Annotated in this window: 56 protein-coding genes (2 of these 56 running past the window's edge); 14 read left to right on the plus strand and 42 right to left on the minus strand. The window is 68.2% G+C overall.

Annotated elements, in window-relative coordinates:
* The 7 genes from pstA to WS49_RS00465 form a co-directional block, all read right to left on the minus strand.
* Window positions 1–144 carry the 5' portion of a phosphate ABC transporter permease PstA gene (pstA, locus tag WS49_RS00435; RefSeq protein WP_059523446.1) on the minus strand. It extends 750 nt beyond the left edge of the window, so 144 of the gene's 894 nt are visible here — the first part of the coding sequence; its start codon is at window positions 142–144; the stop codon falls past the left edge of the window.
* Window positions 141–1124, minus strand: a complete 984-nt coding sequence (pstC, locus tag WS49_RS00440) for a phosphate ABC transporter permease PstC (protein WP_059523448.1) — start codon at window positions 1122–1124, stop codon at window positions 141–143. The genes pstA and pstC overlap by 4 nt, the downstream gene beginning before the upstream one ends.
* Before the next feature lie 94 nt (window positions 1125–1218).
* Window positions 1219–2253, minus strand: a complete 1035-nt coding sequence (pstS, locus tag WS49_RS00445) for a phosphate ABC transporter substrate-binding protein PstS (RefSeq protein WP_059523450.1) — start codon at window positions 2251–2253, stop codon at window positions 1219–1221.
* Window positions 2254–2711: 458 nt separating this feature from the next.
* A complete protein-coding gene (glmM, locus tag WS49_RS00450; protein ID WP_059523459.1) occupies window positions 2712–4067 on the minus strand; it encodes a phosphoglucosamine mutase in 1356 nt (451 codons plus the stop codon).
* Window positions 4068–4103: 36 nt separating this feature from the next.
* Window positions 4104–4997, minus strand: a complete 894-nt coding sequence (folP, locus tag WS49_RS00455) for a dihydropteroate synthase (RefSeq protein WP_156437262.1) — start codon at window positions 4995–4997, stop codon at window positions 4104–4106.
* Between the two features lie 76 nt (window positions 4998–5073).
* Entirely contained in the window at window positions 5074–6969 is a 1896-nt protein-coding gene (gene ftsH, locus WS49_RS00460; RefSeq protein WP_059465595.1) for an ATP-dependent zinc metalloprotease FtsH, read from the minus strand.
* A gap of 166 nt (window positions 6970–7135) precedes the next feature.
* On the minus strand, window positions 7136–7798 hold the full coding sequence (locus WS49_RS00465; protein WP_059523464.1) for an RlmE family RNA methyltransferase: 663 nt from the start codon (window positions 7796–7798) through the stop codon (window positions 7136–7138).
* A 193-nt stretch (window positions 7799–7991) separates the two neighbouring features.
* On the opposite strand from WS49_RS00465, the gene WS49_RS00470 reads away from it, so the two are divergent.
* Window positions 7992–8519 carry a YhbY family RNA-binding protein gene (locus tag WS49_RS00470; RefSeq protein ID WP_059523466.1) on the plus strand — a complete coding sequence of 176 codons (528 nt, stop codon included), beginning with the start codon at window positions 7992–7994 and terminating at the stop codon, window positions 8517–8519.
* A gap of 58 nt (window positions 8520–8577) precedes the next feature.
* Here the strand turns inward: WS49_RS00470 and WS49_RS00475 are convergent, their stop codons facing one another.
* The 8 genes from WS49_RS00475 to gloB all read right to left on the minus strand — a co-directional run bounded on the left by WS49_RS00475 (window position 8578) and on the right by gloB (window position 19106).
* The gene (locus tag WS49_RS00475) at window positions 8578–9036 is read right to left on the minus strand and encodes a DUF4149 domain-containing protein (protein ID WP_059523468.1); all 459 of its coding nucleotides are present in this window, start codon (window positions 9034–9036) and stop codon (window positions 8578–8580) included.
* A 14-nt stretch (window positions 9037–9050) separates the two neighbouring features.
* Window positions 9051–9527 (minus strand): transcription elongation factor GreA, encoded by a 477-nt coding sequence (gene greA / locus WS49_RS00480; protein WP_021163362.1) that lies wholly within the window; start codon window positions 9525–9527, stop codon window positions 9051–9053.
* Between the two features lie 118 nt (window positions 9528–9645).
* Window positions 9646–12900 (minus strand): carbamoyl-phosphate synthase large subunit, encoded by a 3255-nt coding sequence (gene carB / locus WS49_RS00485; RefSeq protein WP_059523470.1) that lies wholly within the window; start codon window positions 12898–12900, stop codon window positions 9646–9648.
* A gap of 59 nt (window positions 12901–12959) precedes the next feature.
* A complete protein-coding gene (leuE, locus tag WS49_RS00490) occupies window positions 12960–13619 on the minus strand; it encodes a leucine efflux protein LeuE (RefSeq protein ID WP_059523472.1) in 660 nt (219 codons plus the stop codon).
* A 37-nt stretch (window positions 13620–13656) separates the two neighbouring features.
* Window positions 13657–14802 carry a glutamine-hydrolyzing carbamoyl-phosphate synthase small subunit gene (gene carA, locus WS49_RS00495; RefSeq protein WP_059523474.1) on the minus strand — a complete coding sequence of 382 codons (1146 nt, stop codon included), beginning with the start codon at window positions 14800–14802 and terminating at the stop codon, window positions 13657–13659.
* Window positions 14803–15163: 361 nt separating this feature from the next.
* Window positions 15164–16396 carry an MFS transporter gene (locus tag WS49_RS00500; RefSeq protein ID WP_059523476.1) on the minus strand — a complete coding sequence of 411 codons (1233 nt, stop codon included), beginning with the start codon at window positions 16394–16396 and terminating at the stop codon, window positions 15164–15166.
* Window positions 16397–16559: 163 nt separating this feature from the next.
* The gene (locus tag WS49_RS00505) at window positions 16560–18146 is read right to left on the minus strand and encodes a transglycosylase SLT domain-containing protein (RefSeq protein ID WP_059523478.1); all 1587 of its coding nucleotides are present in this window, start codon (window positions 18144–18146) and stop codon (window positions 16560–16562) included.
* A 153-nt stretch (window positions 18147–18299) separates the two neighbouring features.
* Window positions 18300–19106, minus strand: a complete 807-nt coding sequence (gene gloB / locus WS49_RS00510) for a hydroxyacylglutathione hydrolase (RefSeq protein WP_059523480.1) — start codon at window positions 19104–19106, stop codon at window positions 18300–18302.
* An 18-nt stretch (window positions 19107–19124) separates the two neighbouring features.
* Between gloB and WS49_RS00515 the strand changes: the two genes are divergently transcribed.
* From WS49_RS00515 to dnaQ, 3 genes are read left to right on the plus strand one after another with little or no spacing between them, the layout of a single operon-like run.
* Window positions 19125–19937 (plus strand): class I SAM-dependent methyltransferase, encoded by an 813-nt coding sequence (locus WS49_RS00515; protein ID WP_059523482.1) that lies wholly within the window; start codon window positions 19125–19127, stop codon window positions 19935–19937.
* Window positions 19934–20377, plus strand: a complete 444-nt coding sequence (gene rnhA, locus WS49_RS00520) for a ribonuclease HI (RefSeq protein ID WP_059523484.1) — start codon at window positions 19934–19936, stop codon at window positions 20375–20377. Before WS49_RS00515 ends, rnhA begins: the two co-directional genes overlap by 4 nt.
* A gap of 38 nt (window positions 20378–20415) precedes the next feature.
* Window positions 20416–21150, plus strand: a complete 735-nt coding sequence (gene dnaQ / locus WS49_RS00525; RefSeq protein ID WP_059523485.1) for a DNA polymerase III subunit epsilon — start codon at window positions 20416–20418, stop codon at window positions 21148–21150.
* A 34-nt stretch (window positions 21151–21184) separates the two neighbouring features.
* Here the strand turns inward: dnaQ and WS49_RS00530 are convergent, their stop codons facing one another.
* Window positions 21185–21517: a YnfA family protein gene (locus tag WS49_RS00530; protein ID WP_059523489.1), complete on the minus strand. Its 333-nt coding sequence runs from the start codon at window positions 21515–21517 to the stop codon at window positions 21185–21187.
* A 539-nt stretch (window positions 21518–22056) separates the two neighbouring features.
* Here WS49_RS00530 and proP point away from each other — a divergent pair.
* Window positions 22057–23544, plus strand: coding sequence for a glycine betaine/L-proline transporter ProP (gene proP / locus WS49_RS00535; protein ID WP_059523491.1), 1488 nt, complete (start codon window positions 22057–22059; stop codon window positions 23542–23544).
* A 109-nt stretch (window positions 23545–23653) separates the two neighbouring features.
* On the opposite strand, the gene WS49_RS00540 is transcribed toward proP, so the two are convergent.
* Window positions 23654–23851, minus strand: coding sequence for a hypothetical protein (locus WS49_RS00540; RefSeq protein ID WP_044844954.1), 198 nt, complete (start codon window positions 23849–23851; stop codon window positions 23654–23656).
* Between the two features lie 342 nt (window positions 23852–24193).
* Window positions 24194–24823, minus strand: coding sequence for a glutathione S-transferase family protein (locus WS49_RS00545; RefSeq protein ID WP_059523492.1), 630 nt, complete (start codon window positions 24821–24823; stop codon window positions 24194–24196).
* Between the two features lie 146 nt (window positions 24824–24969).
* Here WS49_RS00545 and phaZ point away from each other — a divergent pair, with 146 nt between their 5' ends.
* On the plus strand, window positions 24970–26193 hold the full coding sequence (gene phaZ, locus WS49_RS00550) for a polyhydroxyalkanoate depolymerase (protein WP_059523494.1): 1224 nt from the start codon (window positions 24970–24972) through the stop codon (window positions 26191–26193).
* Here phaZ and WS49_RS00555 read toward each other — a convergent pair.
* From WS49_RS00555 to madL, 11 genes are all read right to left on the minus strand, one after another.
* Window positions 26180–26848, minus strand: a complete 669-nt coding sequence (locus WS49_RS00555; RefSeq protein WP_059523835.1) for a phosphoribosyltransferase — start codon at window positions 26846–26848, stop codon at window positions 26180–26182. The genes phaZ and WS49_RS00555 overlap by 14 nt on opposite strands.
* A 170-nt stretch (window positions 26849–27018) precedes the next feature.
* A complete protein-coding gene (locus tag WS49_RS00560) occupies window positions 27019–27540 on the minus strand; it encodes a phospholipase D-like domain-containing protein (RefSeq protein WP_059523496.1) in 522 nt (173 codons plus the stop codon).
* Window positions 27541–27690: 150 nt separating this feature from the next.
* Window positions 27691–28623 (minus strand): malonate decarboxylase subunit epsilon, encoded by a 933-nt coding sequence (mdcH, locus tag WS49_RS00565; RefSeq protein WP_059523498.1) that lies wholly within the window; start codon window positions 28621–28623, stop codon window positions 27691–27693.
* Window positions 28620–29486: a triphosphoribosyl-dephospho-CoA synthase MdcB gene (mdcB, locus tag WS49_RS00570; protein ID WP_059523500.1), complete on the minus strand. Its 867-nt coding sequence runs from the start codon at window positions 29484–29486 to the stop codon at window positions 28620–28622. The genes mdcH and mdcB overlap by 4 nt, the downstream gene beginning before the upstream one ends.
* Window positions 29483–30151 (minus strand): malonate decarboxylase holo-[acyl-carrier-protein] synthase, encoded by a 669-nt coding sequence (gene mdcG / locus WS49_RS00575; RefSeq protein WP_059523837.1) that lies wholly within the window; start codon window positions 30149–30151, stop codon window positions 29483–29485. The genes mdcB and mdcG overlap by 4 nt, the downstream gene beginning before the upstream one ends.
* Window positions 30138–30845, minus strand: coding sequence for a biotin-independent malonate decarboxylase subunit gamma (gene mdcE, locus WS49_RS00580; protein WP_059523502.1), 708 nt, complete (start codon window positions 30843–30845; stop codon window positions 30138–30140). The genes mdcG and mdcE overlap by 14 nt, the downstream gene beginning before the upstream one ends.
* On the minus strand, window positions 30832–31767 hold the full coding sequence (locus WS49_RS00585) for a biotin-independent malonate decarboxylase subunit beta (RefSeq protein WP_179949281.1): 936 nt from the start codon (window positions 31765–31767) through the stop codon (window positions 30832–30834). Before WS49_RS00585 ends, mdcE begins: the two co-directional genes overlap by 14 nt.
* Window positions 31764–32078, minus strand: coding sequence for a malonate decarboxylase acyl carrier protein (gene mdcC, locus WS49_RS00590; protein ID WP_059523506.1), 315 nt, complete (start codon window positions 32076–32078; stop codon window positions 31764–31766). Before mdcC ends, WS49_RS00585 begins: the two co-directional genes overlap by 4 nt.
* A gap of 10 nt (window positions 32079–32088) precedes the next feature.
* Complete coding sequence (gene mdcA / locus WS49_RS00595; RefSeq protein ID WP_059523508.1) at window positions 32089–33735, minus strand: malonate decarboxylase subunit alpha; 1647 nt, start codon at window positions 33733–33735, stop codon at window positions 32089–32091.
* 154 nt (window positions 33736–33889) lie between these two features.
* Window positions 33890–34657 carry a malonate transporter subunit MadM gene (gene madM / locus WS49_RS00600; RefSeq protein WP_059523510.1) on the minus strand — a complete coding sequence of 256 codons (768 nt, stop codon included), beginning with the start codon at window positions 34655–34657 and terminating at the stop codon, window positions 33890–33892.
* An 11-nt stretch (window positions 34658–34668) separates the two neighbouring features.
* Window positions 34669–35064 carry a malonate transporter subunit MadL gene (madL, locus tag WS49_RS00605; protein ID WP_059449382.1) on the minus strand — a complete coding sequence of 132 codons (396 nt, stop codon included), beginning with the start codon at window positions 35062–35064 and terminating at the stop codon, window positions 34669–34671.
* 333 nt (window positions 35065–35397) lie between these two features.
* Here madL and WS49_RS00610 point away from each other — a divergent pair, with 333 nt between their 5' ends.
* Both WS49_RS00610 and WS49_RS00615 read left to right on the plus strand, forming a co-directional pair.
* Window positions 35398–36246 (plus strand): LysR substrate-binding domain-containing protein, encoded by an 849-nt coding sequence (locus WS49_RS00610; protein ID WP_039322076.1) that lies wholly within the window; start codon window positions 35398–35400, stop codon window positions 36244–36246.
* 176 nt (window positions 36247–36422) lie between these two features.
* Window positions 36423–36701, plus strand: coding sequence for a DUF4148 domain-containing protein (locus tag WS49_RS00615; RefSeq protein ID WP_059523512.1), 279 nt, complete (start codon window positions 36423–36425; stop codon window positions 36699–36701).
* Between the two features lie 39 nt (window positions 36702–36740).
* Here the strand turns inward: WS49_RS00615 and WS49_RS00620 are convergent, their stop codons facing one another.
* Window positions 36741–37658 (minus strand): 3-hydroxyacyl-CoA dehydrogenase NAD-binding domain-containing protein, encoded by a 918-nt coding sequence (locus WS49_RS00620; RefSeq protein WP_059523514.1) that lies wholly within the window; start codon window positions 37656–37658, stop codon window positions 36741–36743.
* A 245-nt stretch (window positions 37659–37903) separates the two neighbouring features.
* On the opposite strand from WS49_RS00620, the gene WS49_RS00625 reads away from it, so the two are divergent.
* Window positions 37904–38344, plus strand: coding sequence for an Hsp20/alpha crystallin family protein (locus tag WS49_RS00625; protein WP_059523516.1), 441 nt, complete (start codon window positions 37904–37906; stop codon window positions 38342–38344).
* A 16-nt stretch (window positions 38345–38360) separates the two neighbouring features.
* Window positions 38361–38771: an Hsp20/alpha crystallin family protein gene (locus WS49_RS00630; protein WP_059523518.1), complete on the plus strand. Its 411-nt coding sequence runs from the start codon at window positions 38361–38363 to the stop codon at window positions 38769–38771.
* 108 nt (window positions 38772–38879) lie between these two features.
* On the opposite strand, the gene WS49_RS00635 is transcribed toward WS49_RS00630, so the two are convergent.
* Together WS49_RS00635 and WS49_RS00640 are read right to left on the minus strand one after the other, a co-directional pair.
* Window positions 38880–39182, minus strand: coding sequence for a TFIIB-type zinc ribbon-containing protein (locus WS49_RS00635; RefSeq protein ID WP_059523520.1), 303 nt, complete (start codon window positions 39180–39182; stop codon window positions 38880–38882).
* Window positions 39183–39242: 60 nt separating this feature from the next.
* Window positions 39243–39998 carry a TerC family protein gene (locus tag WS49_RS00640; protein ID WP_059523522.1) on the minus strand — a complete coding sequence of 252 codons (756 nt, stop codon included), beginning with the start codon at window positions 39996–39998 and terminating at the stop codon, window positions 39243–39245.
* A gap of 109 nt (window positions 39999–40107) precedes the next feature.
* On the opposite strand from WS49_RS00640, the gene WS49_RS00645 reads away from it, so the two are divergent.
* Window positions 40108–41001, plus strand: coding sequence for a LysR family transcriptional regulator (locus WS49_RS00645; RefSeq protein WP_059523524.1), 894 nt, complete (start codon window positions 40108–40110; stop codon window positions 40999–41001).
* Window positions 41002–41130: 129 nt separating this feature from the next.
* The gene (locus WS49_RS00650) at window positions 41131–42174 is read left to right on the plus strand and encodes a DUF2242 domain-containing protein (protein ID WP_059523527.1); all 1044 of its coding nucleotides are present in this window, start codon (window positions 41131–41133) and stop codon (window positions 42172–42174) included.
* A gap of 273 nt (window positions 42175–42447) precedes the next feature.
* On the opposite strand, the gene WS49_RS00655 is transcribed toward WS49_RS00650, so the two are convergent.
* Window positions 42448–43368 (minus strand): pyridoxal-phosphate dependent enzyme, encoded by a 921-nt coding sequence (locus WS49_RS00655; protein WP_059523529.1) that lies wholly within the window; start codon window positions 43366–43368, stop codon window positions 42448–42450.
* A 172-nt stretch (window positions 43369–43540) separates the two neighbouring features.
* Between WS49_RS00655 and WS49_RS00660 the strand changes: the two genes are divergently transcribed.
* Together WS49_RS00660 and WS49_RS00665 are read left to right on the plus strand one after the other, a co-directional pair.
* Complete coding sequence (locus WS49_RS00660) at window positions 43541–44452, plus strand: LysR family transcriptional regulator (protein ID WP_059523531.1); 912 nt, start codon at window positions 43541–43543, stop codon at window positions 44450–44452.
* Between the two features lie 477 nt (window positions 44453–44929).
* Window positions 44930–46135, plus strand: a complete 1206-nt coding sequence (locus tag WS49_RS00665; protein WP_059523533.1) for an MFS transporter — start codon at window positions 44930–44932, stop codon at window positions 46133–46135.
* Between the two features lie 61 nt (window positions 46136–46196).
* Here WS49_RS00665 and WS49_RS00670 read toward each other — a convergent pair whose 3' ends face one another.
* From WS49_RS00670 to WS49_RS00710, 9 genes are all read right to left on the minus strand, one after another.
* Window positions 46197–47627, minus strand: coding sequence for a purine-cytosine permease family protein (locus WS49_RS00670; protein ID WP_059523535.1), 1431 nt, complete (start codon window positions 47625–47627; stop codon window positions 46197–46199).
* A 315-nt stretch (window positions 47628–47942) separates the two neighbouring features.
* Window positions 47943–48620: an SOS response-associated peptidase family protein gene (locus WS49_RS00675; RefSeq protein ID WP_059523537.1), complete on the minus strand. Its 678-nt coding sequence runs from the start codon at window positions 48618–48620 to the stop codon at window positions 47943–47945.
* A 132-nt stretch (window positions 48621–48752) separates the two neighbouring features.
* The gene (locus tag WS49_RS00680; protein WP_059523539.1) at window positions 48753–49382 is read right to left on the minus strand and encodes an NAD(P)H-binding protein; all 630 of its coding nucleotides are present in this window, start codon (window positions 49380–49382) and stop codon (window positions 48753–48755) included.
* A 162-nt stretch (window positions 49383–49544) separates the two neighbouring features.
* On the minus strand, window positions 49545–50936 hold the full coding sequence (gene lpdA, locus WS49_RS00685) for a dihydrolipoyl dehydrogenase (protein WP_059523541.1): 1392 nt from the start codon (window positions 50934–50936) through the stop codon (window positions 49545–49547).
* 5 nt (window positions 50937–50941) lie between these two features.
* Entirely contained in the window at window positions 50942–52279 is a 1338-nt protein-coding gene (locus WS49_RS00690) for a dihydrolipoamide acetyltransferase family protein (RefSeq protein WP_059523543.1), read from the minus strand.
* Between the two features lies 1 nt (window position 52280).
* Entirely contained in the window at window positions 52281–53324 is a 1044-nt protein-coding gene (locus WS49_RS00695) for an alpha-ketoacid dehydrogenase subunit beta (RefSeq protein ID WP_059523545.1), read from the minus strand.
* 2 nt (window positions 53325–53326) lie between these two features.
* A complete protein-coding gene (locus tag WS49_RS00700; RefSeq protein ID WP_059523546.1) occupies window positions 53327–54559 on the minus strand; it encodes a 3-methyl-2-oxobutanoate dehydrogenase (2-methylpropanoyl-transferring) subunit alpha in 1233 nt (410 codons plus the stop codon).
* Between the two features lie 406 nt (window positions 54560–54965).
* Entirely contained in the window at window positions 54966–55592 is a 627-nt protein-coding gene (locus WS49_RS00705; protein ID WP_059523549.1) for a flavin reductase family protein, read from the minus strand.
* Between the two features lie 357 nt (window positions 55593–55949).
* On the minus strand, window positions 55950–56477 hold the 3' portion of the coding sequence (locus tag WS49_RS00710) for a lipase family protein (protein WP_059523551.1). The gene runs 510 nt beyond the window's last position; only the last 528 of its 1038 coding nucleotides appear in the window; the start codon falls outside the window, past its right edge; its stop codon occupies window positions 55950–55952.

Raw genomic sequence — 56477 nt, forward strand, 5'->3', positions numbered from 1 at the left:
CCACAACAGGCCGAACGCCATTGCGGCGAGCGACGCGGTCAGCGCGATCGCGTTGGTCAGCTTGCGCTTGCGCTGCAGGCGGTTGCGCATCGCGTCGAGCGCGGCGCCATTCGGCCCCGGGAAATTCATGACGGGCTCGCTCATTTCTTGCCCTCTCCCTTCTCGAGACGAAGCAGCAGCAGTTTGGAGATGGACAGCACGATGAACGTGATCACGAACAGGATCAGGCCCAGTTCCATCAGCGCGGACGTATGCAGGCCCGGTTGCGCTTCCGCGAATTCGTTCGCGAGCGCCGACGTGATGCTGTTGCCCGGCGCGAACAGCGACACGCTGTCGAGCAGGTTGGTGTTGCCGATCACGAAGGTCACGGCCATCGTTTCGCCGAGCGCGCGGCCGAGGCCGAGCATCACGCCGCCGATCACGCCGGTCTTCGTGTAGGGCAGCACGACTTTCCACATCACTTCCCACGTCGTGCAGCCGATCCCGTAAGCCGATTCCTTCAGCAGCACGGGCGTGACTTCGAACACGTCGCGCATCACCGACGCGATGTACGGGATGATCATGATCGCGAGGATCACGCCGGCCGCGAGAATGCCGATGCCGATCGGCGGGCCCGACGTCAGCGGGCCGAGCACCCACACGTCCTTGAAGAGACGGCCGATCGGCTTCTGGAAGTATTCGGCGAAGATCGGCGCGAACACGAGCAGGCCCCACATGCCGTACACGATCGACGGAATCGCGGCGAGCAGCTCGATCGCGATGCCGAGCGGGCGACGCAGCCATACGGGCGACAATTCGGTGAGGAACAGTGCGATGCCGAAGCTGACGGGCACCGCGATGACGAGCGCGATGAGCGACGTCACGATCGTGCCGTAGATCGGCACGACCGCGCCGTAAATATCCGAGTTCGGATCCCACTCGGTTTGCAACAAGAAGCCGATGCCGAACTTCTGGATGGTCGGCATCGACGCAATGATCAGGGAAACGATGATCCCGCCCAGCAGCAGCAGGGTCACGATCGCGGCCAGCCGTGCGAGGCCGCCGAACAGAACGTCTCCGAGACGGCTCGGCGCGCGTTGCTGCGCGGCATCGGACCGGGAAGACGTGTAGGAAATATCAGACATGGGCGCCTGTTCTGGATCGCCGGGCGCCGTGACGCCCGGCCTTACCGCACACACTGCCCGGCCGGCACGGCCGGGCAGCGAACCGCTGGATTGCTTACTCCGTGGCGACCGGCTTGCCCGATGCGTCCGTCACCTTCGTCTTCCACTGCTTGCGGATTTCCGTCTCGACCGTCGCCGGCAGCGAGATGTAGTCGAGGCTGTCGGCTGCCTTCTCGCCGTTCTTGAACGCCCAGCTGAAGAACTTCAGCGTTTCGGCGCCCTGCTCCGGCTTGTCCTGCTTCGCGTGCAGCAGCACGAACGTCGCGCCGACGACCGGCCATGCGTCCTTGCCCGGCTGGTTCGTCAGGATCTGGTAGAACGACTTCGACCAGTTCGCGCCGGCAGCAGCGGCCTTGAACGTTTCGGTCTTCGGCTCGACCACCGTGCCCGTCGAGTTCTTCAGGGCCGTGTAGGTCATGTTGTTCTTCTTGGCATACGCCCACTCGACGTAGCCGATTGCGCCCGGCAGGCGCTGCACGAAGGCCGCGACGCCGTCGTTGCCCTTGCCGCCCGTGCCCGTCGGCCAGTTGACCGTCGTGCCTTCGCCGATCTTCGACTTCCACTCGTCGTTGACCTTCGACAGGTAGTTCGTCCAGATGAAGCTCGTGCCCGAGCCGTCAGCACGACGAACGACCGCGATGTCCGTATCCGGCAGCTTGACCTTCGGGTTCAGCGCGGCGATCGCCGGGTCGTTCCACTTCTTGATCTTGCCGAGGTAGATGTCGCCGAGCACCGGGCCCGACAGCGTCAGTTCGCCGGCCTTCACACCCGGCACGTTGACGACCGGCACCACGCCGCCGACCACCGTCGGGAACTGGAACAGGCCTTCCTTCGCGAGTTCTTCGTCCTTCAGCGGAGCGTCCGAACCGGCAAAATCGACCGTCTTCGCGTTGATCTGCTTGAGGCCGCCCGACGAACCGATACCCTGGTAGTTCACCTTCGCGCCGCCGGCCTGCTGGTAGTCGGCAGCCCATTTCGTATAAATCGGCATCGCGAACGTGCTGCCTGCGCCCGTGATGTCGGCAGCTTGCGCGGCGACTGCGAAAAGCGCGCCAGCCAGGCCGGCAATCGCGGTTTGCATCAATTTCATGAGACCTCCAGTGTGTGAGCGGATGACTACGGCACCGCGAAGGTTAGGGGCTCCTCATGACGATAATGTGACAATCAATGAAACTGGCGTGACAGTAACATGACTGGTTGAAAGGGTGTATCGGGCCCTGTGCGGGCGGCCGCGCAGGGGCAGCGCGGCGGGAAATGACGGCAAGAATTGCCGGTCAGGAAGGGCTGTTCGGTACCCGCCGATGCGAGGTCCGGAGCGAATCGTGTTCACCGCACATGGGGCAGGAAAAACCCTTTGCGGCGGTCATCACGATTCAGGGTCGGATGTTTTCTTGCGTCAGACGAAACCCGCGCCGACGTCATTCTCTATTTAATAGCGCAAACCTTTGCGTCTGACGAATTGCGGCGCCCGAAGGCGCCGCTTGTCGAATCACTGGGAAGGCGGCGCGCGCACGGCACCGGACCGTCGCGCGCCGTCACCGATTCGGCTCAGCTCGTCGCCGCGCGCACCGCGTCGGCGATCGCTTCCGCGTGACGGGTCGCGTCGGCCGCATGCTGCGCCTCGACCATCACGCGCAGCACGGGCTCGGTGCCCGATGCGCGGATCAGCACACGGCCGCGGCCGGCGAGCGCGCTTTCGGCTGCGTCGATCGCCGCGCGAATCGATGCGCTGCCCTTCCAGTCGGCCCCCGGCTTCATCCGCACGTTGATCAGCTTCTGCGGGAACAGCGTGACGCCGTCCAGCATCTGCGCAAGCGTGCGGCCGCTGCGCTTGAGCGCGGCCAGCACGAGCAGCGCCGACACAATGCCGTCGCCGGTCGAATGGCGGTCGAGCGACAGGATGTGGCCCGAGCCTTCCGCACCGAGCTGCCAGCCGCGCTCGCGCAACTGTTCGAGCACGTAGCGGTCGCCGACGGCCGCCCGCACGAACTGCACGCCCTCGCGCTGCAGCGCGACCTCGACCGCGAGGTTCGTCATCAGCGTGCCGACCGCGCCGTCGACCTTGCCGGCGGTCGCAATCCGGTCCTTCACGAGCACGTAGAGCAATTCGTCGCCGTTGTACAGCCGGCCCGTCGCATCCACGACCTGCAGGCGGTCCGCATCGCCGTCGAGCGCGATGCCGAGGTCCGCATGGTTCGCCCGCACCGCACGCACCAGTGCGTCGGGCGCCGTTGCGCCGACACCGTCGTTGATGTTGAAGCCGTTCGGCGCGACACCGATCGGGATGACGTCCGCGCCGAGTTCGTGGAATACGTGCGGCGCGATCTGATACGCGGCGCCGTGGGCGCAGTCGATCACGAGCTTCAGCCCGCGCAGGTCGTATGCGGCCGGGAACGTGCTCTTGCAGAACTCGATGTAGCGACCGGCCGCATCGTCGAGGCGACGCGCCTTGCCGAGCCGGTCCGACGACGCGCATTCGAGCGGCTTGTCGAGCCATGCTTCGATCTCGGCCTCGGTATCGTCCGGCAGCTTGTTGCCGTCGGCGGAGAAGAACTTGATCCCGTTGTCCTGATACGGGTTGTGCGATGCGCTGATCACGACACCGGCCGACAGGCGCAGCGCGCGCGTCAGGTACGCGACGCCCGGCGTCGGCATCGGGCCTGCCAGCATCACGTCCACGCCAGCCGCCGAAAAACCGGCCTCGAGCGCGGCCTCGAGCATGTAGCCCGACACGCGCGTGTCCTTGCCGATCAGCACCGTCGGACGCGCACCCGCCGCGACGTCGGCCGCACCGGCCAGCACCTTGCCGGCCGCATAGCCGAGACGCAACACGAAATCAGGCGTGATGGGCGCCTCGCCCACCGTGCCGCGAATGCCGTCCGTGCCGAAATATCGACGTCCCATGGCGAACCTTCCTCCTTCGTCTTTCTGACTTCTGACTTATCGTTGCCGCGCGGCTTCGCGCACGGCGTTCCAGACCTTCAGCGCATCGACCGTCGCCGCGACGTCGTGCACACGCACGATCGCCGCGCCGCGCCCGACTGCGCACAATGCTGCCGCGACGCTCGCCGCGACGCGTTCGATCGGCGGCTTGCCGCCGATCACCGCGCCGAGCATCGACTTGCGCGACATGCCCGCGAGAATCGGATATGCGCGCCCGTCGGGCCGCGCGGGCGCCGTGTCCGGCAACGCGGCCAGCAGCGCGTAGTTGTCGTCGACCACCGCCTTGCCGAATCCAAACCCGGGATCGACGCAGATCCGTTCCGCCGCGACGCCCGCGTCGCGCAGCGCCTGCGCGCGTGCTGCGAGAAAGTCGCGCACGTCGGTCACGACGTCGCCGTAGTCGGGCTCGCCCACCTGCATCGTCTGCGGCTCGCCGAGCATGTGCATCGCGCACAGCCCGCTGTTGCCTTCACGCACCGCGTCGATCGCCCCCGGCTGGCGGAACCCCCAGATGTCGTTGATCATATCCGCGCCGGCAGCGAGCGCCGCACGCATCACGGCAGGCTTGTAGGTGTCGATCGACAGCGGCACGTTCAGCGGCCGCAGCGCTTCGACGAGCGGGATCACGCGCGCGAGTTCCTCGTCGAGCGGCACGGGCGGCGCACCGGGACGCGTCGACTCGCCGCCGATGTCGATCAGGTCGACGCCTTCGGCGATCATCCGCTCGGCCTGGCGCAGCGCATCGTCGCGCGCGAGGAAGCGGCCGCCGTCGGAAAACGAATCGGGGGTGGCGTTGAGAATGCCCATCACGAGCGGGCGTTCGAACGTCAGCGAGAAACGGCCGCACTGGAGCGGCGCGGGAATGGAGGCTGAAACTGCGGATTCGGGCACGGGCGGGAGGTGTTGATGAATGCAAAACGGGCCGGTGTGAAGCCACACCAGCCCGTGAACGGTGCTACGGCGGAGGTCAGGCCGGCGAAGCAGGCGCCGGCGCGTTGCCGGGCTTCACTTCGGCGGCCGTGCCGCCACCCGAGGAATCGCCGCCAACGGCCGGCGAGCTCTTCGGCGAGCGCGGCGGGCGCCCTTCCATGATGTCGTTGATCTGATCGGCGTCGATCGTCTCCCACTCCATCAGCGCGGCCGTCATCGCCTCGACCTTGTCGCGGTTCTCTTCGAGCAGGCGGCGCGCAAGGCCGTACTGCTCGTCGAGCACGCGGCGGATTTCGCCATCGACCTTCTGCTGCGTCGCTTCCGAGATCGTGCGGGTGAAGCCGCGGCCGAACGGGCCGCTGTCGTTCTCGTCGTCGACGTAGACCATCGGTCCGAGCGCGTCGGTCATGCCGAAACGCGCCACCATCGCACGCGCAGTCTGCGTCGCCTTGTTGAAGTCGTCCGACGCGCCGGTGCTGATCAGGTTCAGGAACAGCTCCTCGGCCACGCGGCCGCCGAACAGGATCGCCAGGCGGTCGAGCAGGTAGTCCTTCGAGTACGTCTCGTTGTCATGCTCCGGCAGCTGCCACGTGACACCCAGCGCGCGACCGCGCGGGATGATCGTGACCTTGTGCACCGGGTCGGCCTTCGGCAGCAGCTTCGCGATCACCGCGTGGCCCGACTCGTGGTAAGCCGTCGCACGCTTCGCTTCTTCGCGAATCACCGCCGACTTGCGCTCCGGACCCATGAAGATCTTGTCCTTCGCGTCCTCGAAATCCTGCATCTCGACGATGCGCTTGCCGCGGCGGGCGGCGAACAGCGCCGCTTCGTTCACGAGGTTCGCGAGATCGGCGCCCGAGAAGCCCGGCGTGCCGCGCGCGATGACCGCTGCGTCGACGTCGTTCGCGATCGGCACCTTGCGCAGGTGCACGCGCATGATCTGCTCGCGGCCGCGGATGTCCGGCAGGCCGACATAGACCTGACGGTCGAAACGGCCCGGACGCAGCAGCGCCTTGTCGAGCACGTCGGAACGGTTGGTCGCGGCGATCACGATCACGCCCGAGTTCGCTTCGAAGCCGTCCATCTCGACCAGCATCTGGTTCAGCGTCTGCTCGCGCTCGTCGTTGCCGCCGCCCATGCCGGCGCCACGATGACGGCCGACCGCGTCGATTTCGTCGATGAACACGATGCACGGTGCGTGCTTCTTCGCCTGCTCGAACATGTCGCGCACACGGGCCGCGCCGACGCCGACGAACATTTCGACGAAGTCGGAACCCGAGATGCTGAAGAACGGCACCTTCGCTTCACCGGCGATCGCGCGGGCGAGCAGCGTCTTGCCGGTACCCGGAGGGCCGACGAGCAGCACGCCGCGCGGAATGCGACCGCCCAGCTTCTGGAATTTCTGCGGGTCGCGCAGGAAGTCGACGAGCTCGGACACTTCTTCCTTCGCTTCGTCGCAGCCCGCGACGTCGGAGAAGTTCACCGCGTTGTTGTTCTCGTCGATCAGCCGCGCACGCGATTTCCCGAACGAAAATGCGCCGCCTTTGCCGCCTCCCTGCATCTGCCTCATCATGTAGAACCAGAACACGATGATCAGGATCGTCGGCCCGAGGTAGTACAACGCGGACATCAGCGCGTTCGGCTCGTCATCGGCCTTGCCGCTGACCTGCACGCCGTACTTCATCAGATCGCCGACCATCCAGATGTCGCCGGGCGACACGATCTGGTATTTCTGGCCATCAGCCGGAGTGACGGTGAGGTTGCGCCCCTGCACGATGACGTTCTTGACCTTGCCGTTCTTGGCGTCGTCCATGAACTGCGAATAGGACACACCTTCCTGGACGCGGGGCTTGTCGAACTGCTTGAACACCGTAAACAGCACCAGTGCGATCACCAGCCACACTGCTGCCTTCGAAAACATATTGTTGTTCAAAGCACCACTCCTTCACTCGTAGACGAGCGCCTACATTTTCCTTGCGGCGCTCCTCGGTCATTCTAATCCAGTCCGACCACCCCTGCCATAAGCATTGACAACCGTCGCGATAGCGCTTCGCTTGTCTGGCAAGGGCCGGAGCCCGTTTGCGGCACCGCGCCCCGCGTCACCGCGGATGCTTCAGTTGCCGGCCCAAAATGAACGTTTCGGACGATTTGTCGCGGGACGCCTTCGGCTTGCGCGGCGCGACGATCTTAAACTGCTGTTTGAACTTTTCGACGATCTGGCTGTAGCCGCTGCCGTGGAAACACTTCACGAGCAGCGCACCTTCCGGCTTCAGATGATTCTGCGCAAATTCGAGCGCCAGATCGCACAGATGCTCGATGCGCGCCGCGTCCGCCGAGGCCACGCCCGAGAGGTTGGGGGCCATGTCCGAAATAACAAGGTCCACCGAGCGGCCTTCGAGCACTTCCTCGAGCCGGTGAAGGACCTCGTCCTCGCGGAAGTCGCCCTGGAGGAAGTGGACGTCGGCGATCGGTTCCATCGGCAGGATGTCGAGCGCGACGATCGTGCCGTCGATGCCGCCTTCGCGCTCCGCGTCACGCTTCTTGCCCTGCGCGAGCTTGTTGCGGGCATACTGGCTCCAGCTGCCCGGCGTCGCGCCGAGATCGACGATCACCTGGCCCGGACGGATCAGCTTGTCCTGCTCGTCGATTTCCTTCAGCTTGTACGCGGCACGCGCGCGATAGCCCTCCCGCTGCGCCATTTTGACGTACGGGTCGTTGATGTGGTCGTGCAGCCAGTGCTGGTTAAAGCGGTTTTTTGCCATTCGAGAGAGAGATTGCTGCTATTTGCTTCGTGAAGCCGTGCTTTTGGCGGATAATACGCGTCTTCTTCGCGCGGCTGCGGCCCCTTCCGGGCCCAAGCCGCGATTTTACGTGGTTTCGGCGCGCGGCTGATGCGGTAACTTCCCGCGATTCGCTTCTGATGCAGCGCGCCCCTATTTAGATTTCGACATTTCCATGCCCGCCCTTTCGCTTTCCCCCGCCGAGCGCTCCGCGCTGCGCTCCCAGGCCCATGCGCTCAAGCCCGTCGTGCTGATCGGCGCCGACGGGCTGACCGACGCCGTGCTGAAGGAAATCAAGGTGCACCTTGCCGCGCACCAGTTGATCAAGATTCGTGTATTCGGTGACGAGCGCGACGAGCGCGTCGCCATTTACGACGAGATCTGCGACCGCCTGAATGCGGCGCCGATCCAGCACATCGGCAAGCTGCTGGTGATCTGGAAGCCCGAGGCTGCCGTGGCGGCCCCGGCCCGCGGCCGTCGTGCCGGCGCGCTGCCGAGCGCGGCCGAAGCCGTCGACGACAAGAAAGGCCGTGCGCCGCGCACCGTCAAGGTCGTCAAGGTGTCGCCGAACGCGAGCCCCGTGCGCCGTCCGAGGCCGGTAAAGGTCACGGTGCGCGGCAACGAGCGCGTGACGGCGGGCGGCACCGTGAAGCGTGCGAAAAAGCGTCAGGCCAGCACGAAGCGGCCGCACCAAGGCAAGTAATCCTGCCGCGCGGCACGGGGCACCCCGTGTCGCCCTGCCGGTGCGGCGCACACGCCGTTCAGGCGTCTCGCGCCGGCAAACGCCAGATCAGCATCAGCCCCAGCACGCTCTCGACGAGATAGAACAGGCTCGAAACGCCGTGCAGCATCCCGAAGCGGCTCGCATACGGCGAGTTCGCGATATCGGTGCCCGCCTCCATCGCGGCCACCCGCAGCGCGTTCATGAACGGCTGCAGCGCAAAATACCCGACCAGCACGCACGCGACCATCGCCGCGACGATCCAGCGCACGCGCCGGTAATCGCCGCTGCCGCGCCGCACCTGCTGGTTCGACAGCGCGAGCAGCAACACGCCGCATACGACACCGAGGATCGCCTCGATGCGAAACAACTGGGCGGCGACCGAGCCGGCCGTCATCCGCTCCAGCGTCTTGAACAGCACGGGCGCGACCGCATACCCGATCGTCAGCAGGCTGCCGACCCACACGGCCGACAGCAGACGGAACACGCGATGCGGCATCACGTCGCCCCGCTTCAGATGTAGCTGACCGAGATGATTTCGTATTCGCGCACGCCGCTCGGCGCCTGCACGGCCGCGACGTCGCCTTCGGACTTGCCGATCAGCGCGCGTGCGATCGGCGAGCTGACCGAGATCAGGCCGTGATCGATGTCGGCTTCGTCGTCGCCGACGATCTGGTACTTGACGGTATCGCCGGACTCGAGATCCTCGAGTTCGACCGTCGATGCGAAGACCACGCGGCCTTCGGCGTCGAGCACGGTGGGATCGATGACCTGCGCGGCCGAAAGCTTCGATTCGATTTCCGCGATGCGACCCTCGATGAAGCCCTGCTTTTCTTTCGCAGCGTCGTATTCGGCGTTTTCGGACAGATCGCCCTGTGCGCGGGCCTCCGCGATCGCGTTGATCACGGCCGGCCGCTCGACGGACTTGAGGCGCTGCAATTCATCGCGCAGTTGCTCTGCGCCACGCTTTGTCAACGGAATGGTGCTCATAAACGGCTCAATCGCTAAAAACGGCTATAAAAAAAATCACCGCGATTAAGCGCATTTCCGGCGAACCGGAAACACCGCTTAATCGCGGCACGTGTTGCTTCGACAGGTAACTGAACGCTTAGTTTAGGCGAGCATGAAGACCTTGTAAATCATAGACTTCCAGATCCTTCAGGTAGCGCAAGCCTTCGACGGCCGCGCGCGCGCCCGACATCGTCGTGTAGTACGTGACCTTGTGCGCCTGCGCGCTCATGCGGATCGAACGCGAATCGGCGATCGCCTGACGCGTCTCGTCGACCGTCGTGAACACGAGTGCGATCTCGCCATTCTTGATCATGTCGACGATGTGCGGACGGCCGTCCTTCACCTTGTTGACGACCTTCACCGGCACGCCGGCCGCTTCGATCGCGGCAGCCGTGCCCTTGGTCGCGACGATCGGGTAGCCGAGGTCGTGCAGCATGCGCGCGACTTCGACCGCCTTCGGCTTGTCGGCGTCCATCACGGTCAGCAGCACCGTGCCCGACTCCGGCAGGCGCGAACCCGCCGCGAGCTGCGACTTGAACAGCGCCTCGCCGAACGTCTGGCCGACACCCATCACTTCGCCGGTCGAACGCATTTCAGGCCCGAGGACCGGATCGACGGTCGGGAACTTGACGAACGGGAACACCGCTTCCTTCACGCTGAAGTACGGCGGCTCGACTTCCTTCGTCACGCCCTGCTGCGCGAGCTTCTGGCCGACCATCGCGCGCGCCGCGATCTTCGCGAGCGGCAGGCTGGTCGCCTTCGACACGTACGGCACCGTGCGCGATGCGCGCGGGTTCACTTCGAGCACGTAGATGATGTCCTGCTTCGAACCGTCCGCCTGCGGCACCTGCTGGATCGCGAACTGCACGTTCATCAGGCCGACCACGTTCAGCGCCTTCGCCATCGCGCCCGTCTGGCGCTTCAGTTCGACAACCGTTTCTTTCGACAGCGAGTACGGCGGCAGCGAGCATGCCGAGTCGCCCGAGTGGACGCCCGCCTGCTCGATGTGCTCCATCACGCCGCCGATGAACACCGACTCGCCGTCGCAGATGCAGTCGACGTCGCATTCGATCGCGTCATTCAGGAAGCGGTCGAGCAGCACCGGCGAATCGTTCGACACCTTCACGGCTTCGCGCATGTAGCGTTCGAGGTCGCGCGGCTCATGGACGATTTCCATCGCGCGGCCACCCAGCACGTACGACGGGCGCACGACGAGCGGGTAGCCGATTTCGGCCGCCAGTGCGAGCGCTTCTTCTTCGGCGCGTGCGGTGCGGTTCGGCGGCTGGCGCAGGCCGAGGTCCTGCAGCAACTTCTGGAAGCGTTCGCGGTCTTCGGCCGCGTCGATCATGTCCGGCGACGTGCCGACGATCGGCACGCCGTGCGCCTCGAGGTCGAGCGCGAGCTTCAGCGGCGTCTGGCCGCCGTACTGGACGATCACGCCGACCGGCTTTTCCTTGTCGACGATCTCGAGCACGTCTTCCAGCGTCAGCGGCTCGAAGTACAGGCGGTCGGACGTGTCATAGTCGGTCGACACCGTTTCCGGGTTGCAGTTGACCATGATCGTTTCGTAGCCGTCCTCGCGCATCGCGAGCGCCGCGTGCACGCAGCAGTAGTCGAACTCGATGCCCTGGCCGATCCGGTTCGGGCCGCCGCCCAGCACCATGATCTTCTTGTTGGTGGTCGGCTGCGCCTCGCACTCTTCCTCGTAGGTCGAGTACATGTAGGCCGTCTTGGTCGCGAATTCGGCCGCGCAGGTATCGACGCGCTTGTAGACCGGACGCACGTTCAGTTCGACGCGGCGGCGGCGGACGTCTTCCGGCGTCGCGCCGAGCAGCTTCGCGAGCCGGCGGTCGGAGAAGCCGCTCTGCTTCAGGAAGCGCAGCTCGTCGAACGTCAGCGACGCGAGCGTGCGGCCCGCGAGCGCCTTTTCCTTCAGGATGATCTGCTCGATCTGCTCGAGGAACCACGGGTCGATCGCGGTTTCCGCGAAGATTTCCTCGGCCGTCATGCCGATGCGGAATGCATCGCCGACGTACCAGATGCGGTCCGGGCCCGGCTCGTGGATCTCGATCGCGATCTCGTCGCGGTCGGTCGACTTCTCGTCGAGACCGTCGACGCCGACTTCGAGGCCGCGCAGCGCCTTCTGGAACGATTCCTGGAACGTACGGCCGATCGCCATCACTTCGCCGACCGACTTCATCTGCGTGGTCAGGCGCGAATCGGCTTCGCGGAACTTCTCGAACGCGAAACGCGGGATCTTCGTGACGACGTAGTCGATCGTCGGCTCGAACGATGCCGGCGTCTGGCCGCCGGTGATTTCGTTCTTCAGCTCGTCGAGCGTGTAGCCGACCGCCAGCTTCGCCGCGACCTTCGCGATCGGGAAGCCGGTCGCCTTCGATGCGAGCGCCGACGAACGCGACACGCGCGGATTCATCTCGATGACGACCATGCGGCCGTCCTTCGGATTGATCGAGAACTGCACGTTCGAGCCGCCGGTGTCGACGCCGATCTCGCGCAGCACCGCGAGCGATGCGTTACGCAGGATCTGGTATTCCTTGTCGGTGAGCGTCTGCGCCGGCGCGACCGTGATCGAGTCGCCGGTGTGCACGCCCATCGGGTCGAGGTTTTCGATCGAGCACACGATGATGCAGTTGTCGGCGCGGTCGCGCACGACTTCCATCTCGTATTCCTTCCAGCCGAGCAGCGACTCTTCGATCAGCAACTCGCGCGTGGGCGACAGGTCGAGACCGCGCTTGCAGATCTCTTCAAACTCTTCGCGGTTGTACGCAATGCCGCCGCCCGAGCCGCCGAGCGTGAACGACGGACGGATCACGACCGGATAGCCGCTGCCGCCGGTGCCGGCCATGATCTCGGCATGCACCTGGGTCGCTTCTTCCATCGAGTGTGCGATGCCCGACTTCGCGGAGCCGAGACCGATCTTGGTCATCGCTTCCTTGAACTTCTGGCGGTCTTCCGCCTTGTCGATCGCTTCCGGCGACGCGCCGATCAGCTCGACGCCGAACTTCTCGAGCACGCCGTGGTGGTGCAGGTCGAGCGCGCAGTTCAGCGCGGTCTGGCCGCCCATCGTCGGCAGGATCGCGTCCGGGCGCTCCTTCTCGATGATGCGTGCGACGACTTCCCACGTGATCGGCTCGATGTAGGTGACGTCGGCCGTGTTCGGGTCGGTCATGATCGTCGCCGGGTTGCTGTTCACGAGGACGACCTTGTAGCCCTCTTCACGCAGCGCCTTGCAAGCCTGCGCGCCCGAATAGTCGAACTCGCAAGCCTGGCCGATGATGATCGGGCCGGCGCCGATGATGAGGATGCTTTTGATGTCTGTGCGTTTTGGCATGGCTTGTGAATTCAGTAAGTAATCTTTGTCGTGGCGTTGTCGCGGATCGGCGGCTGCGCTCAGCTCATGGTGGCGAGCGCGAGCTTCACCGAGAAACCGATGAACAGGCCGCCCACGCTGCTCGCCGCGCCCGCCGCGAGCTTGCGGCGGCGGCGGAAATGCTCGGCGAGCCGCGCGCCCGCGAAGATCAGCGTGCTCAGATACAGGAAGCTCGCGCATTGCGCGATCGCCCCGAGCACGACGAACGACAGCGCGGGATGCGGGAACGCCGGGTCGACGAACTGGATGAAGAACGAGATGAAGAACAGGATCGCCTTCGGATTCAGGAGGCTCACGATCAGCGCCTTGCGGAACGGCCGCTCGCCGTCGACCGCACGCGGTGCATCGGCCGGCGCATCGGCGCGCGCGCGCAGCTTTCGCCACGCGCCGCGCAGCATCCCGGCACCGATGTACAGCAGGTACGCGGCACCGCCGTACTTGACGACGGAGAACAGCAGCGGGTTCGCCTTCAGCAGCGACGCGACGCCCGCGGCGGACAGCACCATCAGCACCGTGTCGCCGAGGAACACGCCGCAGGCCGCGCGATATCCGGCCTTCACGCCGCGCTGCGCCGCGAGCGACAGCACGTACATCGAGTTCGGCCCCGGCAGCAGGATGATGAAGATCACGCCGAACACGTAGGTCCAGATATCCGTGATGCCGAGTGCGTGGCCGAACATGATGCGAATCTCCCGTTCTTCGGTTGCTTCAGTTGCGTCAGGCGTTGCGCTGCTTCGCCGCGTCCATCAGTGCGGTGAAACGGTCGAACAGATACGCGATGTCGTGCGGGCCGGGCGACGCTTCCGGGTGGCCCTGGAAGCAGAATGCCGGCTTGTCGGTCAGCTCGAAGCCCTGCAGCGTGCCGTCGAACAGCGACACGTGCGTCACGCGCGCGTTGGCCGGCAGCGAATCCGCGTCGACCGCGAAACCGTGGTTCTGCGACGTGATCACCACGCGACCGTCGCCGAGATCCTTCACCGGGTGGTTCGCGCCGTGGTGACCCGTCTTCATCTTCAGCGTCTTCGCGCCGACCGCGAGGCCCATGATCTGGTGGCCGAGGCAGATGCCGAAGGTCGGCACGCCGCGCTCGATGAATTCCTTGGCCGCCGCGATCGCGTAGTCGCACGGCTCCGGATCGCCGGGGCCGTTCGACAGGAAGATGCCGTCCGGATTCAGTGCCAGCGCGTCGGCCGCGCTCGCCTCGGCCGGCAGCACCGTCACGTGGCAGCCGCGCTCCGCGAGCATGCGCAGGATGTTGTACTTGACGCCGAAGTCGTACGCGACGACGCGGTACTTCGGCGCTTCCTGCATGCCGTAGCCGCTGCCGAGGCGCCATTCGGTCTGCTTCCACTCGAACGGCTTCGTGGTCGACACGACCTTCGCGAGATCCATGCCCGCGAGGCCCGGGAACGAGCGCGCGAGTTCGATCGCCTTCGCCTCGTCGTTCGAGCCGGCCAGGATGCAGCCGTTCTGCGCGCCCTTGTCGCGCAGGATGCGGGTCAGCTTGCGGGTATCGATGCCGGCGATCGCGACGACGCCTTCGTCGCGCAGGTAGTCGCCGAGCGTGCGGTCCATGCGGAAATTCGATGCGAGCGTCGGCAGATCACGGATGATCAGGCCGGCGGCATGGACTTTCGTGGCTTCGACGTCTTCGGCGTTGACGCCGACGTTGCCGATATGCGGGTAGGTGAGCGTGACGATCTGACGCGCGTAGCTCGGATCAGTCAGGATTTCCTGATAGCCGGTAATCGCGGTGTTGAACACGACTTCACCGATCGTGTGGCCTTCGGCCCCGATCGAATAACCACGAAAGACCGTGCCGTCGGCGAGTGCAAGCAAGGCGGGAGAAAAAGACGGCAACACGGGAGGCTCCTTGGGGAACACCCTGCTGCCGACCTGTTTACCCTGCCGCGCGAGCGCCGCGCTGCGTAGGCGCGCGGAGTCGCTAGCTGGACGCGACCTGAGGTGTCGGCACGCGAACCCGGCGCGTGGCGCACGAGGCTTCGCGGCATCGCCCGACAGGCGGCGTGCGGCGGATGAACGGGATGAGTGAGGTAGGCGCTAGGGTGCGAGGTTGATCAGCACAAACTTTCAAATTATAGCCCGAAAATGGCCTTATCTTCAATCGATATGGCCGTCCGATCACGCATGCGGCGCGCGCAATGCCGTGGCGTCACGCGCGCCGTTCGTTGCTGCGGCCCCGTTTCCGCAGCCGCCCTACCCGTCAGCGTACCGCCGGATCAACATGCTTGCCAGCGCTGCGCGCGGGCCATACGTACCAGACCGCGCTTGCGAGTTGCAGCACGAGCAGCACGCTCCACGCCGTGACGTGCGCGGCAGCCGGGTAATGGCCGTCGACGGCCGGCCAGTGCGACAGCACCGCGCCGATACCGATCTGGAACGCAAAGATCAGCACGAAGATCACGAGCGTCAATGTCGTGTTCGCGCGGCCGATCAGTTGGGCCGGGAAGTGGCCGACCAGCACGGCATAGGTCAGGATCCCGACGCCGCCGAACATGCCGTAGGCCGCCCACAGCACGGCCGGCGGCAGCGGCACGCGCGCGACGATCGCGATTTGCGTGACGACGAACAGCACCATGCCGACGCCGCAAAACGCCTGGACGGACACGCCGCGGCGCTCGAGCACGCGCGCCGCCGCGCCGAAACCGACACAGCCGGCCATCATCGCGAAGCCGAGCACCGACACGAGCCGTGCGGCGTGCTGCGCATCGAACCCCGCGACGTCGCGCAGGTACGGACCGACCCACAGCGACTGCATCGCGTAGAACACGCCCTGCGTGACGATCGAGAACGACGAGATCTTCCAGAATGCACGGCTGCCGAGGATGTGCCACGTGCCCTTGAACTGGCTGACGAGTCCGCCCTGATGGCGTGGCCGCTCGGCTTCCGGCGCGCCGCAGCCGATCGCCGCCGCGACGACGATCGTCAGCACCGCGAGGCCGCCGCAGATCACGCGCCAGCTCGTCACGCCGAGCAGCCAGGTCAACGGCGAGCCGACCGCGACGCCGCCCAGGCCGCCGACGGCCATCACGAGACCGTTGACGAGCGGCAGCCGGCCGACTGGAAAATGCTGCGCGAGCGCCTTGAATGCCGCACCGAGACAGACCGATACGCCGACGCCGATCAGCAGCCGGCCGACCATCATCGTGCCAAGGTCGTGCGCGACGCCGAACACGGCGGCACCGGCGGCCGCGAACAGCAGCATCCCGGCCGTCACGCGGCGCGAGCCGAAATGGTCGAGCAGCACGCCGGCCGGAATCTGCGCGCCGGCAAAGCCGAGAAAATAGAGACTGGTGAGCAGCCCGAGATCGGCGGCCGAGAGCCCGAGCTCGTGCGTGACGAACGGCGCGAAGCCGAGATTGACGCCGCGGAACACGTACGACACGAAATATCCGACCGCAAACAGCGCGAGCACCCTCACTTGCACCGACGACATCGCTCCTCCTCGTGATCCGATCCCGGCCGCGCGAAGCAGCGCCGCCGCTGCCGCGCACAAACGAAAACGCCGTCACCTCGGTGACGGCGTTGCTTCGTGTTTCATCGGATGATAACGCAAGCGCACGATCCGACCGGACCGCCGCGCTGCAGCCGCGACCGCGTTACTTCTTCTTGCCCTTGTTTGCAGCGGCCTTCGGCGCGGCCTTGGCCGGCGCCGCCTTCGCGGAAGCAGCCTTCGTCGCGCGGGCCGCCGGCTTCGCGGCACCGTGCTTCGCACCGCGCGACTTGCCGCCGACGGACAGGCTCGCGCGCTCGATACGCGCGCCGGCGGTCGACGTCGCGATCCGCTCCGGACCCGGCTCGGCCGGCACCGCGCGGCCGACCGGCACGTGCAGCACGAGCGCCTGGCCCGGCATCGCGAGATCGCGATGCGTGCGGTTCCATGCCTTCAGCTGGCCGACCGACACGCCGTAGCGGCCGGCGATCGCCGCCATCGACTGCTTGCGGCGCACGCGGATCAGCATCTTGCGCGTGTCGGGCACGTCGGGCTCCATCGCGAGCACGCCGTTTTCCGCAACGTCCGCGCTGATGTCCTCGTCGTCGTCATCGCCGCGCGGCACGACGATCGTCGAGCCCGGCTTCAGGCGCATGCCGGCGGGAATCTTGTTGACCGACATCAGCGTGTCGGCGTCGACACCGATCTTCTCGGCGATCGCGGCCGGGCGCGCGCGCTCGCTAACCGTATAGGTGGTCCACGTCGACAACTGGCCGTTGTAGGCCTTCAGGTTCTTCTCGAACGCTGACGCGTTGTCGAACGGCAGCAGGATCTGCGGCTCGGTCGCGCCGAGAATCACCGGCTTCGAGAACGACGGGTTCAGCGAACGGAACTCGTCGAGCGACAGGTTCGCGAGCTTCGCGGCCACCGCCACGTCGATGTCGCGCGACGTCGTGACCGTCACGAAATACGGGTGGTTCGGGATCTCCGGCAGCGCCAGGCCGAACTGCTGCGGATTCGCGATGATGTTCTTCACCGCCTGCAGCTTCGGCACGTAGTTGCGCGTCTCGTTCGGCATCCGCAGGCTCTGGTAGTCGGTCGGCAGGCCGGCCGCCTGGTTGCGCGCGATCGCACGCTGCACATTGCCCTCGCCCCAGTTGTACGCGGCCAGCGCCAGATACCAGTCGCCGAACATGTCATGCAGGCGCGACAGGTAGTCGAGCGCGGCGCTCGTCGACGCGAGCACGTCGCGGCGCTCGTCCTGCCACATGTTGCGCTTCAGGTTGTACGTGCGGCCCGTGCCCGGCATGAACTGCCACATGCCGGCCGCCTTCGCGACCGACAGCGCCTGCGGGTTGAACGCGGATTCGATGAACGGCAGCAGCGCGAGCTCGGTCGGCATATGGCGCGCCTCGAGCTCCTCGACGATGTGATACAGGTACTTCTGCGAGCGCTCGGTCATGCGCTGCACGTAATCGGGACGCTGCGTGTACCAGGTCGTCTGCATGTCGACGAGGTCGCTTTGCAGATCGGGCATCTGGAAGCCGCGACGGATGCGGCCCCAGAGATCGGAATCTGCACTGGTCAGGTCGCCGACGGATTGCTTGTCGACGTCGACAGTTTCTTTGGCGGTGGCTGATTTACGGAGGTAGTTGGACGCCGCCTGCGAATCGGCGGCGTTGTTGGCGACAGGAGCCTGGCTCGCACAAGCGGCGAGCAGCAGGACCACCATCGCACTCAATATAAGTCGCATGAAAATCTCGGCTTCCGACGGCTGGAAATTGCTGGCGATACTACGGAAGTGCGTGCTTCACGTCAATAAAAACACCGAAAACTCAGCCAAATCCTACATTTGGAGCAATTTTTACAGACTCAGCTTGAGCTTTTGGAGTCCCTCCGGAAATCGTCATCGGAACCGGTTTTTCCACTCCCGCATCAGCGTAAACGCCGCGAGGCGATCCGGCACCGTTTCGTGCAGCTCGGCCTCGAGCGTCGCATGGATGGCCGGGCTGTCCGACCGCATGAACGGGTTGACGGCGCGCTCGTGCGCGATCGTGGTGGGCAGCGTCGGCACGCCGCGCGCGCGCAGCGCCTGCGCGTCGTCGCGCCAGGCGGCGAGCGCGGCATTGCCCGGTTCGCACGCGAGCGCGAAACGGATGTTCGACAGCGTATATTCGTGTGCGCAATGCACGCGGGTGTCGCCGGGCAGCGCCGCGAGCGCGTCGAGCGACGCGAGCATCTGCGCGGGCGTGCCTTCGAACAGGCGGCCGCAGCCGCACGAGAACAGCGTGTCGCCGCAGAACACATGAGGGGTCGCGGCGCCCTGCCCGGCCGCCTGGAAATAGGCGATGTGACCGCGCGTATGCCCCGGCACGTCGAGCACGTCGAACGTGAGCGCCGGCGCGTCGAGCGTCACGCGATCGCCGCCCGCGAGCGGCCGCATGACCACGCCGATCGACTCGGCCGCCGGGCCGTAGACGACCAGCGGTACATCGTCCGGTTGGCCATCGCGCAGCGCGGCGACACCGCCGACATGGTCGGCGTGATGGTGCGTGAGTAAAATAGCGGTCAACCGCCAGCCGCGTTCGGCAAGAACACGGCGTACGGGCGCGGCTTCACCCGGATCGACGGCGATCGCATCGCGGCCGTCCGAGACGAGCCAGATATAGTTGTCTTCGAATGCCGGAACCGGCACGTATTCCAGCTCGTTCATGGGCGCGCAATCATCGTTATGTCCGATCGTCAAATTATAGACTGGCCCGCCTGGACCGACTCGCCGCCCGGCCGCTACGTGCTGGACTGGGAGCAGGCGCAGCTCGACCGGATCGTGTCCGACGTCTTCGGGTTTCACGCGCTGCAGCTCGGCCTGCCGCAGCTCGATGCGCTGCGCGAGAACCGCATGCCGTATCGCGGCCTCGTGCTCGACCCGGCGAGCGGCGCGAGCGCGCCCTACCAGTATCCGTGGGCGCGCGAGGCGCACGCGCCCGAACATGCGCCGGCCGGTCGCAGCACGACGTGGAGCGATCTGCTCGACCTGCCGTTCGAGTCGCAAAGCGTCGACCTGATCGTGATGCCGCATACGCTCGAATTCACGTCGGACCCTCACCGCCTGCTGCGCGAAGCCGAGCGCGTGCTGATGCCGGAAGGCCAGCTCGTGATCACCGGCTTCAATTCGCTGAGCCTGTGGGGCATGCGGCAATCGTTCGGACGCATGGCGAACCGTCCGTTCGTGCCGGCCGCGCGCGACCAGATCGCGTTCATCCGGCTCAAGGACTGGATCAAGCTGCTCGGCTTCGATCTCGAGCGCGGCCGCTTCGGCTGCTACCGGCCGCCGCTCGTCACCGACAAATGGCTTGCCCGCTACGGCTTCATGGAAGCCGCCGGCGACCGCTGGTGGCCGATCTTCGGCGCCGTCTACATGGTCACGGCCGTCAAGCGCGTGCGCGGCATGCGCCTCGTCGGCCCGATCAAGATGAAGAAGCCCGTGCTCGCGCCGGGCCTCACGCCGGCGGCCACCCCGACCACCCACCAAGAACACTCATGACCACCGACACCATCGACATCTATACCGACGGCGCCTGCAAGGGCAATCCCGGCCCCGGCGGCTGGGGTGCACTGTTGCGCTACGGCGACCGCGAAAAGGAGCTGTTCGGCGGCGAGCCCGACACGACCAACAACCGCATGGAGCTGATGGGCGTGATCGCCGCGCTCGAGGCGCTGAAGCGGCCGTGCCGCGTGATCGTCCATACCGACTCGCAATACGTGCAGAAAGGCATCAGCGAGTGGATCCACGGCTGGAAGAAGAAGGGCTGGGTCACCGCGGCGAAAACCCCGGTGAAGAACGCCGACCTGTGGAAGCGCCTCGACGCGCTCGTCGCGCAGCACGAGGTCGAGTGGCGCTGGGTGAAGGGCCACGCAGGCCACCCCGAAAACGAACGCGCGGACGCGCTCGCGAATCGCGGCGTCGAATCGCTCGTGGCCTGAACGCAGGCCGCCCCACTGTCTTTCCCGATTTATCCGACATGCGCCAGATCATTCTCGATACCGAAACCACCGGCCTGAATCCCCGCACGGGCGACCGCCTGATCGAAATCGGCTGCGTCGAGCTGCTGAACCGGCGGCTCACCGGCAACAACCTGCACATCTACGTGAACCCCGAGCGCGACAGCGACCCGGGCGCACTGGCCGTGCACGGCCTCACGACCGAATTCCTGAGCGACAAGCCGAAGTTCGCGGAAGTCGTCGACCAGATCCGCGACTTCGTGAAGGACGCCGAGCTGATCATCCACAACGCGCCGTTCGACCTCGGGTTTCTCGACGCAGAATTCGCGCGGCTCGACCTGCCGCCGTTCACCGAGCATTGCGGCGGCGTGATCGACACGCTCGTGCAGGCCAAGCAGATGTTCCCCGGCAAGCGCAATTCGCTCGACGCGCTGTGCGACCGGTTCGGCATCAGCAACGCGCACCGTACGCTGCACGGCGCGCTGCTCGACTCGGAACTGCTCGCCGAAGTCTATCTCGCGATGACGCGCGGCCAGGACAGCCTCGTGATCGACATGCTCGACGACGCAGGCGCCGACGGCGGCGCGGCGAACGGCCAGCGCGTGTCGCTCGCGTCGCTCGACCTGCCGGTTCTCGCGGCGAGCGACGACGAACTCGCCGCCCACCAGACCCAGCTCGACGAACTCGACAAGTCGGTCAAGGGCACCTGCGTGTGGCGCAAGTCCGCCGACGCGGACGCCGCCGAGGCCGCCTGACGCGGCGCCTCCCGACCGGCGCCTGCAGCCGCGCTCACGCGCGCGGCTGCAGCGCGATGATGGCCATCCCGCCGAGCGCGAGCACCGCGCCCGCCACGTCCCAGCGGGACAGCGCAATGCCGTCGACCACCCGCAGCCAGATCAGCGCCACCGCGATATACACGCCGCCGTACGCCGCATACGTGCGCCCCGCCGCGCTCGGATGCAGCGTCAGCAGCCACGCGAACAAGGCGAGCGACAGCGCGGCCGGCACCAGCAGCCATACGGGCCGGCCGCCCTTCAGCACGAGCCACGGCAGGTAGCAGCCGACGATTTCGGCCAGTGCAGTGACGGCGAACAGCGCCGCAATCCTGATCAGTTCGGTCATCCGGTTCCTCGCAGATTCGGCCCCCGTCCGGCGGGCCGCGCGACCCCGCCGCGCGCCGCCGATCATACCGGAGCCGGCCTCGCCGGAACCGCCGCCAGACTTGGGATTCCGGGCAATTTGCGCGATCGTCTGTCATCGTGCTATCATGTCGCCTGTTTCAACATTCAATCTCTGTCTACTCAATTTCGAAAGAAGTCCGTCCGCGCGTTGCGGGCCGGTGCTTCGACCGGAATTGCATCCACAGGAAAGCCCGCCCGACAGGCCCGCTTTTCTCGTTTCGTTGCCCCTCCGGGGCGCTTGCCGGATCGCCGGACACGTCCGCGCCGGCATCTGCCGCTCGCATCACGCGGCCCATTCTTCATGAGCGCACCGTCGTGACGGCCCATCGGGCCCGCGTCGAAGCAGTCCCTTACGGCCCTTTACCGCCTCATGTGCAGTAAGCGCTTAAATGGCCTGCCCCGACGCGCAGCACGCGACATCGCGCTCGCCGGCAAACCGTGTCGGACGGCCCGCCCGTTCCGGCGCAGTCAAAGGAGTGCATGACCTTGACCGCAACACACGTCAGCCCGACCGCTGCTTCTTCCTCCACGTCGTCCGGCGAGGCCCCGCTCGCCGCGGACGACATTACCGTCGTCGACCAGAGCCTGCTCAAGCGCGCCGTCAGCGCGATGGCCATCGGCAATGCGATGGAATGGTTCGACTTCGGTGTCTACAGCTATATCGCCGTCACGCTCGGCAAGGTGTTCTTCCCGTCCAGCAGCCCGTCCGCGCAGCTGCTCGCGACCTTCGGCACGTTCGCCGCCGCCTTCCTCGTGCGCCCGCTCGGCGGCATGGTGTTCGGCCCGCTCGGCGATCGCATCGGCCGCCAGCGCGTGCTCGCCGCCACCATGATCATGATGGCCGTCGGCACCTTCGCGATCGGCCTGATCCCCAGCTATGCGTCGATCGGCATCATGGCGCCCGTGCTGCTGCTCGTCGCCCGCCTCGTGCAGGGCTTCTCGACCGGCGGCGAATACGGCGGCGCCGCCACCTTCATCGCCGAGTTCTCGACCGACAAGCGCCGCGGCTTCATGGGCAGCTTCCTCGAATTCGGCACGCTGATCGGCTATGTGATGGGCGCCGGCGTCGTCGCGCTGCTCACCGCGTCGCTGTCGCAGGAAGCGCTGCTGTCGTGGGGCTGGCGCGTGCCGTTCCTGATCGCGGGCCCGCTCGGCCTGATCGGCCTGTACATCCGGATGAAGCTCGAGGAAACGCCGGCGTTCAAGCGCCAGGCCGAAGAGCGCGAAGCGCAGGACAAGGCCGTGCCGAAGGCACGCTTCCGCGAAACGCTGATGCGCAACTGGCGCGCGCTGCTGCTCTGCGTCGGCCTCGTGCTGATCTTCAACGTGACCGACTACATGGTGCTGTCGTACCTGCCGAGCTTCATGTCGTCCACGCTGCACTTCGACGAGTCGCACAGCCTCGTGCTGGTGCTGATCGTGATGGTGCTGATGATGCCGCTGACGCTCGCCGCCGGCCGCCTGTCGGACAAGATCGGTCGCAAGCCCGTGATGCTGGCCGGCTGCGTCGGCCTGCTGGTGCTGTCGATCCCGTCGATGATGCTGATCCACGCGGGCACCACCGCGTCGGTGTTCGGCGGCCTGCTGATTCTCGGCGTGCTGCTGTCGTGCTTTACCGGCGTGATGCCGTCGGCACTGCCGGCGCTGTTCCCGACCGAGATCCGCTACGGCGCGCTCGCGATCGGCTTCAACGTGTCGGTGTCGCTGTTCGGCGGCACGACGCCGCTCGTCACGGCATGGCTCGTCGACGTGACCCACAACCTGATGATGCCCGCGTACTACATGATGGGCGCCGCCGTGATCGGCATCGTGTCGGTCGTCGCGCTTGCCGAAACCGCACGCCAGCCGCTCAAGGGCTCGCCGCCGGCCGTCGCGACGCGCCGCGAGGCGCACCAGCTGGTGCGCGAGATGCGCGAGAACGACGACGACGCGGAAATCTACGGCGTCGTGTCGACTGCACGCGCCTGAGCATCGCCCAAGAAAAAGCCCCGGCACAAGCCGGGGCTCGATCGAACCCGATCCGCCCGACCGGCTTGCGCCGGCCGGGCTTTTTTTCATCTGTTGGCTGGATGCGCGATCATGCGTGCGCTTCGCAGTGGCGGCAGAAGATCAGCGCCCGCGAACGCGACACCGCAGCCTGCGCACCGCGCGCCGCGACGATCAGTCCGACCTGGCCGAGATTGAAATCGCGCTCGACCATCAGCTGCGTCAACGCGGCAAGCGGCAACACGACGGACGGGTGGTACAGACTCGATTCGATCAGCGCTCTCATCATCGGCTCCATCAGGCAATGCATATTCGATGGAGTGGATTCTAGGGATCGGCCGCAACCGGATAAACAGCGCGAATGCGAAGTCACTTGTCAGCGGCGGATAACAATCGGCCGCGCCTTTGGCGGACAGGGCCGAGAGGGCGGCGGCGGACGGCCCGGGAACGCAAGGCGGACGGTGCGCGACGGGGTCTTGCGGACGCCGCACCAGGCGAAAACGAGTGACCACGCGGCCGATGGCGGCCGAGTCGATCCGTGCCGGATGCCAGCCCGAGTCGCGACGACATCGCACGCCGGTTGCATCGCCCGCCGCCCACGCTCCCGTGCCGACGCGACAGCCGCCGGGCTTCAGTCGAGCGGCGTCTCGACAAACGCCGGCAGCGCTTCCGCCCGCGCCGAATGTGCGGCGAGCGCCGGATAACGGGCCGGATCGATCCGCGCGAGCGCCGGGTACTCGGCGCTCGTGAATTGCGTGAAGCGCCACGCGACAGCGACGGTCACGTCGGACTGCAGCAGGCGCGCGCCGCCGAGCCAGCCATTCGCGGCCGCGACGAGCGGCTCGAGCTTGTCATACGCGGCCTCGATCTGGCCCAGCACCCGCTCGAGCCATGGCGCGTGCTGCTTCTCGGCCGGCCGCAGCGCGTGCTCGTACACCACCTGCACGGTCTTCTCCGCCGCCGCCAGCGCGAATCCGACCGGCACGAGCGTGCGCAGCCGCGCGTCGGCGGCGTCGGGCAGCAGACGCCGCTCGGGCGCGACGCGATGGTCGAGATAGTCGACGATCAGCGACGAATCGATCAGCGTCGCACCGTCGTCGGTCACGAGCGTCGGCGCCTTCACGACCGGGTTGAATGTCTGGAACTGGTCGAACTGACGGAACACCGAGATCGACTCGTGTTCGAACGGCAGGTCGAGCAGCTTCGCCGAAATGGCGGCACGGCGCACGAATGGGGAATCCAGCATGCCGATCAGCTTCATCGCGAACGCTCCACTTGAGGGAATGGAATCGACGACTGTAGCAGCGCCATATGTCGACGCCTAGGGCCCGGTCACGTTTCCGACACCCGCTGCGCGGCCAGAGTGACCATAATGCAGATTCACGCCCCCTCCGCCCAAGGTTCGCCATGTGGTACGCCGTCGTCGAGCAGCAGCGGGAATGGATGCGCGCCTGGCGCGCGGCGACGTGCCACGCGTTCGACGTGTGGCCAGCCGCGACGCTGGCGCACGCCGCGTCATCGTGCTACGACGACCTGTTCGAGCCGCTGCTGGGGCCCGCCGCCGGGCCGCCGCGCTTCGAGATTCGGCGCGCGGCGGTCGACGAGCGGATCGTCGCGCGCACGCCGTTCTGCCAGCTGCGACGCTTCGCGCGCGACGACACGCGACGCACGGTGCTGCTGTGCGCGCCGCTCGCCGGACATGCGGCCGTGATGATGCGGGAAACCGTCGAGGCGCTGCTCGCGGACGGCGACGTCTGCGTGACCGACTGGGTCAATGCGCGCGACGTCCCGCTCGCGGCGGGTCGCTTCGGGCTCGACGAATACGTGGCGACGCTCGACGGCTTCGTCGACGCGCTCGCCCGCGACGCGCGGCCGCTGCACGTCGTCGCCGTGTGCCAGGCCACCGTTCCCGCGCTCGGCGCACTCGCGCTGCGCGCCGCGCGCGGCCTCGCACCGCCCGCGAGCGTCACGCTGATCGGCGGGCCGCTCGACGCGCGCGTCAACCCGACCACGCTCGGCACCACCGCCGCGTCCCGGTCGCTCGCGTGGTGTCGCCGCCACCTGATCGACATCGTGCCGCCGCGCTTCCCCGGCCGTGGCCGGCACGTGTTCCCGACCTATCTTCAGCAAGGCGAGATCGCACTGCTGTATCCGCAACGCTTTCTGACGCTGATCGAGGACTACGCGCGCGCGGCGTCGCATTTCGACCTGACGGCGCTGGCGGACGCGCGGCGTGCGCTGCGCGAATACACGGCGCTGCTCGACATGCCGGCCGAGTATTTCCTGGATACCGTCGATATCGTGTTTCAGCGAATGTGCCTCGCGAACGGGACGTGGGACGTCGGCGGGCAGCGCGTCGAGCCGGCCGCGCTGCGCGGCGTCGCGCTGCTGACGGTCGAAGGCGGTTGCGACGCCGTCACGGGCACCGGCCAGACGCATGCGGCGCTCGCCATGTGCCGCGGCCTCAAGGCCGGCGAGCGCCAGCGCCTCGATGTCGACGAATGCGATCATTACGGATTGTTCACGGGCGCGCGCTGGCGCAGCGAAGTCCATCCGGCGCTGCAGCGCGTATTCGCGCAGGCCGAAGCCGGTCGCCCGGGATCGCGCCGGCGCCGTATCAGACGGACGTGACGTCGTCGTCCGGCGCGCGGGCCGCATCGAGGAGCGCACGCACCTCGTCGTCCCCGGTCTGGTCGAAACGCGCGTAGAACTGGCTGATCCCGAAGAACGACAGCGGCTGCAGCACCGTCACGAACGCGTCGGCCAGATCGTCGAACGCACGCCCGGCACCGTCCGGTGCGACGGGTACGGCGGCCACGATGCGCGCGGGATGGCGCTCGCGCAGCGCCTGCAGCGCGACGCGCATCGACGCGCCGGTCGCGACGCCATCGTCGACGACGATCGCGATACGGCCGTCGACCGGCAGCGGCGGCCGGGCGCCGCGATACAGCGCTTCGCGGCGCTGCAGTTCGGCCGTCTCGCGCGCGATCACGTCGGCCAGTTGCGCATCGGTCACGCCCATCGCGCGGATCGCCGAATGCTGCAGGTGGATCGCTCCGCCGGTCGCGATCGCGCCGATCGCGAATTCCGGATCGGACGGCATGCCGAGCTTGCGCACCACCAGCACGTCGAGCGGCGCGCGCAGCGCCTGCGCGACCGGGAATGCGACCGGCACGCCGCCACGCGGCAGCGCGAGCACGACGACGTCGCGACGCCCCGCATAATCCTGCAGCGCGTGCGCAAGCCGGCGACCCGCGTCGGCGCGATCGACAAAACATTCGGTCACGATCGGCTCCCTGCCGTTGCGCCGGATGCGCGACACCCGCACCGGCCCCTGTTCAACGAGCATGGTTCATCGGACGCGCCGATGCAAGCGGGGTCATACCGGCGCTCGGCATGCGGATCGTGGCGGAAAAGGATGGATGGCGTTCGCCCGGGCGGACCGCCGTCAGGCGCTCAGAGCCCGCCGGCCTGCCGGTACAGCCGCCAGAACGACTGCGCGTACGACTGCGCGAGTTCCGGTGCGCGCTGGAACACGTTCACCGTTTCCGCGTGCGCGGGCGCGCCGTCGGACAGCGTCGTCAGCGCGACGCTGTCGTCGACGATCACGAAGCGCGGCGCGGGATCGCCGTGCCGCGAATCGATCGCGACGTCGATGCCGGCCGATTTCAGATAGCCCGCGCCGCTGTATTTGCCCGCACGCGACGAACGCACCAGCACGACGCGCACTTCGATGCCGCGCGAACGCGCGTCACGCAGCGCCGCCGCGACCGCGGGCGGCACGTACGCGTAGCCGGCCAGCAGCACGCGGCGCTGCGCCTGACCGATCAGGTCGACGGTCGCGTCGGCCGCCGCATTGTCATACGAAAAGTACGTGCCGACCGATGCGGCATCGGACGGAATCGGGCTGGCGTGGGCGGTCGCCGCGCAGCAAAGCACGGCGAGGAGGAAGGCGGCGGGTCTCATGGCGGGCGCCATTGTAGCGATGCCAATTCGCGTGGCAAGCGCCTGCTGCGACGCTGCTGCGCCGGCGCAACACCCGATGCGCAACGCGCGCCCGGCGGGCCGGTTCCGGAATCGATGTTGCCGGGATTTCGGAGCGTTTCCGGGCCGCTCGCGGGCCGCCCGTCAGGCGGCCGCGACGCGTGCGAGCCAGCTCGCGATACCGTCGACGGAACGAAAATCCGCGACGCTGCGTGCCGGCAGCGCCGGATACGCGCCGCCCGCCATCTCGGTCAGCGCGCGGCCCGGGCCGAGCTCGAGAAACGCGGTCGCGCCGGCCTCGACGCATGCGGCCAGGCAGGCCGCCCACTCGACCGGCTCCGCGATCTGCCGTGCGAGCTTGTCGAGCCCTGCGCCGACATCGAGCACCGACGCGCCGTCGATCCCCGAAAACAGCCGCGTACCGGGCAACGGCCGGCGCACGTTCACGCCAGCCAGCGACGCGCGAAACGCGGGCACCGCCGCCGCGAGCCGGTGCGTGTGCGACGCGATCCGCACGCACACGGGCGCGACGCGCAGCGCACCGTCGCGTGCCGCGTCGTCGGCCACCGCGGCGACGTCGGCCTGCCGTCCGGCCACCACGAATGCGTCGCCCGGATTGGCGATCGCGATCGCCGCATCGCGGCCGTCGCACAGTTGCGCGAGCTGCGCGCGCGTCAGCCCGCGCACGAACGCCATCCGCTCGTCGCCGCCGCTCGCGGCGTCCATTGCGCGCGCGCGCGCATCGGCCAGATCCAGCGCGTCGTGCGGATCGATCATCCCCGCGACGCTCCACGACGCGACTTCGCCGACGCTATACCCGGCGACGCAGCGCCGGCGCGGCCACACCGCTTCGAGCAGCGCGGCCGCCGCGAGCGCCTGCACCGTGCAAAGGATCTGCGCGGCGCGGTTCTCGCGCAGCGCGTCCGGTTCGGCGTGCCGCACCCAGTCGCGCGGATCGTCGCCAAGGAGCCGGCCCGCATGCTCGAACAGCGCATCAGCCTGTGGCGCGGCACCGGTCAACTCGAACATGTCCGCCCGCTGCGCGCCTTGCCCCGAACACAGGATCGCCAGCGTCATCGCCCCACCCCGGCCGCTTCGAGTGCGTCGACGAACACGCTCATCGCCAGCAGATCGGCCGCGCCGCCCGGACTCAGCCGGCGAGCGACGAACGCATGGTGCGCGGCGGCCGCGCGCAATCGCCAGTCGCGAGCGCGTATGCCGCCGCGGGCGACGAATGCGCGCGCCGTGGCCCGCGCGAAATCGAGGCCGGCCTGCCCGCCCCGGTGCAGCAGATTCGTATCGTCGAGCGCGGCGATCAGCGCGAAGCATGCGTCGACGCGCGCGGCCTCCGGATCGTCCGGCACGCGGCGCTGCGCGCGGCGCAGTGCCGGCAAACCGACGCCGTACACGGTCGCGAACCCGTCGGCCGCCTCGCGACGCGCGCCGCCGACGCCGTAGCGGCGGCTCGCGCGCTCGCCGTGGCTGTCGGGCAGCCGCGGGCCGCCGAGGATCTCGGCGCCCCACCGCCGCGCGACGAGCGCGCCGAGCGTCATCGTGCGTGCCACCGCGCCGGGCACCGCGCGGCGGCCGGCGGCCGCGCACAGCAGCCCGAGCCCGAAGATCGCGCCGCGATGCGTGTTGACGCCGCCGGTCGCGGCGAGCATCGCGTGTTCCGCGCGCAGCCCGATCTTGCGCAGTACGGCCATGCCCGCGTCGCGCGCGCCGGCGTCGGCGAGCTCCGCGAAGTACGGCCGCAGCACGGCCGCGCTGCGCGCGAACGTCGCGGCGTCCATGTCCGCATGGCTGCCGGTGTCGACGTGACTGACGAGGCCCGGTTTCGGATATGTCTCGATTTCGAGCACGAGGCTGCGCTCGGCGAGTTCGGCGATGCGCTCGGCGTCGGACGGCGCCGCCGCGCGGCAGGCGGCCCATGCACTCATCGCGTGCCTCCCGTGAATGCGTCGGCAGACATCAATTCGACCGCCACCGCCGTCTTGACCGCGACTTCAGGCAGCCGCGCATGCAATTCGCGCCAGTTCACGCCCGCGCCGTCATCGCGCAGCAGTTCGCCGTCGATGCGCATCGGTGCACGCGCGTCGAGTGCCGCCAGGCCGTCGAGCAGCGCGGCAAGCGACGCGGCGGCCGGCAGCGGGAACACGATGTCGAGATCGGAGGACGCGCTCAGATAGCACTCGCCCGTCAGCGCCTGCCACGCGAGACTGCCGAACACGCGACCCCGCACGCCGCAGCGCGTGCCGAGCGCGTCCAGCTCGCGCAGCGTGGCGTGCCAGGCGTCGGGCGCGGCGACCAGCACGTCGGCCAGCGTGGGCAGCGGGCCGACCGACTCGACCGCGTCGGCGGCGACGTTCAGAGCGATGCGCCGCTTGCCCGCGGAAGGCGGCAGCGGCAAGCCGAGCGGCACACGCCGCGCATCGGCCTCGTCGGGCGACGCGCGGCGCACGATCAACGGCCAGCCGCGCGCGGCCCACGCCTGCACGAGCGGATCGGCCGCCAGCGCGGGATCGCGCGCGCATGCGCCGCCCCACCCGGCCGCCGTCAGCGTGACGAGCGTGTGGCGGCGCAGCGGCGTGTCAGCGTGCGGCACGCGCGAGTGCCTCGACGCGCCGCGCGACGTCGGCCGCGACCGGCCGGCCGCGCGCTGCACGACCATCGGTGTGATCGGCCGGCTTGCCGAGCCATTCGCCGACCTGCGCGTCGAGCGCGCGGGCCGGATCGAGCACGGCGTCGACAGCGCCCATCTTCACGAGATTGTCGAGTCCCGGCGCGAACACCGGCGTCGAACGCGCCATCTCCTTCAACACGTCGATCGGCAGCTTCGTCACGCGCGACATCGACGGCAGGTCCATCACCTCGGGCTCGGCGCCCGGCACCGCGAGCAGCGTGCGCGTCGCGAGCGCGGTCGCGATGAACGCGCCCGCGGCCGTATGGCCGTACAGCAGCCCGATCGTCCGGTGCCCGGCGAGCTCCGCATGCATCAGGCATTTCGCGAGATGCGACAGCCCTTCGTTCAGGCCGAGCAGTTCGTCGCGCTTGCTCATCCGCTGGCTGTCGCTGTCGACGAGCACGAGAAGCGGCGTGCCGCCGCCGCGCTCGATCGTGTCGAGCACGTGCGACGCAAGCGTGAGGGCTTCGTCGATGCCGAACGGCAGGCGGTCGGCGACGCCGATCACGTCGACGCGCGTGCCGGTCAGTTCAGCGTGGCCCGTCAGCAGGCCGCCGTTTCGCCCGATCGAATGGCCCTTGGGAAACAGCGAGTTCAGAACTTCATCGAGCGTCATGCTGCGGCTCCTGTAACTGGTCGGCGAGCTTCGCGAATGCGTCGTCGGACATGCCGGGAATCGCTTCCGGCTCGCTCGCGCCGAGCGCGCGCCACACGTCGAGCGCATCCTTGCACGTGCCGAACCGCGCGACGCGCGCTTCGAGCCGCGCCTGCTCCGCGCGCAGCATCGCCGTGTCGAATGCCGGCGCACGGCCGATCAGGTCGAGCGCGGCCGCGCGAAACGCATCGGGCGTATCGGCCACGTAGCGATCCGCGCCGCCGATCAGCCGACGGTGCTTGCCGCCCATCGTGCGCCAGATCAGCGCGCGGTCCTTCGCGTCGAACTCCTCGACGCCGCGGTTGGTCTCGATCACCTCGGGCCCCGACACGCTGATGCGCCCCTGCTCGGACACCGCGAGCGCCGAGCAGCACGCGGCGAGCAGCCCGCCGCCGCCGTAGCAGCCCGCCCGCCCGCCGATCAGCCCGATCACCGGCACACCGGCCGCGCGCGCCTCGACGAGCGCACGCATGATCTCGGCGATCGCGAGCTCGCCCGCGTTCGCTTCCTGCAGCCGCACGCCGCCGGTGTCGAACAGGATCAGCACCGGCGTGCCGCGTTCGCGCGCCGCACGCAGCAGCCCCGTGAGCTTCGCGCCGTGCACCTCGCCGAACGCGCCGCCCATGAAGCGGCCTTCCTGCGCGGCGACGAACACCGCCTTGCCGTCGAGCCGGCCGTGGCCGACCACCATCCCGTCGTCGAACTGCTGCGGCAGGTCGAACAGCGGCAGGTGCGGGCTCGTCACGCGCTCGCCCGGCCCGAGAAACTCCGTGAAGCTGCCCGCGTCGAGCAGCCCGTCGACGCGCTGGCGCGCCGACGCCTCGTACCAGCTCGCGTCGTTCGCGACGAACGCCGGGGCGTCGTGGATCGCGTCGGTCATCACGCCTCCCCCTCGATCGCGCGCACGGCCTGCGCGAGCCGCAGCGACACCATGTCCGGCCGCGCGCCGCCGTCGTTGATCGACAGCTTCAGGCCGCCCGGCGCGCGCCGTTCGACGAAGTCCGACACGACCGCCTGCCACACCGCGCCGAAACCGACCGCCGCGGTGCGGATGTCGATCTCGCATTCGTTGCCCGGCAGCACGCGCTCGACGAGCACTTCGAGATTGCCGGACGCGACCACGCCGACGAGCGCCGTGGCCCGTTCGCCCCGCGCACGCCCGCGCGCGGTGAAGCGATAGTTCAACTGTTCCATGCCCTCTTCCTCACCAGTTGCGGAACCGGGCCGGCGGCGCATACAGGCCGCCCGACCAGTGCACGAGATCCTTGATCGAGCGCGCGGCGAGCCAGCGGCGATCGGCGTCGAGCGGATCGATGCCGAGATCCTCCGGGCGGCGGATCACGCCGCGCTCGCGCAGCCGCTCGACCATCCTGCGGTCGCGGCCGCGACCGACTTCCGTATAGCCGGCCACGCCGCGGATCGCGTGCTCGCGTTCGTCCTTGTCGCGGCACATCAGCAGGTTCGCGATCCCTTCCTCGGTGACGATGTGCGTGACGTCGTCGCCGTAGACCATGATCGGCGCGAGGTCGAGCTGCAGCTTGTCGGCGAGCTTCAGCGCATCGAGCTTCTCGACGAACATCGGCACGTTCTTGTCGCCGAAGGTCTCGCCGATCTGCACGACCAGCTTGCGGCCGCGCCTGAGCGCCGCCGGCGTGTCCGGGTCGGCTTCCGCGCCGGCCTTCAGCCACGGCTCGCTCGGGTGACGCCGGCCGCGCGCGTCGCTGCCCATGTTCGGCGCGCCGCCGAAACCGGCGATGCGCTCGGCGGTGACCGTCGACGAATGGCCGGACAGGTCGATCTGCAGCGTCGAGCCGATGAACATGTCGCACGCGTAAAGGCCGGCGGTCTGACAGAACGCTCGGTTCGAGCGCAGCGACCCGTCGGGACCCGTGAACCACACGTCGGAGCGCGCGCGGATGTAGTCGTCCATCCCGACTTCGGAGCCGAAGCAGTGGATCTGCTCGACCCAGCCCGATTCGATCGCGGGAATCAGCGTCGGGTGCGGATTGAGCGCCCAGTGCGTGCAGACCTTGCCCTTCAGCCCGAGCTTCGCGCCGTAGGTCGGCAGCAGCAGCTCGATCGCGGCCGTGTTGAAGCCGATCCCGTGATTCAGGCGCTTGATCCCGTACGGTTCGTAGATGCCCTTGATCGCGAGCATCGCGGTCAGGATCTGGGTCTCGGTGATCGCGGCCGGGTCGCGCGTGAACAACGGCTCCACGTAGAACGGCCGGCCGGCCTCGACGACGAAATGCACGCGGTCGCCCGGGATGTCGACGCGCGGCACCTTGTCGACGATGCGGTCGACTTGCGCGATCACGATGCCGTCCTTGAACGCGGTGGCTTCGACGACGGTCGGCGTGTCTTCCGTGTTCGGGCCGGTATACAGATTGCCGTCGGCATCCGCGCTGACCGCCGCGATCAGCGCGACCTGCGGCGTGAGATCGATGAAGTAGCGCGCGAATAGCTCGAGATACGTGTGCACCGCGCCGAGCGCGATCTTGCCGCCGAACAGCAGCTTCGCGATCCGCTGCGACTGCGGGCCGGAATACGCGAAGTCGAGGCGCGTCGCGATCCCGCGCTCGAACACGTCGAGATGCTCCGGCAGCACGACACCCGACTGCACCATGTGCAGGTCATGGATCTTCGCGCTGTCGACGTCGGCGAGCGCCGTCGCGAGCAGGTCGGCCTGCTTCTGGTTGTCGCCTTCGAGGCACACGCGATCGCCGGGCCGCAGCACCGCTTCGAGCAACGCGACGGTGTCGCGCGCGTCGACCCGCTTGCCGCGCGCGAAGGCCGCGCCGGCCGCGAGGCGTGCATCGCGCGCCTGCCGCGCGTGATTCCATCCCGTCATGAACAGTTCTCCCGCTTCGATGGTTCAGCGGCATTCTAAGCCTGGCGCCGCCGCCGATTGATGATGTTGACGAATCCGACTCAGAGGACACCGCGATGGATGCGGGCCGCCGCGGAACCGCGCGCGCCGGCCGCATGCGACGCGCCATGCGCGGTCACGCGCCGACCAGCGCGCGCGTCGTGAAGAACAGCACCGACGGCCCGAGCAGGCAGCCGACGCCGGTATGGAACGTCGCGACCAGCGCGCCATACGGGACGAGCCGGCGATCGGTCGCGGCAAGGCCCGCGCTCACGCCGCTCACGGTGCCGGCGAGGCCGCCGAAGATCATCGCGGAGCGCGGCGTCTTCAGGCCCATGAAGCCGGCCGCGACCGGCGTGCCGATCATCACGATGATCGCCTTCACGAGGCCCGTCGCGATGCTGAGCGCGATCACGTCTGAGCTCGCGCCGATCGCGGCGCCGGTGACGGGTCCGACGATGTAGGTGACGGCGCCCGCGCCGATGGTCGTCATGCTGACCGCATCGGTGTAGCCGAACGCGCGCGCGATGCACGCGCCGACGATGAACGGCAGCACCGTGCCGAGCAGCAGCGACACGACGCCGACGAGACCGGCCTTGCGCGCCTCGGTCGGCTGCACTTCGAACGCGGTCGCGACGATCGCGAAATCGCGCAGCATCGCGCCGCCCATCAGCCCGATGCCCGCGAACAGCGGCACGTCGGCGATTCCCTTCTCGCCCCCGGTGAACGCACCGCCGACATACGCGAGCGCAAGGCCGATCACGATCGCGATCGCGGAACCGTGCACGCGGCCGAAGGTGAGCTTGCGCGACGCGATCGACGACAGCCACATGATCAGGCCGACCAGCGCGAACGACGCGACGAGCCCGTTGTGGGCGACGGTTTTTTCGAGCATCTGCAGCATGGCGGCCTCCGTCACTGTTGTTCGAATTGCGGCACGCCCGCGAAGGCCGTGTCGTCGCGCCCCGTGCGCACGAGTACCGCGATGCAGCATGCGCAGATCGCGACCGCGCCGATGGCGGCGAGCAGCGCGACCGGCCCGCCCTTCAGCGCGGCGACCACGTTCTGGTTCGCGGCCATCGCGACGACGACGGGAATGTACATCGCGCCCCAGAAACCGACGCCTGCCTCGGTTTCCTTCGGCAGCCAGCCGCGCCGGTGCAGCCACAAGCGCAGGCAGATCAGCAGCAGCATCGCGATACCGACGCCGCCGACGTTGGTCTTCACGCCGATCGCGGCGCCCAGCAGGTCGCCGAGGAACAGTCCGGCCAGATGGCAGAACGCCAGCAGCGCGGTTCCGTAGATGATCATAAGTCGTCTCCAGTCTCTTCGTGACGGGCGCCTGACGCGTGCGGAAGCCAGGCCCGCACGCCGATCCCGGGCGCGGACGGTCTGTCTCCCGCGGCGGTGCGCCGCGGCCCGGCGGCTCGTCGTGCGAGCGCGTTCTCGGGCGGTCGATGGGATGATGCGGTTTCGGGCCGGACGCCGGATGGCTTAGACTGACCGATGCAGCCGACGGCACGACACGGGCAACGCGTCCGGTGCGCCCCGTTTGCATGGGCCGCACCGGGGCGTGATCCGATACTAGCGCCGCATGATCCGGGCATTTATGAAGTTGTCGAAACCGATTCAGTGGATTTAGCAATGCGTCCATTACCGCCCGAGCTGCTGCGCAGCTTCGTCGCCGTCGCCCAGTCCGGCAGTTTCACCGCCGCGTCCGAGCGCGTGAGCCTGTCGCAGTCGACCGTCAGCCAGCACATCCGCCGCCTCGAGGAGCTGCTCGACCGGCCGCTGTTCGAGCGCGACACGCGCAACGTGCACCTGTCGCAGCACGGCGACGCGCTGTTCCGCTACGCGGTGCGCATTCTCGAACTGATGGACGAGGCCGTCACGTCGGTGTGCGGCCCGCCGCTGTCGGGCAAGGTGCGGCTCGCGATGTCGGAGGATTTCGCGTCTGCGCACCTGACGGCCGCGCTCGCGAGCTTCGTGCAGCGCAATCCGGAAGTCGAGCTCGCGATCTCGACGGGGTTGTCGGGCGACCTGTTCGACGCGCTCGACGAAGGCCGCCACGATCTGGTGTTCGCGAAGCGCGTCGCGGGCAGCCGGCGCGGCCGCGTGATCCGCAGCGAACCGCTGTACTGGTGCACCGGCCCCGATTCGCGGATCACCGGCCACGAGGCCGTGCTGCCGCTCGCGATGCATCCGGAGCCGAGCGTATCGCGCCGCCGCGTGCTCGAGTCGCTCGAGGCGGTCGGCCGCCCGTACCGGATCGCCGTCGTGAGCAGCAGCATCGCGGTGCTGCGCGCGGCCGCGAGCGCGGGGCTCGGCGTCAGCGCGTTCGCGGGCTACGTGATTCCGGCCGGGCTCGCACGGCTCGACGCGGGGCTCCCCGAACTCGGCGAACTCGAATACGTGATCGACCGGCCGGCGGCCGCATCGCGCTCGACGCTCGCGCTCGAGGCGACGCTGATCGCGGCGGCGGCCGAGCTGTAGCGATCGCCTTCGCCGTGACGCCGACGCCGCCCCGCCGCGGCGTGAGCGCGCAACTGACAATCTTGCCCGGAACGCGTCAGCGTCCGCGCAGCACCCGCTCGCGACAATGGGACCCATCGGAACGCACGGCAATGTGCCACGCATCCGCTATCCCGTCCCCTTGATCGGAGCACACCATGAACGTCTTGCGATTCGCCGTCGCGACCGCCGCAGCCGCGCTGCTGTCCCCCGCCTTTGCGCAAACCGATGCCGCTGCCCCCGCGCAGGGCCTGACGCGCGCGGAAGTCGTCGCGCAGCTGAAGCAGGCGTACCTCGACGGCGAACTGCCGACCAACGACGGCAACTATCCGCCGAATGCCGCGACGCGCGCGCGCAATCGCGAACTGGTGCAGGCCGCGCAGCCCGCGTGGCTCGCGCAGACGCCGCGGGCACCGCAAACGGCCGTCCAGCAATAGCCGCTCACGGCACGACCGGAACGCCGCGCGGGCCCGCGCTCAGGGCAGGAAGCTGCGGCGCCGCGCGTCGATCAGCTCGACGAGCAGCCGGTCGCGCTCGGCCGCCAGTTCCTGCATCGAGCGTTCGCCCTGGATCGCGCGCAGCTCGTCGTTCAGCTTGCGATCGACGGCCGGATCGAACGACGGCGTGCCGAGGTCGTCCCACCACGTCGTGATCGGCCCGGACAGATGTTCGAGGAAGTGCGCGATCCCGCCCGCGCCGCCGCCGAGGTGATAGGTCAGGCACTGCCCCATCAGCCCCCACCGCAAGCCCGGCCCCCATGCGACCGCCTTGTCCGCGTCGGCGACGCTCACCACGCCTTCGCCGACGAGGTGATACACCTCGCGAAACAGCGCGGCCGCGAGCCGGTTCGCGACGTGGCCGGTCATTTCCTTGTTGAGCACGATCGTCTGCTTGCCGAGCGCGTCGTAGAAATCCTTCACGCCCGCGATCACGTTCCGGTCGGTCGCGTCGCCGCCGACCAGCTCGACGAGCGGAATCAGGTGCGGCGGGTTGAACGGATGCGCGATCAGGCAGCGTTCCGGGTGCTTGTCGCAGGCGGTCTGGATCTCGGACATCTTCAGGCCCGACGAACTCGACGCGATCGGCACGCGCGCGGGCAGCACGTCGTCCATCTGCCGGTACAGCGCGCGCTTCAGGTCGAGCCGCTCCGGGCCGTTTTCCTGCACGAAATCGACGCCGTCGAGCGCGCGCACGAGATCCGCATCGAACGACAGCCGCGCGGAAAGTTCGGCGGCCCGGTCACCGAGAAATGCGGCGAGCGCGTCGCGCAGACGCGCGTCGGCCTGCGGTGCGGGATCGGTCGCGACGACGTCGAAGCCCTTCGACAGATAGAAAGCCGCCCAGCTCGCGCCGATCACGCCGGCCCCGACGATCGCGATGCGTTGAATGTCCATGTCCGTCCCGTCTCCGTGGTCTGTGGAAAGCGCGACGATTGTCGCATCGATTCACGTCACGACGCGTCGATGCCGGTTGCGCTTGCCCTCTTGAAAACCGCCGCGGCGGCCTCTAATTACCGGTTGCCAGGCGGTGCCCGTCACACGCACCGCCCCCGTTTCGACTCGGCGGAAAACCGCGCATCGCACTCGCCATCGGCGTCGCGTCGGCGCGTCTTTCGCGTTTCATGTTCCGGAGGACCTTCATGAGCGGTATCCATCACGGCCACGACCTGTTCGATGAATTCGCCCGCGTGCAGCGGCAGATGGCGAGCCTGTTCGGCGAGCTTCCGACCGGCATCCGCGCGGTGCGGCCGAGCGCGTTTCCCGCGCTGAACGTCGGCGCGACCGACGACGCGATCGAGATCGTCGCGTTCGCCCCCGGCATGGCCGCGGCCGATTTCGACGTCTCGATCGACAAGGACCTGCTGACGATCAGCGGCGAGCGCAAGCCCGTGCCGCAAGACGCCGGCGACGACGTGCGCACCTATGCGCAGGAGCGCTTTCACGGCGCGTTCCGCCGGGTGGTCGAGCTGCCGCAGAACGCGGACGCGGACAACGTCAGTGCCCGCTACGAAAACGGCTGCCTGCTGATTCGCGTCGGCCGGCGCGAGGCATCGAAGCCACGTGCGATCAACGTTCAGTAACCTTCAGGAGAACGACATGAATATGAGCCAGACCCTGACCGAACGCCAGGCCGGCGCCGTCCACGCGCCCGCCGCCGAGGCCGCACGCCGGCCCGCGATCGCGCCGGCCGTCGACATCGTCGAAGACCAACGGCGCGTCACGCTGCGCGCCGACCTGCCGGGCGTGCCGCGCGAGAATCTCGACGTGAAGGTGCACGACAACACGCTGACGATCGAAGCCGACACGCGCATCGACACGCCGGCCGACCTGCGCGTGCGGCATGCCGAAGTCCGCGCGCCGCGCTACGCGCGCACGTTCGTGCTGAGCCCCGATCTCGACACGTCGCGTATCGATGCGAGCCTGCGCGACGGCGTGCTCACGTTGACGATTCCGCGTCGCGAGGAAACACGCCCGCGCCGCATCGACGTGACGGCCGGCAACGCGTAAGCGCTGCCGCGTGCCGATCGCGCGACGCGCATGACAAAGCCCCGCCGGGCATGACACCCGGCGGGGCTTTTTTCCATCGTGCGGCGCGGTGCACGCCCGCCGTCACGCTCAATCGAAATCGAACAGGTCGAACACCGATTTCTTGCGACGCTGGCCGTCGTGGCGATAGCGGTCGTCGTGCGAGCGGCCGTCGCGCCCCCAGCCGTCGTCACGCCCGCGCGGCGCCTGCGCATCGTGCCGCACGGGCGGCTCGTCGCGGCGCGGCGGCGCATCGCCGGTTTCGCGTGCGATCAGCTTGTCGAGCTCGCCGCGATCGAGCCACACGCCGCGGCACGTCGGACAGTAATCGATCTCGATCGACTGGCGCTCGGCCATCAGCAGGTCGGGCGTCTTGCAGACCGGACATTTCATCGCGCTTCTCCTTTCGTTGAGCATTCCGAACCAAGGGCGGGCCCTCGCCCGCCCGCTTTCTCAGTGACCTTCGACCCGCGCCGCGCGCTTCGCCTTCGCACGCCGCGCCAGCATGTTCATGCCTTCGACGAACGCCGAGAACGCCATCGCCGCGTAGATATAGCCCTTCGGCACGTGCGAACCGAAGCCTTCCGCGATCAGCGTCATGCCGATCACGACGAGGAACGACAGCGCGAGCATCACGATCGTCGGGTTGCGGTCGATGAAGCGTGCGAGCGGCTGCGCGGCGAACAGCATCACGCTCACCGCGACGATCACCGCGACGAACATGATCGGGACGTGCTCGGTCATGCCGATCGCGGTCACGATGCTGTCGATCGAGAACACGATGTCGAGCATCACGATCTGGCCGATCGCGGCCCATACCGTCAGGCCCGCCGCGCCGCCGGACGCACCCGCGCCGTCGCCGTCGTGCGACACGTGGTGATGGATCTCGGTGGTCGCCTTCCAGACGAGGAACAGGCCGCCCGACAGCAGGATCATGTCGCGCCACGAGAACGCGTGATCGAACAGCGTGAATACGGGCTCGGTGAGACTCGCGATCCACGCGACGCTGCCGAGCAACGCGAGGCGCATCACGAGCGCGAGCGCGATGCCCAGGCGCTGCGTGCGGGCGCGCTGCGCTTCGGGCAGCTTGTTGCTGAGGATCGAGATGAAGATCAGGTTGTCGATGCCGAGCACGACTTCCATCACGACGAGCGTCAGGAGCGCGGCCCAGACGGCGGGGTCGGCGGCAAGCGTCAGCAGGTAGTCCATGAAAAGGGCCGATTCGAATGTGGAAAGCCCGATGATAGGCCACCCCACGACTTCGAAAAAATCAGAGAGAATCTGATATTTGGTTCGGTTTTTCCGAAATATCGATCCGATGCTGAATTTTCGCCATCTGTACTATTTCTGGGTCGTCGTGAAGGAAGGCGGTTTCGCGCGCGCCGCGGAGCGGCTCGACATGGCCGTGCAGACGATCAGCGCGCAGGTCCGCGAACTCGAAAAGGCGCTCGGCCACCAGTTGCTGCGCCCGGTCGGGCGCGGCGTCGCGATGACCGATGCGGGCCAGGCCGCGTATGCGCGCGCCGAGGTCATCTTCGAGATGGGCCGGCTGATTCCCGACGAGGTGCGCGCAGCGGCCAGCCAGCCGACCGTGCGGCTCGCGGTCGGCCTAGCCGACGGGATCTCGAAGCTCGCCGCGCATGCGATCCTCGCGCCGGTGCTCGACACGCCCACGCCGCGGCTGCTGTGCCACGAGGGCGAGCACGACGCACTGCTCGCGGAACTGGCGCTGCATCACCTCGACCTCGTGCTGGCCGGCCAGGGCGCGCCGTCGGGGTCGAATCTGCGCGTGACGAGCGAGCGGCTCGTCGCGTCGCCGGTCGACTGGTACGGGCCCGCGGCGCTCGTCACGACGGCCGCGCGGCAGCGCTTTCCGGAGTGCCTCGCCGAGTTGCCGGTGCTGCTGCCGACCGCCCACTCGGCGCTGCGCGCACGCCTCGACCTGTGGCTGGAACGGGAACGGATCGTGCCGCGCGTGGCCGGGGAATTCGAGGACAGCGCGCTGATGGCCGTGTTCGCGGCGCGGGGCCTCGGCGTGTTTCCGCTCAGCGAACTCGGCGCGAACGACGCATCGCTGCTGCGCGGGCTGCGCCGGCTCGGCCGGGCGGGCGACGTGACCGAGGAAATCCACGCGATCCGCTCGCGGCGCGGTGAACACCACCCGCTGGCATCGCGACTGCTCGCCGCCGCGCGGCCTGCGCCGGCCGCCTGAAGCGAGCGCGACATCAAACGAAACTATAATGACGCCCCGGCCATACGAGATTGCCACGCGCATCGCACCGGCCCCGCCGCTGCGCCCGCAGCCCCGCGCGGCATCTCGCCGAGCCTTTTGAAAGACGCCATGCACAACCGATTTCGCCTGTTTTCCGTTTCGTGCGCGCTCGCGGCCGCGACCGTGCTGGCGGCGTGCTCGTCGCCGCCCAAGCCGATTTACCAGCAGGAGCAGTTCGACGCGACGAGCAGCCCGTATGCGCACACGTTCCGCTCGAAATCCGACGCGGCCTGCGAGGCCGCGCGGCGCGCGCTGCTGAGCCAGGGCTACGTGGTGTCGTCGTCGCGCAACGATGCGGTCGACGGCAGCAAGAATTTCCAGCCGAGCAACGACATGCACGTCGTGATCGAGTTTCACGTCGTGTGCGCGGACGCGAATGCGGACGGCTCGTCGAGCATCGCGTATGTGAACGCGGTGCAAGACCGCTACACGCTGAAGAAGTCGAATACGTCGGCGAGCGTCGGGCTCAGCGTGTTCGGCTCACTGTCGCTGCCGATCGGGTCGAGCGACGACGCGCTCGTGAAGACCGCGAGCGAGACGATTCCCGCCGGCGTGTTCTACGAGCGCTTCTTCAATCTCGTCGAGCATTTCCTGAAGATCGATCCGGCCCGCCGCGATCGCGCGACCGTGAAGGCGGCCGAGAAGGAACCCGTCACGCCGCTGCCCGAACCCGCGCCGACGCCGCAGGGCGAGCCGATGAAGATGACGACGCCGGTCGTGCCGACGCCGCCTGCCGCGCCGGTGCCGCTGTCGGGGCCGGGCGTCGCGCCGGCTTCGGGCGCGTCGGCCGTGCCTGCTGCGCCTGCTGCGGCATCGGCCGTGGTCGCGCCGGGGGCGATGCGGGGTGGCGTGCCGGCATCGGCTTCGGCACCTGCGGCGGCTTCGGCCGCAGTCCCGCCTTCCTCCTCGGCATCGGCTCCAGCATCCGCGTCGGCGGCCGTGCCTGCTTCGACACCTGCCGCTGTCATGCGGGCCGCACCCACATCGGCATCGGCCGTGCCCGCACCGGCAGCCTCCGCGAACGCTGCTCCGGCATCGGCGCCCGCGCCCGCTGCCGCCGATCCCGTCGCGTCGTCCGCACCGACCGGTACCAGCGCGCCGTCCGCGAACTGATCGCGAGGTCATCTCTCCGCGTCGTGCGCCCGTCGCGCGCGGCGCGCCATGTGCGCCCTTCCCCGACGCCCCACTTGATCGCCGCACACCCGAAGGCCGGTTGCGCATGCGCGCCGTGACGTGACCGGCGATCGAGCGCAGCCCGTCGCGACGAACCACACGAATCCCGATTCCGCCGACGCCCGCGATCATTCCCGCCGCGCGATCACTCCGTCGTTACGTCTTCGCCCCCGCAGCGCCGCCCGGCCGCGCCGCGGCACGCGCGCCGGCGCGTTACCGCAACGTCGCGTTCAGCGCCTGCAACTGCTCGACCGTCGCCGTCACGCCGCCGCATACGATCACCGCGATTTCCGACGCCGAAGCAAGCGCAGGCACCGACTGTTCGAGCGCGGCCAGCGCGGCGCCGCACGCCGGCTCGACGACGATCCGGTGCTCGTCCACGAACCGCAGTGCCGCAGCCACCGCCTGCGCATCCGACACGATGACCGGATGGATCGCATGCCGCTTCGCCCACTCGACCGCCGCGTCGCACGGCCGCTTCGCGCCGAGCGACGTCGCGATGCTCGTGATCGCCGGCAATTCGACCGCATGCCCCTGGGCGACCGAGCGCGCGTAGCTGTCCGCGCCTTCCGTCCCGACCGCGACGACCGGCACGTCGTGCCAGCCGTTGCGTGCGAGCCCCTCGAGGACGCCGCACAGCAGCCCGCCGCCGCCGACCGCGAGCACGACCGCGTCGGGTTTCGGGCCGGCCGCCGCCATCTCGTCGATCATCGTCGCGTGCCCCTGCCACAGCACGGGGTCGTCGAACGGATGCACGAACGCGTCCTGCGCGCCGACGGCCGACAGCGCGTACGCGTTCGCCTCGGCCCAGCTCGCGCCGTGCACGACCACCTCCGCGCCCTCCGCGCGGATCAGCGCCCGCGCGCGGGCCGACGCGGTTTCCGGCACGGCGACGAGCACCGGCACGCCGAGCTCGCGACCGCAATACGCGACCGCGATGCCCGCATTGCCGCCCGACGACGACACGAACCGGCGCGCGCCGGCCGCATGCCGCGCTTCGCACACCGCGCCGATGCCGCGCAATTTGAATGAACCGGACGGCTGCAGCGCGTCGAGCTTCAATCGGATGTTCTTGCCGAGACGGCGCGACGCGATTTGCGAGCGGACATAGGGGGTCGGGATATGAAGCGGCATGGTGCGGGACACGGTCGGGACAAAGGGAACGCACGCGGCCTGCGAACAGGCCCGGCAACGTCGATCATCGTACGGCACACCCGTCATGCTTTTCCAATACCATCGGATGGTGCCTGCCATGCTTGACAGGCATATCCGCCGAATCAACGCCGACAACGGGAGTCGACATCGCATGCGCCAGATCGAACTGCGTCACCTGCGTTACTTCGTGGCCGTCGCGCAAGCCGGCAGCGTGATGGCCGGCGCCCGCGCGGCCGGCATCGTCCAGCCCGCGCTGTCGCGCCAGATCCGCGAGCTCGAGGATGCGATCGGCACGCCGCTGCTGATCCGCCGCACGACGGGCGTCACGCTGACGGCGGCCGGCGTGAGTTTCCTGCAGGATGCGACGGGCCTGCTCGCGACGTTGCAGGACAGCCGCGAACGCGCGTTGCGCAGCGCATCCGGCCAGCTCGGCGAGCTGCGCCTCGGCGCGCTGCCGAACTGCCTGCCGCTGCCGGTCGTCGCGAATGTGCTGAAGGCGTTTCGCGACGCGTGTCCGGACGTGAAGTTGTCGATCGCGCCGATGCTGTCCGCCGAACAGGCGGCAGCGCTGATGCGCGGCCAGCTCGACGGCGGCATCATGGCGTGGCGCCGAGACGAAGCGCCGCATCTGTCGGGCGTGCGGCTGCTGAGCGACCGCTTCGTGCTCGCGATGCCCGCGCCGCCCGGCGGCCGCTTCCGCGCGCCGCGCACGCTCGCCGACGTCGCGCACGAGCCGTTCGTCTGGTTCGACGCGCAGCGCTCCGCCGCGCATCACCGCTTCCTGATGGCGCAGTGCGAACGGGCCGGGTTCACGCCGCGCATCGCGCAGGTGGGCAGCGACATCCCGACGCTGATCGGTCTCGTGGCGGCCGGCATGGGCTGCGCGTTCGTGCCGGAAAGCGCGTCGCCGACGTGCCCGCGCACGGTCCGGCTCGTCGCGCTGGACGAACTCGCGAGCCGCTTCGATATCGAGTTCGTATTCGACGGTGCGGCGGTGCCGGCGTCTCCCGTCGTCGCGCGGTTTCTCGAAGCGGTGCGCGACGCGGCCGGCCAAGCGGAATGATCGATCGCGGGCACGCGCGATCCGCGCGCCGACGGTGGATTCAGTCGGCTTCGCCGTCATCGCGCACTAAACATTGGCTCGGACAAACGAAAAATCTTTCAGATCGATAACGGACGACGCCGTCACGTCGGAATTTTTAAATTGGCACCAAAAGAGGCCGTTTAACGTCATTTCGAAATGTTATGCCCCGAAATATACTGCGCCCGCATCCAACCCTCGTGCCAAAGAGAGGATGCTTTTCGCCCCGGTCACGGCCCCCTGTGACCGGGGCTTTTTTCGTCGGCAAGCCGCGCCGGCGAATCGCCGAAACCGCGCCACTCGGGCCGCACACGCATGCCGGCTCGACTCCGAATTATTGACATCGAATCAAGATAATTTCGCCCGAGCGCGGCTTTTTCCGCAAAAGTAACGCAGGCACACTTCACCCTGTCCGCAATGGCCCGATGCCGTTGCCCCATGCTTGCAGGAGCTCATCGCGTGAACAGCACGACCTCTTCCCCTTCCCGCCCGGGCGGCAGCGCCGCGCTGCCGCTGCTGGCGCTTGCCGCCGGCGCGTTCGGCATCGGCACGACCGAGTTCTCGCCGATGGGCCTCTTGCCCGTGATCGCCGACGGCGTACACGTGTCGATTCCGCAGGCCGGCATGCTGATCAGCGCGTATGCGATCGGCGTGATGGTCGGCGCGCCGCTGATGACGCTGCTGCTCGCGCGCTGGTCGCGTCGCTCGGCGCTGATCGCGCTGATGTCGATCTTCACGATCGGCAACCTGTTGTCGGCCGTCGCGCCGGACTACACGACGCTGCTGCTCGCACGGCTCGTCACGAGCCTGAACCACGGCGCGTTCTTCGGGCTCGGCTCGGTGGTCGCGGCGAGCCTCGTGCCGCGTGAAAAGCAGGCCAGCGCGGTCGCGACGATGTTCATGGGCCTCACGATCGCGAACGTCGGCGGCGTGCCGGCCGCGACCTGGCTCGGCCAGATGATCGGCTGGCGCATGTCGTTCGCGGCGACCGCCGCGCTCGGCCTGATCGCGATCGCCGGCCTGTTCGCCGCGCTGCCGAAGGGCGAAGCCGGCAAGATGCCGAACCTGCGTGCCGAACTGTCGGTGCTCACGCGCCCCGTCGTGCTCGGCGCGCTCGGGACCACGGTGCTCGGCGCCGGCGCGATGTTCACGCTGTACACGTATGTCGCCCCGACGCTCGAACACCTGACCGGCGCGACACCCGGCTTCGTCACCGCGATGCTCGTGCTGATCGGCGTCGGCTTCTCGATCGGCAACATCGCCGGCGGCCGCCTCGCCGACCGCTCGCTCGACGGCACGCTCATCGGCTTCCTCGTGCTGCTGATCGTGACGATGGCCGCGTTCCCGCTGCTCGCCCGCACGCATGTCGGCGCGGCGGTCACGCTGCTGGTCTGGGGTGTCGCGACATTCGCGGTGGTCCCGCCGCTGCAGATGCGCGTGATGCGTGCCGCACACGACGCGCCGGGCCTCGCCTCGGCCGTCAACATCGGCGCGTTCAATCTCGGCAACGCGGTCGGCGCGGCAGCCGGTGGCGCGGCGATCTCGGCCGGCTTCGGCTATGCGGCGGTGCCGCTCGTCGGCGGGCTGATCGCCGCGGCCGGGCTGGCGTTGGTCGCGCTGCAGATGATCCAGCGCCGCCGCGCGCCGGTCGCCGCGAGTTCGTAAGCACGCGGCGATCCGTACGGGTGCCGGCCGGCACGACGGGCGACGCGACGCGTCAGTCAGTTCAGTGGTGAACCTCGCCGCGTTCGAGCGGCAGGATCAGGCGCTCGGGGATGCTGCGTCGCGACGCACGCGCGCCGACGTAGTACAGCCCGGCCGGCACGACGAGGCCGAGGATCCATGAGATGTCGGTGCCGCCGAGCGCGTCGACGAGCGCGCCCGTGTAGATGTGGGTCGACATGAACGGCAACTGCACCAGGATGCCGACCACGTAGATCGTGATCGCCATCACGTTCCAGCGGCCGTAGCGGCCGTCCGGATCGGACAGCGCCGGCACGTCGTAGCGCGAGCGCGTGAAGCAGTAGTAGTCGACCAGGTTGATCGCGCTCCAGGGCGTGAAGAACGCGAGCAGGAACAGGATGAACGCCGTGAATTCCTTCAGGAACGAATGGCGGCCGGCGAGCGCGATCAGCGTCGACACGCAGATCATCCCGAAGATGTACACGAGACGGCTGCGTGACGACACCGCACCCTTGCCGCGGAAACCGCTGACGATCGTCGCCATCGACATGAAGCTGCCGTACGCGTTGAGTGCCGTCACCGTCACCTTGCCGAACGCGATGGTGAAATACAGCAACGCAGCCACGGCGCCCGTCGAGCCGAGCCCGACGATATACGACACCTCATGGTGCGCGAACTGGCTGCCGGCCAGCGCGGCCGCGAACACGCCGAACACCATCGCCGCCTGCGCGCCGATCACCGAGCCGAGGCCCACCGCGAGGAACGTGGCGACCGACGACGTCGAGCGCGGCAGGTAGCGCGAATAATCGGCGACGTACGGGCCGAACGCGATCTGCCACGACGCGGACAGCGACATCGACAGCAGGAAGCTCGCGAGCGAGAAGTGCCGGTTCGCGAGCAACGCGCCGACGTCGTGGTTCGCGAACAGCTGCGCGAACATGTAGACGAATGCGACGATGCCGACCACGCTCGCGATCCGGCCGACGAAGTGGATCGCGCGATAGCCGAACACCGTCAGCACGACGATCACGGCCGCGAACAGCAGGATGCCGGCCGCGTCGTCGACGTGCAGCAGTTGCGCGACGGCCTGCCCGGCGAGCACCGAGCCGCTGGCGGAAAAACCGATGTACATCAGGCACACGAGCACGATCGGAATCATCGCGCCGTAGACGCCGAACTGCACGCGACTCGAGATCATCTGCGGCAAGCCGAGTTGCGGCCCCTGCGCGCCGTGCAACGCCATCACCGCGCCGCCGACGAGCTGGCCGAGCAACAGCGCGACCAGCGACCAGAACACGTCGCCGCCGAGCACGACCGCCAGCGCCCCCGTGACGATGGCCGTGATCTGCATGTTCGCCGACAGCCACAGCGTGAACTGGCTCAACAGGCCGCCGTGGCGTTCGGCGTCGGGAATGAAATCGATCGAGCGTACCTCGATCAGACCACCGGCTTTTCCACTGGGATTCGTTGACACGGGAAAATCTCCAAGATACTGAGGATCGCAAACGGTTTGGACGAGACGGGGAACGTGCCGAGCCGCCCTTTCGACTCGTCGGGTGCGGCGCGCCGTGAATCGCCGGCACACGCGCCACGCACGGTCCGCACGCTGGCGCGCAGCCGGCACGCCCCGTGGCCGACAGTGCCAGCGGATGATCTTGTATATACAACCCGGCAGATATCGGTGATTACCCGGTGTCCGGCAGCCTTCCGGATCGGCCGGGAAAACGGAGCGCATCCGGCGATCGGAGGTGTCGGTCGACCGTATGAGAAATGCAGGGAAAACGAAACCTCAGGCGCCGGCGGGCGACGCCTGATCGGGTGCGGCGACCATGTCGCCGGCGGGAAGGAGCGTCAGCATGCGCCGCGCGGCCTCGATGTCGCGCGCGTGCAGCCATTCGTCGTAGTCGTCGCGGCGCAGGATCACGACGCCCCGCTTCTCGTCGCCGGGCCGATGCATGCGCGCGAACAGCGGATGATCGTCGGCATTGACCGTAAGCATCGTCATGCCGATACGCTCGCGGCCGTCGACCGTTTCGTAACGCCGCCAGAGGCCGGCGACGCAGCACGGTTGCCAGCCGTCGACACCGATCCGGTGCCACACGTTGCGGCCCGTTTCGTAGCACGGCTCGAAGATCCAGCGCACCGGAATCAGGCAGCGCTGGCCGTTGCGCCAGGCGTTGCCGTAGAGTCGCGACGAACCGACCGTTTCCGCGCGCGCGTTCACAGTATCGAGCTTCTTTCGCTTGCGGCCGTTCTCGTCGAGACGCTCGGGCTGCATGAACTTCGGCCAGAAGCCGAACACCGCGCTGACGACCGCGAGGCCGTCGCCGTCGGCGCGCGCGATGGGTGCCGCGTAATCCGGATATACGTCGGGTTCCCACGGCTCGCGGCGAAACAGGTCGCCGATGCCGATCCTCAGCTCGCTGATACCCGGGTCTTCATCGGGGGCGCGGTAGTGCGTGCACACGGTTGGGCAGATGATGGACGCGATGTCTTCATCGTAGGTCAGCGTGCACGTCGTATGTCCGCTTTTGCCTGGTGTGACGAAACAGTCTTACAACCGTTCGGCCCGCTTGATGGCGTCGTCGCCGGTTGCGGTTCAGGCCAACCGTTCCGATCCGATCACATGTACGCCCGGACGCGCCTCGAGCGCGGCGTCGAGCAGCGCGCGGGCAATGCGCGGCGCCGGATTCACGCGCCACTTCCGCGGCAGCAGCGGCCCGGCGACGCTCAACGCAAGCACCAGCATCCGCTCGCCGAACCGGAATTCGTCGCGGCTGCCGCCGATCAGGCCCGGCCGCACGCAGGTGAGCGACGCGAACCCGATGCCCGCGAGCGAGCGCTCGACCTCGCCCTTCACGCGGTTGTAGAAGATGCGCGAGCCCGGATCGGCGCCGAGCGCGGAATTCAGCACGTAGGTCGGCGTGCCGGACCGGTGCGCCAGACGCGCGACCGCGAGCGGATAGTCATGATCGACGCGGCGGAATGCGGCCTGCGAGCCTGCGACGCGCATCGTGGTGCCGAGCGTGCAGATCACCGCGTCGGCCTGCCACCAGTCGGCCGCCTCGGGCAGGTGATCGAAGTCGACCTCCAGCGCGCGCATCTTCGGATGCGGCGTCAACGGCCGGCGCGCGAGCACGACGACCTGGTCCACCCGCGCATCGGCCAGCGCGGCTTCAAGGACGTGACGCCCGACGAGTCCGGTCGCGCCGACGAGCAACAGTTTCATGGCAAGTCATTCCGTATGAGGCCGGTGAATCGGCATGGAATCGACACGATGAACGGTCCGCGCGGGAGGGTCAACCGCAACCCGCGTCCCGCCCGTCACCCGCGCACGCAAAAAAGCCCCGCCGTGGCGGGGCTTCGAGCGGCCGCGCATGCCGACGCATGCTCACACATGCAACGCATGCCCCAGCGCGCGCAACGCCGCCTCCTGCATCGCTTCGCCGAGCGTCGGATGCGCGTGGATCGTGCCGCCGATGTCTTCGAGCCGCGCGCCCATCTCGAGCGACTGCGAAAACGCCGCGGCCAGCTCCGACACGCCGCGCCCGACCGCCTGCCAGCCGACGATCAGATGCGTGTCGCGCCGCGCGACGACGCGCACGAAGCCGTCGGTCGCCTGCAGCGTCATCGCGCGGCCGTTCGCCGCGAACGGGAACGACGCGCTGATGCAGTCGACGCCGGCCGCCTTCGCATCGTCGGGCGACCAGCCGGACGTGACGACCTCGGGATCGGTGAAGCACACGGCCGGGATCGATGCCGGCGTGAACTTGCGGCGGCGTCCGGCGATCAGCTCGGCCACCATCTCGCCCTGCGCCATCGCGCGATGCGCGAGCATCGGCTCGCCGGCGACGTCGCCGATCGCCCATACGTTGCGCATCGACGTCCTGCATTCGTCATCGATGCGCAGCGCGCGGCCATTGCGATCGAGCGGCAGCGATTCGAGCCCGAAGCCGTCGACGCGCGGCCGGCGGCCGACCGCGACCAGCACGCGATCGGCCGGCAGCGTCTTCTCCGCGCCGTCGGGTGCCTGCACGCGCACCGCGCCGTCGCTCGCGAGGCCCAGCACCTTGTGGCCCAGCCAGAGCCCGACGCCGAGCCGCGCGAGCGAATCGGCGACCGGCTTCGCGAGTTCCGCGTCGTATGCGGGCAGCACGCGCTCGGCCACCTCGACGATGCCGACGTCGACGCCGAGCTTGCGATACACGAATCCGAGTTCGAGCCCGATGTACCCGGCGCCGACGACGACCAGCCGCTTCGGCAACGTCGCGGGCGACAGCGCCTCGGTCGACGAGACGACGTGGCCGCCGAACGGCATCGACGGCAGCGCGACCGGTTCCGAGCCCGTCGCGAGCAACAGATGCTCGCAGGCGATCCGCGTCGTGTGGTCGCCGGCCACGACGTCGACCGTCTTGCCGTCGACCACGCGCGCGTCGCCGTGCAGCACGCGCACGCCGTGCTTCTTCAGCAGCGCGCCGACGCCGCGCGTGAGCCGCTCGACGATGCCGTCCTTCCACGCGACGCTTGTCGCGATGTCGATCTCCGGCGTGCGCACGCGAATCCCGAGCATCCCGTCGCCGGCCTGCCCGCACGCCTGCTCGAACGCATCCGCGACGTGGATCAGCGCCTTCGACGGAATGCAGCCGATGTTCAGGCACGTGCCGCCGAGCCGTTCGCGCTCGACGAGCACCGTCGGAATGCCGAGCTGCCCCGCGCGAATCGCGGCGACGTAACCGCCCGGCCCGCCGCCGATCACGAGCAACGTGGTGTGTTCGTTCTTCATCGTTCTCACTCCACGAACAGCAGCGCCGGACGCTCGAGCACGCCGCGCACGGCCTGGATGAATTCGGCCGCGTCCGCGCCGTCGACGACGCGATGGTCGAACGACGACGACAGGTTCATCATCTTGCGCGCGACGATTGCGCCGTCGCGGATCATCGGCCGCTCGACGATCCGGTTCACGCCGACGATACCGACCTCCGGATGATTGATGACCGGCGTCGACACGATGCCGCCGAGCGCGCCGAGGCTCGAGATCGTGATCGTCGAGCCGGTCAGCTCGTCGCGCTGCGCGCGATTCGCGCGCACCGCGTCGGCGAGCCGCGCGATTTCCGCCGAGATCGACCACACGTCGCGCGCTTCCGCATGACGCAGCACCGGCACCGTGAGGCCGCCGTCCGTCTGCGTCGCGACGCCCATGTGCACCGCGCCGTAGCGCGTGACGACACCCGCTTCGTCGTCGTAGCGCGCGTTGATCTGCGGGAAGTCGCGCAGCGCGATCACCATCGCGCGGATCAGCAGCGGCAGCGGCGTGAGCCGGCCGCGCGTGTCGCCGTGGCGCCGGTTCAGCTCGGCGCGCAGCGATTCGAGCTCGGTGACGTCGATCTCCTCGACGTAGCTGAAGTGCGGAATGCGGCGCTTCGCCTCCTGCATCTTGCGCGCGATCGCGCGCCGCAGGCCGATCACCGGCACGTCGGTTTCGTCGTTGCGCTCGTCGTAGCCGCGCGCTTGGGATCCGCGCGCCGCGCTACCGCCCGTGCGTGCATACGCATCGAGGTCCGCGTGCAGGATCCGCCCGGCTTCGCCGGTGCCGCGCACGTAGCGCAGCTCGATGCCCATGTCCCATGCGCGCTGGCGCACCGCCGGCGACGCGAGCGGCCGTTCGCCCGGCGCCAGTGCCGCGCGCGGCGGCACCGCATGTTCCGCGCGGCGCGGCTCGGCCGGCGCGCGGGACGCGGCGTGCGGCGTCGCCTTCGGCGACGCATGTGTTTCGGACCCCTCATCGACGGAAGACGACTCCGCACGCACATCGACCGCCGCCGGAGGCTGCGTCGCCTCCGCGCCGGCCTCGCGCGCCTTCGCGCCCGGCTTCAGGTTGCCGTCGCCTTCGACTTCGAGACGGATCAACTCACTGCCGACCGCCATCATCTCGCCGATCCGCCCGCCGAGCTCCAGCACCTTGCCGGCCACCGGCGACGGAATTTCCACCGCCGCCTTGTCGGTCATCACATCGGCGAGCGGCTGGTCTTCGGCGATCGTCTGCCCCGGTTGCACGTGCCAGGCCACCAGCTCGACCTCGGCAATCCCTTCGCCGATATCCGGCATCTTGATGACATGAATCCCCATCTCAGGCCTCCATCACGCGTCGCAACGCTTCGCCGACCCGGGCCGGGCCGGGGAAATACGCCCATTCCTGCGCGTGCGGATACGGCGTATCCCAGCCCGTCGTCCGCTCGATCGGTGCTTCCAGATGATAGAAGCAGTGCTCCTGGACGAGCGACACCAACTCGGCGCCGTAGCCGCAGGTGCGCGTCGCCTCGTGCACCACCACGCAGCGGCCGGTCTTGCGCACCGACGCGACGATCGTGTCGAGATCGACCGGCCACAGCGTGCGCAGGTCGATCACTTCCGCATCGATGCCGGTCTCCTCGGCGGCAGCCAGCGACACGTGCACGGTCGTGCCGTACGTCAGCACCGTCAAGTCGTTCCCGGGCCGCACGACGGCGGCCGTATCGAGCGGCACCGTGTAATAGCCTTCCGGCACCGCGCTGCCCGGATGCTTGAGCCACGACGTGACGGGACGCTCGTGATGGCCGTCGAACGGCCCGTTGTACAGGCGCTTCGGCTCGAGGAAGATCACCGGATCGTCGTTCTCGATCGAGGCGATCAGGAGTCCTTTCGCGTCGTACGGATTCGACGGCATCACCGTGCGCAATCCGCAGACCTGCGTGAACATCGCCTCCGGACTCTGGCTGTGCGTCTGGCCGCCGTAGATGCCGCCGCCGCACGGCATCCGGATCGTCATCGGCGCGGTGAACTGTCCCGCGGAGCGATAGCGCAGCCGCGCGCCTTCCGACACGATCTGGTCGGACGCCGGGTAGAAGTAGTCCGCGAACTGGATCTCGCAGACCGGCCGCAATCCATACGCGCCCATCCCGACCGCGGCGCCGACGATCCCGCCTTCCGAGATCGGCGCATCGAACACGCGCGACTTGCCGTACTTGGCCTGCAGGCCCTCGGTGCAGCGGAACACGCCGCCGAAGTAGCCGACGTCCTGCCCGAACACGACCACGTCGTCGTCGCGGCCGAGCATCACGTCCATCGCGGAGCGCAGCGCCTGGATCATCGTCATCGGCTGCGCCGATGCCGTCGTCGTTTCATGTTCCGCCATGATCACGCTCCCAGTTCCTGGCGCTGACGGCGCAGATGCGCGGGCAGCTCCTTGTACACGTCGTCGAACATCGAGGCCGGCGACGGAATCCGGTCGTCGGCCAGCGTCCCGAACTTCTCCGCTTCCTTCTGCGCGGCGATCACCTCGGCTTCCAGTTCGGCCGTGAGCGCGTCGTGCGCGCTGTCCGACCAGATGCCCTTCGCGATCAGGTGCTGCTTGAAGCGCGCGATCGGATCGCCGAGCGGGAAATGGGCCCAGTCGTCGGCCGGCCGGTATTTCGTCGGATCGTCCGACGTCGAGTGCGCGCCGGCGCGATAGGTCACCCACTCGATCAGCGTCGGGCCGAGATTGCGGCGCGCGCGTTCGGCCGCCCAGGTCGACGCCGCGTAGATCGCGAGGAAGTCGTTGCCGTCGACGCGCAGCGAAGCGATGCCGCAGCCGACGCCGCGCCCGGCGAACGTCGTCCCCTCGCCGCCCGCGATCGCCTGGAACGTCGAAATCGCCCACTGATTGTTGACGACGTTCAGCACGACCGGCGCGCGATACACGTGCGCGAACGTCAGCGCGGTGTGGAAGTCGGATTCCGCGGTCGCGCCGTCGCCGATCCATGCGGACGAGATCTTCGTGTCGCCCTTGATCGCCGACGCCATCGCCCAGCCGACCGCCTGGATGAACTGCGTCGCGAGGTTGCCCGAGATCGAGAAGAAGCCGGCTTCGCGGTCCGAATACATGACCGGAAGCTGGCGCCCCTTCAGCGGGTCGCCTTCGTTCGACATCAACTGGCAGATCATCCGTTCGAGCGACACGTTGCGCGCGATCAGGATGCTTTGCTGGCGGTAAGTCGGGAAGCACATGTCGCCGTGACGCAGCGCCATCGCATGCGCGGCGCCGATCGCCTCCTCGCCGAGGCTCACCATGTAGAAGGAGATCTTCTTCTGACGCTGCGCGATCATCATGCGCGCGTCGAAGATGCGGGTCTTGAGCATCGCGCGCATCCCGGCGATCAGGCGTGCATCGTCGAGGTCCGGCACCCACGGGCCGAGGGCTTCGCCGTGGTCGTCGAGCACGCGCACCAGGCTGCGGGCGAGATGGGCGGTGTCCGCCGGCGCAACGTCGATCGGCGGGCGGCGAACCGCGCCGGCCGGCGATAGATGCAGATAGGAAAAATCCGTCTTGCAGCCCGGACGCCCGGTGGGCTCCGGCACATGCAGACGCAATGGCTCTGACAGGCTCATCGTGTCGTCTCCACGCTCGATTGTGTCTCACGCTGATGGAAGCGTGCGGCCGGTTGCCGGCTCACGCGCGAGCTGGCGCGCGGATAAGCACGCCAACCTTGGAAATCTATGCCTTATGGCGCGAAACGTCGATGACCAACCCGCTCGCTCCGGATGAGCAGATTTGCCATGGCGGATGTCGACGGACGATCGATGGCGGCGGCGGCGCGAACGCAGGTCGCCCGTGCTGCGCTGCGTCAGCGGCCGGTGGAGCGCGCGTAACGAGCCGGACCGATCGGTACACGCCGGTCATGTCGGACGATACGAAGCAAAAGACCCCGCGAAATCCTGGATCCCGGCGAGGTCTCGGTGCGTCGGGGCGCTTCCGCGCCCGCTGGGCCGGCCGGCTGGCCCGGCGGGCGATGAATCACGCGTCGGGACGCGCGATGTCGAAGCGGCTGTCGGGCGTCACGTGCGCGTAGGCCGACGGGCCGCCGGCGCGCAGAATGATGCCGGCGCCGAACGTGTCGAAGATGCCGTCCTTCAGCAGGTCATGACGAATATGCACGGCGATGACCTCGCCGAGCACCAGCGTCGCCGGCGTCTCGACGCCGCGATGATCGCGCAGCCGGATCACGTCGGTCACCTTGCATTCGAAGTTCACGCCGCTTTGCGCGACGCGCGGCACGTCGACGAGGCGCGACGGAATCGCGGTCAGCCCGCCGAGTTCGAATTCGTTGACGCCATACGGCACCGCGGCACAGGTCTGGTTCATCCGTTCGGCAAGGTCGCGCGTCGCGAGGTTCCAGACGAATTCGCCGGTTTCCTGCACGTTGCGCAGGCTGTCCTTCGCGGCGGTGCTCGAAAAGCCGATGATCGGCGGACGATAGTTGAACGCGTTGAAGAAGCTGTACGGCGCGAGGTTGACCGTGCCGTCGGCGCCACGGGATGAAATCCAGCCGATCGGGCGCGGGCCGATGATCGCGTTCAGCGGGTCGTGCGGGAGGCCGTGGCCTTGTGCGGGTTCGTAATAGTGGTAGGTGGAATCGAGCATGGCGAGTGGCGTTGCGGCGGGGATATCCATTCGGGTCAATCGTATCCCGATGGTAAGCGAAGCGCTTGTCGCACTCGCACGGCGATGGCACCGCGTCCTGTCCGGCATGCTCGTGACGGCATCCTCCATCGAAGCGCCTCCGCGCCCGGCGCGCGACGGAAATATCCGTTTGCGATCCGTCCTCGTGCAAACCCGCCGTGCCCCGCAGGAACCGGAAACAACAAAGCCCGCCGAAGCGGGCTTTGACATCGCGATTCATTTCACCCAGCCGTTTGCCTCGCGCAAATTTCCGCTTGCGCGCGACACCTGGTGCGGGCCTCGTTCGCGCTCATGCGCTGCCCAGGACTCGTGCACCCCTCAGCGGTTTATTGGCGACGCCACTTGGCCGGGGCCCGGCCCGGGAATGTCGATGTCGGAGAGTGCCATATCCAGGCAGGTCATGTACTCGTAGATATGCTGATAGCCAACCTGCGTCGAGAAATCCCGGATGTGTCCATTCACCGTACCGTCAAGCCGGTACTGCATCGCGGTCGTCACCGATGCCGAGAGATCGGACGTTCCCCATTGCGCGTAATCCAGGGGCCGGGTCGCCAGGGAAACCGCATCGACGGCAATCTTCGTATCGAGCGGGGTATCCAGCCCCGCATCGCTGTAGACATCCTTCACATGCAGAATGGTGTCCGCATTCCATGCCATCGGAACGATATCCCGCGCATTGAACACGCGCACCGCACGATCCCGCATTTGCCGGTTGAAATAGTCGGCAAATGCCGCATTGCCCGCTGTCGGGGCCGCAAATGTCTGGCAGTTGTACGTGTGGGCCTGCAAGCCACTCTGATGCTTCAGGTACAACACGATCGCGGATGCCAGGGCGCCTCCGAGGCT

It is taken from the genome of Burkholderia sp. RF7-non_BP4, from assembly GCF_001521935.1.
Lineage (GTDB): Bacteria > Pseudomonadota > Gammaproteobacteria > Burkholderiales > Burkholderiaceae > Burkholderia > Burkholderia diffusa.

Bases quoted from the DNA above. Each gene is read 5' to 3' on its own strand.
- pstC (WP_059523448.1), bottom strand. From the start codon at position 1,124: ATGTCTGATATTTCCTACACGTCTTCCCGGTCCGATGCCGCGCAGCAA.
- pstS (WP_059523450.1), bottom strand. From the start codon at position 2,253: ATGAAATTGATGCAAACCGCGATTGCCGGCCTGGCTGGCGCGCTTTTC.
- glmM (WP_059523459.1), bottom strand. From the start codon at position 4,067: ATGGGACGTCGATATTTCGGCACGGACGGCATTCGCGGCACGGTGGGC.
- WS49_RS00465 (WP_059523464.1), bottom strand. From the start codon at position 7,798: ATGGCAAAAAACCGCTTTAACCAGCACTGGCTGCACGACCACATCAAC.
- WS49_RS00470 (WP_059523466.1), top strand. From the start codon at position 7,992: ATGCCCGCCCTTTCGCTTTCCCCCGCCGAGCGCTCCGCGCTGCGCTCC.
- WS49_RS00475 (WP_059523468.1), bottom strand. From the start codon at position 9,036: ATGCCGCATCGCGTGTTCCGTCTGCTGTCGGCCGTGTGGGTCGGCAGC.
- greA (WP_021163362.1), bottom strand. From the start codon at position 9,527: ATGAGCACCATTCCGTTGACAAAGCGTGGCGCAGAGCAACTGCGCGAT.
- carB (WP_059523470.1), bottom strand. From the start codon at position 12,900: ATGCCAAAACGCACAGACATCAAAAGCATCCTCATCATCGGCGCCGGC.
- leuE (WP_059523472.1), bottom strand. From the start codon at position 13,619: ATGTTCGGCCACGCACTCGGCATCACGGATATCTGGACCTACGTGTTC.
- WS49_RS00500 (WP_059523476.1), bottom strand. From the start codon at position 16,396: ATGTCGTCGGTGCAAGTGAGGGTGCTCGCGCTGTTTGCGGTCGGATAT.
- WS49_RS00505 (WP_059523478.1), bottom strand. From the start codon at position 18,146: ATGCGACTTATATTGAGTGCGATGGTGGTCCTGCTGCTCGCCGCTTGT.
- gloB (WP_059523480.1), bottom strand. From the start codon at position 19,106: ATGAACGAGCTGGAATACGTGCCGGTTCCGGCATTCGAAGACAACTAT.
- WS49_RS00515 (WP_059523482.1), top strand. From the start codon at position 19,125: ATGTCCGATCGTCAAATTATAGACTGGCCCGCCTGGACCGACTCGCCG.
- rnhA (WP_059523484.1), top strand. From the start codon at position 19,934: ATGACCACCGACACCATCGACATCTATACCGACGGCGCCTGCAAGGGC.
- dnaQ (WP_059523485.1), top strand. From the start codon at position 20,416: ATGCGCCAGATCATTCTCGATACCGAAACCACCGGCCTGAATCCCCGC.
- WS49_RS00530 (WP_059523489.1), bottom strand. From the start codon at position 21,517: ATGACCGAACTGATCAGGATTGCGGCGCTGTTCGCCGTCACTGCACTG.
- proP (WP_059523491.1), top strand. From the start codon at position 22,057: ATGACCTTGACCGCAACACACGTCAGCCCGACCGCTGCTTCTTCCTCC.
- WS49_RS00540 (WP_044844954.1), bottom strand. From the start codon at position 23,851: ATGATGAGAGCGCTGATCGAATCGAGTCTGTACCACCCGTCCGTCGTG.
- WS49_RS00545 (WP_059523492.1), bottom strand. From the start codon at position 24,823: ATGAAGCTGATCGGCATGCTGGATTCCCCATTCGTGCGCCGTGCCGCC.
- phaZ (WP_059523494.1), top strand. From the start codon at position 24,970: ATGTGGTACGCCGTCGTCGAGCAGCAGCGGGAATGGATGCGCGCCTGG.
- WS49_RS00560 (WP_059523496.1), bottom strand. From the start codon at position 27,540: ATGGCGCCCGCCATGAGACCCGCCGCCTTCCTCCTCGCCGTGCTTTGC.
- mdcH (WP_059523498.1), bottom strand. From the start codon at position 28,623: ATGACGCTGGCGATCCTGTGTTCGGGGCAAGGCGCGCAGCGGGCGGAC.
- mdcB (WP_059523500.1), bottom strand. From the start codon at position 29,486: ATGAGTGCATGGGCCGCCTGCCGCGCGGCGGCGCCGTCCGACGCCGAG.
- mdcE (WP_059523502.1), bottom strand. From the start codon at position 30,845: ATGACGCTCGATGAAGTTCTGAACTCGCTGTTTCCCAAGGGCCATTCG.
- mdcC (WP_059523506.1), bottom strand. From the start codon at position 32,078: ATGGAACAGTTGAACTATCGCTTCACCGCGCGCGGGCGTGCGCGGGGC.
- mdcA (WP_059523508.1), bottom strand. From the start codon at position 33,735: ATGACGGGATGGAATCACGCGCGGCAGGCGCGCGATGCACGCCTCGCG.
- madM (WP_059523510.1), bottom strand. From the start codon at position 34,657: ATGCTGCAGATGCTCGAAAAAACCGTCGCCCACAACGGGCTCGTCGCG.
- madL (WP_059449382.1), bottom strand. From the start codon at position 35,064: ATGATCATCTACGGAACCGCGCTGCTGGCGTTCTGCCATCTGGCCGGA.
- WS49_RS00610 (WP_039322076.1), top strand. From the start codon at position 35,398: ATGCGTCCATTACCGCCCGAGCTGCTGCGCAGCTTCGTCGCCGTCGCC.
- WS49_RS00615 (WP_059523512.1), top strand. From the start codon at position 36,423: ATGAACGTCTTGCGATTCGCCGTCGCGACCGCCGCAGCCGCGCTGCTG.
- WS49_RS00620 (WP_059523514.1), bottom strand. From the start codon at position 37,658: ATGGACATTCAACGCATCGCGATCGTCGGGGCCGGCGTGATCGGCGCG.
- WS49_RS00625 (WP_059523516.1), top strand. From the start codon at position 37,904: ATGAGCGGTATCCATCACGGCCACGACCTGTTCGATGAATTCGCCCGC.
- WS49_RS00630 (WP_059523518.1), top strand. From the start codon at position 38,361: ATGAATATGAGCCAGACCCTGACCGAACGCCAGGCCGGCGCCGTCCAC.
- WS49_RS00635 (WP_059523520.1), bottom strand. From the start codon at position 39,182: ATGAAATGTCCGGTCTGCAAGACGCCCGACCTGCTGATGGCCGAGCGC.
- WS49_RS00640 (WP_059523522.1), bottom strand. From the start codon at position 39,998: ATGGACTACCTGCTGACGCTTGCCGCCGACCCCGCCGTCTGGGCCGCG.
- WS49_RS00645 (WP_059523524.1), top strand. From the start codon at position 40,108: ATGCTGAATTTTCGCCATCTGTACTATTTCTGGGTCGTCGTGAAGGAA.
- WS49_RS00650 (WP_059523527.1), top strand. From the start codon at position 41,131: ATGCACAACCGATTTCGCCTGTTTTCCGTTTCGTGCGCGCTCGCGGCC.
- WS49_RS00655 (WP_059523529.1), bottom strand. From the start codon at position 43,368: ATGCCGCTTCATATCCCGACCCCCTATGTCCGCTCGCAAATCGCGTCG.
- WS49_RS00660 (WP_059523531.1), top strand. From the start codon at position 43,541: ATGCGCCAGATCGAACTGCGTCACCTGCGTTACTTCGTGGCCGTCGCG.
- WS49_RS00680 (WP_059523539.1), bottom strand. From the start codon at position 49,382: ATGAAACTGTTGCTCGTCGGCGCGACCGGACTCGTCGGGCGTCACGTC.
- lpdA (WP_059523541.1), bottom strand. From the start codon at position 50,936: ATGAAGAACGAACACACCACGTTGCTCGTGATCGGCGGCGGGCCGGGC.
- WS49_RS00690 (WP_059523543.1), bottom strand. From the start codon at position 52,279: ATGGGGATTCATGTCATCAAGATGCCGGATATCGGCGAAGGGATTGCC.
- WS49_RS00695 (WP_059523545.1), bottom strand. From the start codon at position 53,324: ATGGCGGAACATGAAACGACGACGGCATCGGCGCAGCCGATGACGATG.
- WS49_RS00700 (WP_059523546.1), bottom strand. From the start codon at position 54,559: ATGAGCCTGTCAGAGCCATTGCGTCTGCATGTGCCGGAGCCCACCGGG.
- WS49_RS00705 (WP_059523549.1), bottom strand. From the start codon at position 55,592: ATGCTCGATTCCACCTACCACTATTACGAACCCGCACAAGGCCACGGC.